A 57,671-nucleotide genomic window follows, 5' to 3' on the forward strand; every position below is an offset into this window, starting at 1 on the left:
GATCACCTTCTGTGTCAAAGGTTTTCAGGGTGATCTTGCATCCGGCATTCGCCGCGTTGTGTTGATCGACGGCCAACTGCGCGCCGTAGCGGATGTTGATGCCCAGCGCGGCGTCGGCGCCAGTGAGCGCGCCGGCCATCGCAATGGTCGTGTTGGGACATTTGGCGTTGCCATCGCCGGCCGGGCTGACGGCATCGGTCTCTGAGGTGACCGGCACTTCCTGGCCCGACGTGTTGATCTGCGCGAGCTTGTCGATCGACAGTCCGGAGCTGGGCGCCCCGGCGCTACTCCCCGTGTCGTCGGAATCTGTTGACTTACTGCCACATGCGGAGACTGCGAGTACTCCGGTCAGTGCCACCGCTATGGTGGCCGTGGTGATGCGACGGTGCATGAGCTACCTCTCACTTGCCCTCCGACGCCGGTACGCGGAGGTTCACAGGGAAGACCCTCGCAAAAAGATAAACCGAAGATCGGGCGGGCGCGCGCTTTTGGGACAACCGTGCAGGCACTCTTCTGGGAGAGTTTCACAGATTTAACAAGATGTCCGTTTTGGGCGGTTTACCCGGGCTCAGCCGAGAGTTTCGACGACGACCTGCGCGACAGCCTTCATCGTCGTGCGGCGGTCCATCGCGGCGCGCTGGATCCAACTGAATGCCTCCGGCTCACTCATTTCCTGCTTCGCCATCAGCAGCCCCTTGGCGCGATCGACGAGTTTGCGGGTTTCCAGACGGTCGCCGATGGTGGCAACCTCGTTCTCCAGCGCGGTTAACTCCTGGTAGCGACTAACCGCGACTTCGATCGCAGGTACCAGATCTGTTTTCGTGAACGGCTTGACGAGGTAGGCCATCGCACCGGCGTCGCGTGCCTTCTCGATGAAGTCGCGCTGACTGAACGCCGTCAGCATCACCACGGGCGCAAGGCGTTTGGCGGCGATCTCGGTTGCCGCGTCGATGCCGTCGCGGATAGGCATCTTGATATCCATGATCACGAGGTCGGGGTTGAGTTGGACGGTGAGGTCGACGGCGACCTGCCCATTGGGCGCCTCCCCCACGACGTCGTAGCCTTCTTCGCGCAGCATCTCGATGAGGTCCATCCGGATCAGCGAATCGTCCTCGGCGACCAAAACGCGATGCGCGGTCAAGGCTGCGTCGCCCACCTGTTTGCCGTCAGTCATCGCTTTCGCCTCTCTCCCAAACACATTCGCCGACGATCACCGCACGTCGGGCACCCTTGACCCTACCGGGTTGGCTTCTCCTGGGACCGATCTACTAGAGTGATCTTTCGCGGCTAACGGGCCGCACGCCCCCGTAGCCCAATTGGCAGAGGCAACGGATTCAAAACCCGTCCAGTGTGAGTTCGAGTCTCACCGGGGGCACCGAGAGACCCCTGTTCATCAGGGGTTTTCTTGTTTCACAAGTTGCCATGCGGAGGTTCGTGCATGGCAAGCGCATGGAAAACAGGGGGTCCACAGGCGTCATTTTGCGACCACTCCGACCAGGAATTTTCACCGACCGGAGGACGCCCGAAATGACTATCGAAACCACCAACACCATCACAACCGCGACGACTTTCAACCCGACGTTTGCCAAACTCGCTGAGCTTGCTGACCGTGCGTGTGACCAAGCGCCTGAGCATGCTCAGGTGGAGCCTTTGCGTGCTGGTGTTGCGCGGTTGGGCGAGTTGATGCAGGCCGGGACTACCGACCCTTGCCGTACCCGATCTGATCGACAGCATCTTCGGAATGATTGCGACAATGACTGGGCGCAGCACACAGGAAGTATGCGCGCGTGTGGCGTTGGAGACTGTGATCACGCAAGCTGACAGGTTTGCCGCCAACCTCGCAGCGGTCGGTGCAGTGGCCGACGGGCTGGGTATTACCCGGTTGTTTCCGAGAAAGCGGAGTCCACCGAGATTGTGTGGGCGTCATACGAGGTGGAGTTGACGCACTCATTCTCCCGGTCAGTAACGGTGCCGTTGGAGGTCAAGACGTGGGTCAGTGTCGATGACGGCCTTGAGAACGGGATGTGCTTGTGCGTACAAGATGCGTTGATGGACCCCACCGATTTGCAGGCGTTGGCAGCGGGGTTGTCGGCGGCATCGGAGGTTATGCAACGCGTGGGGTACGCGTTGAACGCAATCTGACCCGCTCGATCCACGAAAATCGCCTCACCTGCCCGATTACTGGGTTGGTGGGGGCGGTTTCATTGTCTGACAACTCTTTTAGAGCCGCTACATCGCATGTCGAAGGGCATCACCCTGCGTGATGGTTTCAAGATCCACAATTTCGCCTTGACGAGCGTGAAGCAGTAATGTAGCGTACTTTTACTTGCTAACATCAATTTGAAATACAGGGGGGCGAATGTCCAGCAGATGGGGCTACACCGGCATAACGATCGTATCAGCGATGTTGTGCCTGGCTCTCAATGGAGCAGCTAACGCGGGCGCAGCACCATCATCGTTCTCCGATCGAACCGTATCCAAGCACACCGATGACGGCTGGACGGTCTCGGCATCGAAGCTCCGCGAGAAAGTACGCTCAGTCCCACCCCTGGATCAAAGTCCGTGGACCCGCGAAGGCTACCTCTCGCTCAAAGGCGCCGCCGATATTCGCGGCACTGGCAAGGTCGCGGTCAACTCCGGGGCACTCTCAGTCGGGTTCGCGGTTGCCTGCAACACCGACGTCACCTCCGGTGTCACCCTCGGGGTGACCGGTGGCCCGACAGCGCAGATGTCAATCAGTTACCCGCCCGCAGTGATCTTGGGTGCGCAGGTAATGCCGAACATCTCCACCACCCTGCGCCCGGGCACGATTTCTGATGTGTCGTTCGGTTCAAAGAAGCTCGCCGCCGCGCACGCCGGAGTGGAACTCGACGGCGTCCATTTGAAGGTCTCGGGTTGTTTAGGACCGGTCGCGGTCAGAGCGTATGTGTCAGTCGCGATCTCAACACCGTTGAACGACAACACCATTCACGTCTACGGAAAGCCCCACTACCTATGAGCGCGGCACAGCACACCATCAATACGCGACCCATGACACCCGCAATCGGGGAGAGATAGATGTCAAACAGTTCAGCCGAAACCACGCCCATCCCTCAGATAGACGAGCCGTCCTTCGAGGCGACTCGCGCCACCTCGAAGGCTAAGGACGACAGCGAGAGTGGGATACCAGTACTCAAAGTAGTCCTGTTTCTGGCAGGCACCATCCTGCTCATTGTTGCGGCAGCCAACCTGACGAACCTGTCGGGTTGGTCGGACCGATGGGGAGCCATCCCAGTATTTCTAGTGTTCTTCTTAGTCATGTCGATCGCGGGGCGCTGGTTCTGGACCGGCGCAGATGCCATCGTTTCGGCGATCGTGGGAAACAAACGATGAACCACACGCATCGCATCTCCTGGACGCGGAAAGCCACCGCAAGTGTGTTCGCCTTCACGATGTTAGGTATCGGAGGCGGGCTAGGCATCGCAATAACCACACACTCCCCCGCCACCGCTGACGCATTATGTGATCAGATGCGTGCCCAATACGGCTCAAACTGGCCCTGCATCAGCGTCCCCACCTACACACCACCACCGACCCAGAACACCCCACCGCCGACCACCACCGGAAGCAACGGCTCTAGCGGTGGACCGAACATCGGAGCAAATCCCGGACCCGGACCGGGTGAAGGCAACGGCACACCGATCGTCCCCGTACCAGGCCAACAATCAATTGCACCAGCAACTCGTGTCCCAGACCGGGTGCCCACCACCCCTGCAACTGCTGCTCCGGCGGTCACTACGGCACCGTCGCCTGTTACTCGTCAAGCTCCCACCCCCGAAACCAGCATCCCATCGCGCCCGTCTCCAGCCAACAAGACAACAGCCGATCACGACCAACGGCAGCAGACTGCGAGCGCATCTACTGGGCCGGATAATCCGGCCATACCGGCCAGTGTGTGGCTGATGGCCGGTGCCGCAGCTTTGGCGGTCGCCCACCCCCGCACAGCTCGCGCCCTGAGGTCGACAGGAACAAAAACCGCTAGCTATGGGTCATCTGCATTGACATCGCGGGCCGGAATCGGCATAGGCGATCTGCTCAAACCATTTCGCCGCCAAACATCCACTCGCGCCGACGTCACCCGCCTGGGTAGGCGTGCCGGTGACTACCCAGGTTTCGGAGCCGCCGAGGGCATGCACGGTCCTGGTACGGTGTTAACATTTTCAAATCCTCCGACGAGACCAGCACCAGGATTCCAAGGCGGACCAGCAACCGGACCTATGGTTTCCCTAAGCCCGGACTCGCCCGGAAACACAGGTAGCTGGTCAGGGCCTACGGGAGTTTACTCGCCCACGGCTCCTCCAATCGCCAACAGCGACATTCGCTACCAAGCCCGGATTGTCGGAGCGAAGCCGGTCTACAACAGTGCAGTGAAGCTGGCGGATGGCACGACCTATATTGGAACGACGTGGCAGTTGCAATACGAGATTCGTCATTCGTATACCGTCTCAATTAAGAACGGTGGCGGTACTGCGAAGTTTCCGACGCATCCCTCAGATTGGCGACCGGCATCGCCAGACGAGGTGTCGCGCCTTTCGGCCATCGGCGTCGATTTTCCGCAGTAGCAGCGTGTTATGTCAGGGAGGCCGCGATGAGTTTACTCGATATTTTTATCGTCAGCGCAATTCTAGTGGTGCCAGTCCTCGTGATCGGCTCCACCATCTATGTACTACGAAGGCGCATGAAGAGCAGACGATTTCGCGGCTTCCAGGGGGTCGTGCAAGGCGGCGGATACATGGGCGCGCCGTTGGAGGACGAACGATCGCTCCCGCACCACTTCGGCGACCCCCGGCTTCCACCGGGGGTCGAAGCCGGTGATTACGACAAGTAGCCCTCCACAACACAGATTGGTGAGATGATCACAATGACGATAAAACCAATTCTCCAGCGCGCCCTCCTCATCGGGGGCGCGACGGCTTTAACACTGTCTGGCCCGCTGGCGTCCAACGCCCTCGCCGCCCCAAACTCCGCGTTCAATATCCCCGGATATTCAACTTACGAACACCGGTTCTCCATTTACGAGACCCGCTGGATCAATGAGAACTTTCCCGATGATTCGTTCTTCCAGCCCTACATCAAGAGTTCCGATGAACTAGGACCACTGATCCCGATAATTCGCGATCAGGCGAAATCTGCGGTCACTTCACACTCGTGTCTCGCCATCGGAATTGGATTCAACGAGCAGGGAAAGAGAATCACATACGCGACCGCCTATAACAGTCCCCGTTTTTGCCGCCAATAGGTCTAGCTGGCTCGTGATGTCGATATCCTCAACGTCGAGAGCAGCAGCATAGGTAACCCCGCTGCGGTTTCGACGCCGTTTAACAAGTTCTGACGATTCCCTCGGGGATAGCAGACGTGTAGGGGACCTTGAACGTGCCGACGTTCGTTGGTGCAGCGTCGCAAATGCACACCAATTCAGGATTTATCTGATTGGGGTCGACAATCCATTCTGCATCACAGTCGTCTGCTACAACTATTCGACGTGACCCCATCCGGGCCAACCACTCGTTAGGCGTAATATCCTGAATCTTCCACAACCGCGCTTTGATTGCCTCTGGCGGCACTAATGCAGCCCATACCGTCTGGTCCGCTCTACTGACATCGGCATACTTCCTGAGGGCCTCAAGTTGAACTCCCATCCCGTCGGTATGCTGTGGGCGGGACGCCCAGGATATTCCACTCTCCCAGTCCACCACGTTCTGGTAGAGTAATCTCAAACGAGATTCAGGCTCGTGCGGAAGAAAACCATAATTTCGTCGCCACTCGAAGTATCCTCGCGCTCCAAACCTCTCTAGAGCTTTACTACACGGCGTTAACCACGATCCACTATAGATCCAAAACTTAATAAACTTGCTCAGATCTTCGTCCTCGGAGGCTTGATTAAGACAGTCCCGCCATTCAGCTTTCTGTTCTCGATATTCATCCCAGCTAGTGATCGGCCGATATTCTTTCCAGTTGTCGTTCAATTATCGTCTCCTACTTATAGTGGTTCAACCTGCAACTACGTGGGGTTCCGATTTAGTCGTATCTGCGATCCATCACCACAGTCCGAAGCTGTTTTACAGGTTCAGATGATGCCTAGCCGCTCAGCTTCGGTACGAACAGTGTGTCGCCAGTTCGCCGAGTTACTGACCGCTTGTTCGCGCAATACCTCATCGGTCAACGCCGTGGTCATAGCTTCTGCGATCACCGCGCCCGTCGCGTTAATAATCTGATCACGATACAACTCATCGATGTCCACATAGGCGACACGGAAAGCTTCGGGCCTTAGTTCCTCTAGCAGGTCGGCTTTCGCCACGACATTATCAAACGAGCGTGGATGAACAATCCTCGACTTATTGACGGCGCTGCTCAGCCTGCACCGTCTTCCCCACACGCACAAACATCGAAAATAGACCGCCAAGCACCGTCGCAACGATGACTCCGATAACCATTGCACTCATGAGGGGACTCCTTTAGCGGGATTCTTTCAGAACATATTTATATCTGCACCAATAACAATGACTGCACAATAGTCGCTGGTCACACCGCCAACAAAGATCCCAAAGGGCGCCGGGGTACCCCATTCCCCCATTACATGGTACATATCCGCAACGACGGCCCGTTTTTCTCACGGGGGTGAAATGTTTGGGGTGTTTCTTATTTCCGCAGGTCAGGGCCGTTTAGTGTGATTTCTCTGCGTTAGGTAACGGAGGGCGGGATAGGCGTTGGTTTCTGCGCCATTGCAATGTATTAACGACTGCACACTTTCGGCAGTACTGTTGTCGGCGGTCTCGCGTGTGTGGGTGTTGACTGTAGTCATCAAGTTTTTGCGGCCGACCGCCACACAAAGTATCAAGTCGCCCTTGAGACCGGCCGCTCCACTATCGCCGCCGCCAATACCCGTGAGTATCAAAAATGGCGGCGCGAACAGGCAATTTCCATGGTTATTGAGATCCACACAATACTGTCTAGAGCCACACGCAATCTGGGGATTGTTCAGCACAGGACCCACGAATTTGTCGACGACTGGCCGATTGACGTGGTTACTGGCAGACCTGTCACCGATGTGGAGATGCAGACTGAGATTCACAGTTGGATGGAACCAGCAATTGAAGAAGCGACCCTTCTGAAAAAGCGCCTCGAATTGGTAGCCACCCCAAAACTAACTGATCTTATCGGACGATTTGCACCCAGATCAGGGAATACCCCCGCCTTACTTTCGATAGGAATAGAGCACAGCGAATCTATGACGCAGCGCATCCCGGCAAGGACATGATCGCGCGGCTGGCGCTGGAGTCGGCGCGAAAGAACGCTGAAGTGGCGCTGGAGCACCTAAAAACCGATGTTGACGGCGTGATATCCGAGGCAGCTATCGATGTCGGTACTGGAACCAACGATGTCTCACCGTCCGAATAGCTGAACAACATTGGAGTTCGGGCAGTGCCCGCGCGAACGAAGCCGGGGCGAGTTCAAGCAGTCTATTGAACACACCGCCGCTATCGCTGGGTATCTAGTCGCCGTAGTTATCAAGAGTCAGTGAGTATTGGGCGTGACCCCAGCCACTGCGACACCCTGCCACCCGCCGACAGCTGCACGGTGGCGAACGTGTGGCGGCTGTCGTAGCCATATGCAGCGCAGGCAGGCCCAGCGCCCCGAACCGGCAACCGCAAACCGCGACGACCGAATGATGAGTACGCACCGTCACAGACTGGTCACCGACGAGGTATCGCGAACGGACTCGCCGGAACCCGATCAGCGAAACCTGTCAGCTGCGAGTCTTAGAATTTGCCATGTGAAGCCCTACGTCACTGGCCAGCCCTATACAAATGCTCGACTCCGCTCGGTGATGCGACAGTTGGACCGACTCGCAAGACGCGCCGACATGCTGAGACTAATTTCGGATGGGATTAGTGAGTTCATCGACTTCCAGGTTTCCCTCCTCAAGCTTCAAGCGAGTATCCAACGAGACATCAGTCTCCTCAAACGGCAGATAAGGGTCGACCCAGCTGCTCAGGGTGCTCTGAAAGATCTTCAGAGACTTCGGTGGTACGCGAGGTGCTTAGGGAATTCTCTCGCGTGGCAGGTCATGCTCACCGACCGCAAGCATATTGGCGCACTGATGCACGGCCCAGTGCCGCCAATATCTGAGTACTCGGTCAGCGATCAGTCGGTTTTCGCACTGGCCACGGACTGGCTGGGGCAGCGGTTCGGAATCCCGATCGTCCACGATCTGACAACCTGGCTTCGGATTGGAGACGTCACGTTTCTGAGGTTCGGGGAGACCTCGCTCGATCGGCGGTTCCAGACGATCGAGGTGAAGAGCTCCGTTCGCGAGCAAACCGTCGACGAGGACGGCACGACAAACGCTGTCATAACTGTCAATGCATACAGCAACGAGTCTCTGGCTGATTTGGCACAAAAGCTTGATGGCGACAAGGAACCCACTGCCGAGGATGCGCCCCCTTCGATGAGTCTGCGAGAAGACCGACGACTGAGCGCGCAACTACGACGGCTTTATACAGCCAAGCGCCGCGGAGATGCCGCCGACGATCAGATTTCGTATCTAGACGGTATTCGGACCATCACTCTCCAACCGACGAGCAACACAACAAACCACTGGAACCAGTTGCGGTCCGCTATCAGGGAAGCGCGGAGGAATGGCTACAGCTACATGTCGATCGACAAGTTCCTAGGCTACGCGGTGTTTTACAACGCCTCGGGCCTACGCGAGACCGACTTTGCTCAGTCACAGATGATCGATGACATCACTGAGAGCACACTCAGGCATCAGTACGGAACCCAGCCCGCACTTCGTATATTCGAAGTACCCATGTCGCAAAACCGAGAGCAGGCCGGATATCCGGTCATCCCATTCTTCAACTACGAGATCCCTCAAATTGCAAAGTCTGACCTCATCTTCGGACGCCTGGCGATAGTCGGTATCGTCAACATGGCACCCCTCAAGGATGCGCTCCAAAACTCCGGCTTCGATGTTGTGGCGGAGCAGGATGCCGACGAACACCAGTACCGAATTACGCTGTCTTGGCCGTCGGGAGAGACATATCAATTGCACTTTCCCCACTGGTATATCGATCGTGAAGTCGCACGAAGTGTCTATGAATTCACCGATCTGAATGACGTCGTAACACACCTCGCGGCGATCAAGGATGTACCTTCGCGGGTCTCCATCGAGGACTGGGAGACGTCGATGCACGCTAACGCGCATGCACCCGTGCAATTACCGAATTGCTAACCGGATAGCCACTCGTCCACCGGGCTTCGCCGGTCCAGCTGGTGGCAGCCAGTCCACCACAAACGTACTCACGTGAACACGCTCACACCATTGTCAGTTGTCCATACGCGCACGGGCCGCGGTGTGAGCCTCCCGCGCAACCGCCGATCCCAGGTAGATAGAAGCCACCACGATCGCTCCTTCCACCAGAAAGCAGGCGAAGAGGAGCCGCGAGTCCTTTGTCAACATCGTCAGCCCATAAGGTCAAACCGCTGGCGGCATGCCTCACCGAAAGACGGCCCTTCAGAAGGCCAAGGCAGCCGAGGATGCGTGGAACACGCGCGATCCGGAACGAGTGACACTCGCGTACACGCTCGATTCGGCATGGCGTAATCGAGACGCGTTCATTTCGGGTCGGCTCGAAATAGTCCTGTTCCTCACCGCGAAGTGGGGACGCGAACTCAACTACGCTCTCCGAAAGAGCCTGTGGGCTTCCGAAATAGATGGATAGCGGTGCGATTTCAGTATGAATGGCACGATTCCGATGGTCAGTGGTGGCGCAGCCACGGGAACGAACTGTGGCAATTCAACACGGAAGGGCTGATGGAAAGGCGCGAAGCTAGCATTAATGACGTGGCAATAGCCGAGGCAGATCGGCGAATCTTCGGTCGACGGACCGATAAGGAACGAGGTGTAGAGATTCCACTGCAGTAGCCGCCAAGAAGCGTCCAACTCTCCTTGTGACCCACCTCACACCCGGCGTAGCCTGAGACAGCAGTCAACCTAGGGAGGCCCACGATGGTCCGACTCTCTACTCCGCGCCGTCTGGCAGCGATCACCGCCGCCACCGCAGCGATCATTACCGGAATCGGCGGACTCAGCGCCGCCAATGCCGCTCCCGCGCCTGGCACTTCATGTGGCCCGAACAAGGTGATCACCACCGTGCACACCTGCGCACCGATTAACTCACACTGCACCGGCTACGACCTCATGCTCATCGGGCGCGTCGACCGCGCCGGACGCTGCGTCATCCCCGGCATGAACGGCACCACTTGGTGACCAAGTGACACTCCTGCTCGTCGGCTTTGTCGGCGGCATCCTCGCCGGCATCTCGCCGTGCGTTCTCCCGGTACTTCCAGTCGTCCTCCTTGGCAGCGCCGCAGCCCCCTCCCCCGACGACTCCGACCCCGTGCCCACCAAACCCGGTCGCTTGCGCCCTGTCTGCATCGTCCTCGGCCTAACCCTGAGTTTCGCGCTTATCACGCTCTTCGGCACGCTGCTGCTCGCGGCGCTGCACCTCCCGACATCGCTGCTTCGGTGGCTCGGCCTCGCGGCTCTGGTCGTCGTAGGTTTGGCGATGCTGATCCCCTCACTCGAGCAATTGATCGAGCGCGCCTTCGCGCGAATTCCACAGCGCCACATCACGCCTAGAGGTTCCGGTGCGGCTAGCGGATTCGTGCTCGGGCTCGCACTCGGCGCAGTCTTTGTGCCCTGTGCCGGGCCGATTCTCGCGGCCATCGCCGTCGCGGGCGCCACGGGAACAATCGGCGCCGAGACCATTCTGCTCACGGTCGCCTTCGCGGCCGGCGTTGCCGTGCCATTACTGATCGTCGCGCTCGCGGGCAATCGACTCAGCGCCCGCGTACGCGGAATCCAGCGTCGACAGCGCCTGGTCCGCGGTATCGCGGGCGTGCTCGTCATCGCGCTCGCGGTCGCATTGACTTTCGACCTGACCGGTGCCATCCAACGTCGAATCCCCGACTACACAGCGTCTCTCGCAGACCCACTACAAACTCACGTCACCGTGCCGGCAGCAGCGGGCAACGGCTCGTTGCGGGCATGCCAGGAGGCGGCATTCAACGCCGAGGACAACGGGCTGACCAACTGCGGACGCGCACCTGAGTTCGCGGGAATCTCCAAGTGGCTCAACGGATCTCCGACGACAATCGCGCAGTTACGCGGGAAGGTCGTGTTAATCGATTTCTGGGCGTATTCCTGTATCAACTGCCAGCGAGAGCTACCCCATGTCGAAGCGTGGTGGAAGGCGTACGCGCCCTTCGGGTTTCAAGTGATCGGTGTCCACACACCCGAGTACGCCTTCGAACACGACACCGGCAATATCGCATCCGGAGCAGCGAAACTTGGCCTGACATTCCCGGTCGCGGTCGACAACGACTACCGCACCTGGACCGCATTCCAGAATGTCGCGTGGCCGGCCGGTTATCTCATCGATGCGAAGGGCGTGATCCGGCACGTAAGTCTCGGGGAAGGCAAATATGACCGCAATGAGCAATACATTCGCGCGTTACTGACCACGGCCAACCCCGACGTCGAGTTACCCGCTCCCACTGACCTCGCCGACGACACGCCAACTGATCGACAACGGACACCGGAGACATTTCTCGGCATCGCCAAACAACAGACATACGACGGCTCCGGCGATTACACGGCCGGACCGCACACCTTCACCGACGCAGTTGCTCCAGCCGCCAACAGATACCGACTCAGCGGCAACTGGACGCTTGCCGAGGACGACATCACAGCCAACGTCGACGCGCGGCTCACGCTGACCTACCGGGCTCGCGAGGTCTACCTCAATGTCGGTGGCACCGGCACGCTGACCATCACCGAGGGCCGATCGACTCGAACCGTCGTCGTATCCGGACCACCCGACATTCGGACTGTCGCTAGCCATCGATCTTCGCAAAACGGCACCGTCACGATCGCGCTTTCGCCGGGGCTGCGTGCCTATTCGTTCACCTTTGGCTAATACGCGTCAGACGTTGGCTGCGTTTATGCGGCGACACACCGATCAATTGCGACACCAGCGTCAACAAAGTTCTAGATAGTCACCGCCGCGAAAAGTTTAGGTATACCTTGCCCCTCTCTTCGGTTAGTGTTTGAACGTGCAACCAAATCGCTCAGAATCCTCACAGGTTTCGCGCCGCACATTTCTGCGTGGCGCCCTCGGCACGTCAGCGATCGTCGCCGGAGCAGCCGCAGCTGGCTCGCTCGGAACTCCCCCTGCTACAGCTGCCCCCGACGGCGCCACCGCGATAGTCATCGGCAGCGGATTCGGCGGTGCTGTGGCCGCATTGCGCCTTGGCCGGGCGGGTATCAAGACGACGGTCTTCGAACGCGGTCGCCGATGGCCGATTCGCAAGGACGGCAACACTTTTGCCACCTTCGACGCTCCCGACAAACGCGCGGCGTGGTTCAGCAACACCGCAGGCATCTCCAGCACCCTGCAGGTCCCCGTCGAACAGTATCCGGGAGTTCTCGACGCCATCAAGGGCAACGGAATCGAGTCGGTCTACGGCGCGGGCGTAGGCGGCGGATCGCTGGTCTTCGGAGCCTTTTCCGTCCAGCCGGATAAGGCTGACTTCAACGAGGTCTTCCCCGGCGGCACCGACTACGACCAACTCGCGAGCGTGTACTTTCCCCGCGCCCGCAAAATGCTCAATGCAACCCACCTGCCCGACGACATTCTCGCCCACCCCAATTACACCGGCGCACGTACCTGGCTCAATACCGTCGCCCGCTATGGAACCAAGCCGAAATTTGTTGATTACCAAATAAATTGGGACTTGGTCCGCCGCGAACTGGCCGGCAAAGCCCGGCCCGGCGTCAGCGTCGGCGACCTGTCCTACGGTGTCAACAGCGGCGCCAAGAACTCGGTCGACCACAACTACCTCCCGGCCGCCGAAGCGACCGGCAACGTAACTGTCAAGCCGATGCACGAGGTCTTCGACATCCGCCCGCGCAGTCGTCAGAAAGGCTTCGTCGTCCGGGCTCGACTCATCGACGACAAACATCGCACCATCCGCACGGTCACCGCGGAGGCCGACTATCTATTCATGGCAGCTGGCTCGTATCACACCACTTCCCTGCTGGTCCGCGCTCGCGCGCAGGGAGCATTGCCCAAACTCTCGGGCAAGATCGGCGACGGATTCGGCGGCAACGGCGATTTCCTCATCGTCCGCACCAACCTGCGCGATGCCCAAGGCCCACGCCAGGGCGGGCCGGGTTATGCGCGTATCCGCGACGACCGGCTGCCTGGCGGTCCGGCGGCAATGATCTACCAGGCCAGTCCGTTTCCCGCACCACTTGGCGGCGTCGCCACCACGCACCTCATCCAGGTACACACCGACGAACGCGGCACGATCGACTATGTCCACGGCACCCGCGGGACGGAACTGAACTATCCGTTCCGCGAAGGCACCAGCACATTGGATCGCCGCGCCACCGCATTCGCCAATCACTTCCACTATCAAACCGAAACCCGTCATGGAACGCCTAACAATGGAATCGTGATCTCTTCTCGCGCAGCGGGATTCGGATCCGGATCGACATTCCACGGACTCGGCGGCGCCGTTATCGGCAAAGCCGCCAACGCCGACGGAACCGTGAAAGGCTACGACAATCTGTACGTGGTTGACGGCTCGTTCTGCCCTGGCGCGGTCGGACTGGTGAACCCGTCACTGACGATCACCGCGCTAGCAGAGCGAACTATGGATCGATTCTTGGCCTCGCGGGGCTGAGACTGGTTCCACAACAACATAATTCACCCAGCATCGACTGTTGTCAGGCTGTTTGGTCGGATCTCCTCACTAGGAGTCGACGACGGGCAGACTCTCGATCGCGTGCTGCCGCCTGAGGCACGCCCGCCGATTTCGCACGGAAGGAACTCAGATGGCCGCTCCATCCCCCGGAGGATCCGACCTAAACGCCAATCCTCCCCTCGACGGAGTGATCCGCGTCGAAACCCACAGTCGCGCCGACAATACCTATCGTGTCGTCGATATGATCCGCTCGGTCTATCCGCATAACCAGATCTACGGCGACTTCTGCACAGTTCAGGGATACGCCGACGTTCCGCCGCGTGAACTCTACGAATGGCTCTCTCGCACACAATCTCTCGACGAATGGACCTACAGCACGCGAGGTCTGGAGGAGACCGATGAGCCCGATCTATGGGTGGGGCACGACAAGCTCAACCCGGATACGAAACTGTTCGTCCGCACCATCGCCAACGCCGATGCGATGACCGTCGACTACCACTGCGCATGGGATCAGGGCACTGACCTCTGGATGATCTATCTGATGCGCGTCGTCGACGCCCAGGTAGTGCTGGGCAAGCCGGGATCTGTTGTCCTATGGACTAATTGCCACCACCCTTACTACGACGACAACCCGTACCCCGATACCGCACCCGCCGACCGCGAGGAATGGGTCGGCGACCTCTGGGATGTGTTCTGGGCGGGTCACCAGATCGAACTCGACAATCTCATCCGCATCGCCGAATACCGTCACCGCAACGATCTGCCTCTCACCCCCGATTGGATGCGTCAATGACTTCCGCTGTGGCACCAGCTATTTCGATTGCCGATCTGGCAACCTATCGTCCCGCCAACAAGGTTCCGGCATCGTATTTCGCCGCCTTCGCACAAGACGATGACCTCGCCGACAACGTCATGTTCCGGGCTCCCGCCTTCCGCCACCATGCAGCCGAAGACGAGACGTCGGCGGACATGATCCTAAGCGCGGCATCGATTCTGACCGCGCGGCACGGCGCCGACTACCTCAACGACGTCGACGTACTACTCACCCACAGCCAGTTGCCCGAGGTACCCGTGCGTGGATGCGGCGGCGAAGTGGCCTACCGACTGGGTCTACAGCCGGCAACAGTCCTCGACGTTCACAACGGCGGCTGTGCGGCATTCGCCCATATGATCCAGATCGCCGCGGCGTTGCTCGCAGCGAGCGGAGGACGCAAGGCGCTCATCGGCTTGGCGCAGAACAGCGCCGGACAGATCTTCACCCAGGATCAGGTTCGTGGCAAACCTCAAGCCGCGATACCCGGTGACGGCGCCGCAGCGGCGACACTAACTTTGGGCGCTAACGGCAATCCAGTGCTGACCACGGTCTGCCGCTCCTATGGTGAATACGCCCCTGACATGACAGCCGTCTCGCAGCCGGCCCGCAAGTACTGGGAAGCCGGTCCCGGACAGATACACGTCGGATTCACCAATGCCAAGATCGCCAAAGTGCTCTCCCGAGGCAACCGCCTCGTACCCGAAGTCGCGGTCGAGGCCGCCGAACGCATCGGCATCGCCCCGGCCGAGCTGGACTGGTTCATCACCAATCAACCCAATCGTGTCTTCCTCCGCAATTGGCGTGAGGCACTGGAACTTTCCGAAGAACACCACCCGGATACCTTCGACGAATGCGGAAACCTGTTCGCCGTCGGAGTACCGATGACTCTCGACGCTCTCATCGACTCCGGCCGAATAGAACCCGGTCAGATCGTGATGACGGCTGCGTTCGCGCATGCGGGCGATTTCGCTGCCGCCGCGGCGATTCGTTGGAACGGCCGGACGTAACTCGCCGCTCTGCGCTACGGAAAACCGCCGGCCCGGCCCAGGAGAGCTGGCACATCCTTCTCCAACGCGACGCCAAGCCAATCGGCCGCCTTGATTACAGCGTCCATGTCAACACCCGTCGACAACCCGCTACGGTCGAGGGCGTACAAGAGATCTTCAGACGCGATATTGCCGGTGGCCGCTGGAGCGAACGGACAACCACCAAAACCGCCAATGCTCGCGTCGAGAGCACTCGCGCCGACGTCGAGGGCGGTCAACGCATTCGCGTATCCGGTGTTGCGGGTGTTGTGGAAATGCCAGCGCTGCTCGATACCCGGCGCCTCGGCAGCCGCGATATCGGCCAGCGCACGCACCTGGGCCGGCACGCCAACACCGATAGTGTCGGCGAGCGCGATCTCGTCGGGCGCAGCACCGTGAACCAACTGAGCGATGATCTCGCCGATCCAGCTCGCCGCCACCTCACCGCTGAACGGACAGCCGAATGACGTCGCGATCGTTACGGTGCTGAATACGCTGGCCGCGCGCGTCTCACGGACGATGTCGATCGCTGCCGAGATCCCTTCTGCCACACTGCAACCCTGATTTCGCTGACTGAACTCCTCGGTCGACACCACAACGACGTTCACCTCATCGACGCCGGCGGTCAGCGCACGTTCCAGACCGCGCCGGTTCAATACCAGCCCGATATAGGACACGTCGTCGGAACGAGGCACCGCGGACATGACTTCCTCGGCACCTGCCATTTGCGGAACACGTTTGGGGTTGACGAAACTCACCGCTTCGATGCGACCAACCCCCGCGTCGACGGCGCGGGAAATGAGTTCGACTTTCGCGTCAACACTCAGGACTTTGGTCTCGTTCTGCAGGCCGTCGCGTGGGCCGACTTCCACCAGTTGCACAGAGGACATCGCTCCATGCTGCCCGGTGGGTGGTGCGTACGCAATGCTGTGAACCGGGAATGGAACCGTTCGACGCCGGCTCGCGTCCAACCCTTCATGACCGATCGCAAATCAACGAGTACCGGCCAACTCGCATTCCGGCTGCGCTACCTCGACCGCATCCCTATTGAATGGCACCAGGAATTGGTCGAGGACATTGCACTGCCGCCATTCCAGAGCCGCGGCGAATACCGCACCTTCCTTCGGCGGCTGCGCCGCCAGTTGGGAGCTGGCAGTCATGGTGAGCCCTCACCAACTGAGCTCGCTGTCACCGAGATCGTGCGCAGCGGGCTACGCCGGTGTGGGCCAACTGACCGTCAGATCGAATTGACTGCGGCCGAACTCGCATCCGCATTCGTGACAAATCTTCCGGCACCGTGGACTGTCCATACTCTTGCACCCGCCCTCGTCGCTGCGGGTATGTCAATGTCGAAGAACACCAGGGGGCGCTGGAGTGTCGATGGCACTTCTCGAATTTCCGCATACTCAGCTGCGGAAGACTGCTGGCATATAACAGTTTTCGAAGGTGGCGCCAGACGCCGCGGCATTCTCGACCAGCAAGATTTCATCGTCCTGCTGATGCAACAATTCTTATCGAAGAACCAGGGGGTGTCGACGTGCCCACTTGGCTGGGCCTTCCGCCCGAAGGAGTTGCGCGCGCTAATCCCCGGCGCGGTCGCCGTCGGGCTCAGCTATGCCAACGACATCCTGAGCCCAGCACAGGTCGCGTGGATGCGAGACCACACGCTCGCCTACGCCCAGGATCGTGGATCAATCGCCCACGACAAGGCAGAACTGCTGCGACTTCGCTCCCTGGCTAGCGCGCGGGCCCGAGATGCGTTGGACAGCAACACCTTCGAACAACGGATCCCGGCGACATCGTAAGGCTAGCTCAGCGCGCCAGCCATGCCTTCGCGATATCGAGACGCTGCCAACCGCCATCGCGCCCCGTCTTATCGAGCGGATACCCGGCTGGAAGGGCAGTCCGCGCCAGTAGCTGACGCAACTGCGTGGTCGACAAATTCGGATGCGCAGCACGGATGAGATTCTCCGCGCCGGCCGGCACTGTCAGCGCGCGGGATGTGTTGCCCTGTGCGACAAATGAATACGTGGCCCGCTCGCGGTAAGTCTTCAACGCATCCCCGGTCGACTGATACGGCGACTGACAGGCGACGACACGCGCCAGTGGCGCACCCGTCCGCGCGGTGAGCACCGCACGAAGTTCCGTCTTCGCCTCGCCCAGCAGGCCGGCGAAGTTGGGATCGGAAAGCACCTGCGCCACAGTAGATTCAGCTTGCATTCGTCCACCGATGACGTCGAGTGGATAGTGCACGCCGAGCACAACGCGGTGATAGCCGTATTCGGCACCGCGGGCAAGTAGCTGCGGACCGACTTCCGGCAGCATCGACGCGATCAGGAACGCTTGGGTGAAACCCCAGGTGGTATGACCCGACGGATAGGAGCCAGTGCCCCGTACCGCTTCGTACAGATCCGCACGACCATCGCCGTAGTGCCGAATCAATTGCGGCGCAACCTCAAACGGACGCAGATTGTGGAAGTACTTCTTCTCCTTCGCCGTGCCAACCCGCTCCCCGACGAGCGCGTCCTCGCCGAGCAACAGAGCTGCGGTCTTGGGCAATTGGCCAGCGCGCAAGGCTGCGTAGAAGGCTGGCGACAGCTTCGAGCCGAGCGCGTTGAATATCGCGGGCCCTTCGATGTCATAGTTGTCATTCACCGCGTACTGCGCGACCGTCGGCGCCGACGTCACGTTGATCGCGACCGCGTTCGCGAGGTTCTGTTGACGAACGACATCGGAGATCTGGCTGAAACCGTCAAGTACGCCAATATGGTCGGCCGGGGCCTTCGTCGCAAACGGCGATGCCTTCTGCGATGCGCTGTACCCGGCGCTCGTCGGCGCCGACGTCGGCGCGAACGCACATGCCGACGGAGCCGCCAACGCCTGTCCAGGGACCAACAGCCCACCGGCGACGATCATGGCAGCCGCAACTGCTTTCAAGGAATTTCCGATGACCTTCACCGCACGGAACCTGCCAGAGAGTCGTGAACCGTTCTAGTGAGCAATATGAACAACTGGGTGGCATCAGGTGACAGATCCGCCTCGTGCCAGCATTGACCCCTATGACCGACTGTCAATGACATACGTACAACTTCCCGACAGGAGCACCATGACCTTCTCCGGTTTTCCCGAAGCGGCGTTCGACTTTTACGACGACCTCGAAAACGACAACAGCAAAGTCTTCTGGGAGGCACATAAGGACATCTACCGCAGTGCGGTCGTGGAGCCGATGACTGCACTCACCGACGAACTGGCCGACGAGTTCGGATCGGTCAAGATATTCCGCCCGCACCGCGATGTCCGATTCTCCAAAGACAAGACGCCTTATAAAACTCACCAGGGGGCATTTATCCCGGTTGGTCCGGCCACCGGCTATTACGTGCAAATCGCAGCGCCCGGCTTCACCGTCGCGGTCGGCTTCTATGACGCTGATGCCGAACGTCTCGCCGCCATCCGCGCAGCGATTGACCATAAGCGGCACGGTCCGGAATTGGAGAAAGCCATCGCCACACTGACCCGATCCGGTTGGGAGGTCGGCGGCACCACACTGAAGACCGCACCACGAGGATGGGATATCGAGCACCCGCGCATCGAATTGCTCCGACATAAGTCGCTGAGTGTTTCCCGCGATTACGGATTCGACGAAATCGTGCACACGCCGAAATTGGTGAATCGAATTCGCACCCATTGGCGAGAGGCCACACCGCTTATCGATTGGTTGCAGCAGCACGCATAACCACCGTCGACTGTGATGCGGGCCATCTCTGGTCTCTACCCCTGATGAATCGGGGCGCGACCGGACATAATGCTGAGATGCGCTCCCAGGCTCCGACCACGGTTATCGCGGTCATCATCACGTTGTGCACGTGCGCGATCGCGTTTCTCGCTTATCTCATGTGGAGTAGCAAGAACGATTCTCCGAGCGTCGCGACCCCGACGGCCACCGTGACCACCACCAGCATCGCGACCGAAACGGTTACCGAGACACCGTCGACTGTCACGGTGACCAGTGCACCGTCGTCGACCGCCCAGTCCTCGGGTTACGCCGCTGAAGGCGAGCCGTGCACGGCTGACGAGCTGAATGACCAGGTCGCCGTCGGGCGCCGCACGTTGATCTGCACCTACCAAGGCGAAGAGGCGACAAACGAATACGAGTGGGAATACCTGTCGACCAGCTATTGACGAGGCACCGGGCCGAGATAGGTATATCGCCCATTCCTCGCAAACCGCACACGAGACGCCTTCGCCCGTAGCGGTCGGGTTGAAATCAGCATCACATGTAATCCCCGTGCCGGAATAACTCCGGCGTCGAGGCTCATTGAATCAACTATGGCTTCAACACAGAATTCGATCCCGTCCATCAGCCTTAACAACGGCATCACCATTCCGCAGCTCGGCTTCGGTGTCTTCCAGATTCCCGCTGACGAGACCAAGGCCGCGACGTTGACCGCACTCGAACTCGGCTACCGCCACATCGACACCGCGCAGATGTACGGAAACGAAGCCGAAGTCGGCCAGGCGGTTCGCGAATCGGGCATCCCGCGCGACGAGATCTTCGTGACCAGCAAACTCAACAACAACGCGCACGCTCCCGAGGCTGATACCGCTGCCGCAGCCCAGCGCACCGTCGACGCACTCGACATCGGCGCCGTCGACCTCTACCTCATCCACTGGCCGCTTCCCGAGGTCGGCGACTACGTCGCCACCTGGCGCATCCTTGAGGAGGCCTATCGGGACGGCAAGTTCCGCTCGATCGGTGTCTCCAACTTCCACCAGCCTCACCTGGAGCGGCTGCTGGCCGAAACCGACGTCGTACCGGTCGTCAACCAAATCGAGGTACACCCGTATCTCTCCCAGAATCCGTTGCGCCAGTTCAACTCCGACCATCAGATCGTCACCGAGGCATGGTCACCGATCGCCCAGGGAGATGTACTCGACGACCCGGCGCTGGCTCCCATCGCCGCCGGTCTCGGCCGTTCGGTCGCGCAGGTTGTCCTCCGCTGGCATATTCAGCGCGGCGATATCGTCTTCCCCAAATCGGTCACCCGCTCACGCATCGCCGAAAACCTCGAACTGTTCGACTTCGAGCTCTCCGATGATCAAGTCTCGGCGATCGAGGCTCTCAACGCTGACCGACGTCGCGGACCAAATCCGGACGAGTTCAACTGGGTGCCGTAACCGCACACCCACGGTGCCGGAATCGCAGGTCGGCACGTCTACTCTGGATTAGTGCAATCCACGAGTACTGAGCCGGCGTCGATCGACTCACCGAGGCGATATTCCGCCCGACTGTGGATCGCGGCAATCGCGATAGGCGTAGCGGGACTGTGCTATTCATCGTGGACCCTGGAACACCTCTGGGCCGGTGGACTCGACCCGATGCGCACATTCCTCAGTGAACTCGACGCCGCTGGCCGGCCACACCGCCAGGTCTACGTCGCCGGAGATATCATCACCGCCGTCGCCGCGATGGTCGCGATGCTCGTCTTATCATTGCCAACGCCGGCCGTACGGGGCTATCGGTCGCTCATCGCAATCATCGCTTTCGGTTGCTTCGGCGCGGCGACGCTGGCCGATGCGTTGATGCCGATCGAATGCATTCCCGGTGTCGACGCCGACTGTCCGTGGGAGCCCAGCGGCATCTTTCCACAGTTGCACCATGTTCATGCGCTGACGAGTTCGGTTGCCGTCATCAGTCTGTTCACGGCGATCATTGCCGCGAGCCTCGCCTCCTTCGCCGGCGATCGATGGCGATTGTTACGAGTCGCCGGGACAACGATTTTCGGAGTGATCGTGGTGTCCACCGCGTGGATGCTCATCGCGGACAACCTCACCGGCGACTATCGGTTGGGGTTGGCCCAGCGCATTCAGGTCGGCGCGATGTCGGTGTGGATGCTGGTCTGGGCCGTGGCAGTTGTTCGGGAAAGGCGATCCCCCTGAGGCGCGCAGATGCGCTCCGGGCATGTGCAGCACTCACGGGGACCGGTTTCCGTCTGACGCCTGCTAGCCCAAATCGACAACGCCCGACGACGTCGCACCTGAGTACAGCGCATCGATCCGCTCTGCGTACTTATCGGCAATTGGCTTGCGCCGCAACTTCATCGTCGGTGTCAGCTCGTCACCGCCTGGATCCCACGCAGCCGGCACGATCGCGAATCGCTTGATCTGTTCGACGCGGGACAACTTGCCATTACCCTGTCGGATTGCCGCCGTCACCTCTTCGATCACTGCCGAGTGACTCGACACGGTCGCGATATCCTCATCACCGAGTTTGTGCAGGTGTGCGCGTGCGGTGGCGGCGTCAGGGTCGAGAACAACCAGCGCGGACACATACGGCTTCGCGTCACCGATGGCGACGACCTGACCGATCAGCGATGACGCCGCTTTCATCGCATTCTCAATATTGGTCGGCGACATATTCTTTCCCGACTCGGAAATGATGAGTTCTTTCTTGCGATCGACGATGGTCACGTTGCCGTCGGCGTCCACCTCGGCGATGTCGCCGGTGGCAAGCCAGCCGTCAGCGTCGATCGTCTCCGCCGTCTTTTCCGGCTGGCCGCGGTAGCCCTCCATCACCACCGGGCCGCGGATCAACAGTTCGCCGTCCTCGGCGATCTTCACCTCGACACCGTGGACCGGTTTGCCAACGGTACCGATCTTCAGGTTCTCCGCGGTCGTCATCGTCGAGACACCAGTCGTCTCGGACATGCCCCATACCTCCAATACCGGAATCCCGAGGCCGAGAAAGAATTCCAGAACTTCCGGAGGGATTGCCGCCGCGCCTGACGCAGCGAAGGTGACTTGATCCATCCCGATCGCGCCGCGCACTTTCGACAGCACGAGTTTGTCCGCGACGGCGTGCTGCAACGCGTCAGCGGCGCCAGGTTTACGGCCAGCCAATTGCGCCTTGGCGGCAGCCGCGCCAGTCCGCAACGCCCAAGCCCCCAGTTTTGCCTTCACCGGGCTGGACTCCTCGGCGAGCTTTGCCTCGATGCCCGCTTTGATCTTCTGCCACACGCGGGGCACGCCGAAGAAGAAGGTCGGGTGCACGTCGGGAAGCGCAGCGGCGATCTCGCGCGGGTCGGGAACCGTCGTAATCTGAATCCCGCGAACGAGATTGGCCGCGTGCGCCGACACGCGGTCGGCGATGTGGGCGGCCGGTAGATACGACACGATCCGGTCGTCGAAGCCGACATCGACATGCTCGGCAAGTGCCGTCAATTCGGCGATGATGTTGCGGTGTGAAATCTCGACGCCCTTCGGCGGACCGGTTGTGCCCGACGTATATATGAGCGTTGCCAGGTCCGTCGGCTGCACCGCATGCCACACGGCGTCGAAGTCGAAGTCAGCGGCGGGACTATCCTCGACGTCGGCCAACGAGACGGCACCATCTGGTGAACCATCCACCACCACAACAGTTTTCACGTCGGAAGTCGCTGCGGCGATGACCGGGACGAAGACCTGCTCGGTCACCACGACAGTGTTTCCCGCGTTGCCGAATAGGTACCCGACTTGATCGGGTGAGCTGGTGTTGTAGATCGAAAACGGCACTGCGCCCAAATGCAGACATGCGGTATCGACGAGATGAAACTCGGGCCGGTTGGTCAGCATGATGCCAACCCGATCACCTTGTCGCACACCGAGATTGGCTAGGCCCGAGGCGATGGTACGGACGCGCCGCGCGTATTGCGACCAGGTGATGCTCGTCGTTCCACCTACGGTGCGCAACGCCACGGCGTCGGGCCTGATCTTGACTGTTTGCTGGAAGGCTTCGGGCAGCGTCGAAACTTGCGCGCCGCTTTCATGCGAGAACGTGATCGGTGTATCAGACATTAAGTGAACCTCGAGGCGTCGATCGGGTATGTTGCACGCCACAGTAGCGAGATTGCAGCGTCCGCGATGTCTGAATTGCCGTTTATCACTGCTAACGACTTCTGCCGCGTCGCTATCCTGGGGTGTCATGTCCGACGCAAACAAGTCGTACCCATTGCTGTGGATCAACGGCGCATTCGGCGCGGGAAAGACGCAAACCGCCTTCGAACTGCACCGACGCCTATTGAACTCATTCGTCTCGGACCCCGAACTAGTCGGTTTCGGCATCCATCGCATGCTGCCCGAATCCGCCCGCGACGACTTTCAAGACCGCCCTCAGTGGCGGTCGGCAGTGATCGCCACGCTGGCCGACGCCGTCGCCACCCATGACGGACCGGTCATTGTGCCGATGACTCTGGTCGAGCCCGACTACTTCGACGAGGTAATGGAGGGCCTGTCCGACGCCGGCGTCGAAGTGAGGCATTTCGCGCTAATCGCGTCTGCACGCACGCTGCGAAAGCGACTGCGCCTTCGGCTCGGTTACGGCGTCGGAAAGCTGTTCGGCCATGACGAGACGTGGGCGATGCAACAGATCGATCGCTGCACGACTGCGTTGTCCGACAAACGATTTGATGTCCCGATCGGAACCGACGACCGCACCGTCGACGAAGTGGTCGAGGAAATCGCCAACCAAACGGGGCTGCCCCTGGTCAAGCCCCGGCTGTCCGCGTCGCGGTACCAGCTGCGGCGGATACGGGTCGGTCTGGCGCACATCCGATAGGTGCGTGCGCCACCTTCGACCGTGAACCTTTCCAGGAAATTCGTCCGAATAGTGCCTTGGGAAGGGCAATATGCCCTTCCCAAGGCACTATTCGGACGATTTTCGCAGCGGGCGGCAACAGTATGCGGACGAAGTCCCGGACGGCGGGGCCGCTACCCCTTCGTCGGCGACGGTCGCTCCAAGTCCGTCAACGTCCACTCGCCGTCACCAATCAACTGCAGCAACTTGGTGTGATGCTGGTCGGTGGTGCTGCGATGACTCACCGAAACGATCACCATATCGGGCAGTTCAGTACGAAGGAGCGAATACAGGGTGTACTCGAGGCCCTCGTCGACCGCCGACGTCGCCTCGTCCATGAACACGGCGCGCGGCTTGGTCAACAACACCCGGGCGAAGGCGATACGCTGCTGCTCTCCCGGCGACAATACCTTCGACCAGTCCTCTTCCTCGTCGAGGCGTTCGGTCAAGTGGCCCAACATAACTCGCTCAAGAGTTGCCTTGAGTTAATCGTCGGTGAATGTCTGCGGCTCAGCCGGATAGGCGACCGCCGTCCGCAGATCACCGAGCGGTATGTAGGGCACCTGAGACAAAAATAGGGTGGCATTGCCTGCCGGCCGGATGAATTCGCCATCGATGAACGGCCACAGCCCGGCGAGACCACGAAGCAGCGTTGTTTTGCCCGAACCTGATTGCCCTTTGATGACAAGGGCGTCGCCGACACCGAGGCCGAGAGTCAAGTCGTCGACGAGCTTGCGTCCATCGGGAACCGCGATCTCGACGTTGTCCAGCCCAACCGTGTCCGGCGAATCAGCTGGAACATCCTTTGTCAGCATCGCGGGAAGTGAACGTGACCGCACATTGGCGTCTTCAAGGCCGTCGAGACGGATGAGCGACGCTCGGTAGCCGGTGAACGTGACGTAAGCATTCCTGAAGAAGGAGAGCGAGTCGTGTAGTTCGCCAAATGCCGAAGCTGTTTGGGTCATATCGCCGAGCTGAATCTGACCCGCGAAGAATCGGGGCGCTTGCGCGACCAGCGGGACGACCACAGAGGCCTGGGTGATCGAAAAGTTCCACGAGGTGAATTTCAAAGTCCGGAAGACGATTCGCCAGAAGTTATTGACGATCTGACCGAATCGACTGAGCAGGCCCGAATGCTCGACACCCTCACCACGGTAAAATGCAATATTCTCGGCGCCATCACGGACGCGGATAAGCGCGTAGCGGAAGTTTGCCGCAAGTCGCTCTTGCAAGAAGGTCAGGTGGATGAGCGGACGACCAATCCAGAACGCCACGACGGTGGCAATCAGGACGAACGTCATGACCAGAAAGACCATTGCTCGCGGCACTTCCGTACCAAAGATATCCATCGGCCCGGACAGATCCCACAGGATCTTCGTAAAGGAAACGATGCTGACCGTTGCGGGAATCACGCCATTGCTCGACGAACCGTTCGCACTGAACATCATTGTCCGTGACTCCGACGCAACCACTTGGATGTCTTCCTGCACACGCTGATCTGGGTTGTCTACCCCTGCCTGCAAGAGTGCGTCGCCGCCACCGTGCGCCTGCCCGACGAAACGGTTGCGATAGAACGCGCGCTCGCCCAGCCAATCAGCGGTGACATGCTCGGTCATCCATGTCCGGAACCTGATCTCGAAGGCGCTGCCCACATAGATCTCGATAAGGGTCCGCACCACATGCATGCTGGCAAGCACGACGAACAGCCAAATGGCCTTCCAGAATGATGACTTCGCCTCGTCTAGCGCACCGCCGTCATTTTGCGATAGGGCCTGCGCGCCATACTGCAACGAGGTGTAAAGGTCGTTGCTCCAATAGGAGAGTAGGACTGTGAGTCTCACTCCGAGAACTGCGAGGAAGGTCAGGGCAAACACCAGGCCCCACGCGGAGATCCGTGTCGCCGGATCGGTGAAAAACCCACCACCTATCCGCCAGAACTGCTTGCCCCACACGGTGAACCGAGCGACAAGGTAGCCGATGACCAGCAGACCGACGAGGCAAATCGCAACAACAATCGCGAGCCACTTCAAGGACACCCAGATCTCGTCACCCCAGTTGATACTGGTTTCCACGCACTATCTCCACTCGCCGACGGTTGCAATCGCAGCAGTCTAACCGAGCGTGACCTGGCCCACCGGGTAGCCTCGATAACTATGTCCGATCTGGTGACCTATAACGTCGTCGGCGACGTCGCGCACGTGGTGCTCAATCGTCCCGACAAACTGAACGCGCTGACTCTCGACATGCTCGACGAGCTCGGTCGTTGCGCGCGCCGCGCGGCGAAGGACAGGTCCCTGCGGGGCGTCCTGCTTTACGGCGCCGGTGACAGCTTCAGTGCTGGCCTCGACTTCGGCAGTACCACCAAACAGGTTGGCCGTGTCCTGAGAACCTTTGTCCCACGACTGTTCTCGGGCACCGCGAACGGATTTCAGAATCCTGCCTGGGTGTGGCGCTCTGTTCCAGTTCCAGTCATCGCGGTGGTAACCGGCCACTGTTTCGGTGGTGGGCTGCAAATCGCGCTCGGCGCGGACTTCCGCATCGTCTCGGCCGACGCCGACTTCTCCATCATGGAGGCCAAGTGGGGACTCATCCCCGACATGTCGGCCTCCGCGAGCCTGTCGCAATTGATCGGCATCGACGTCGCGAAGAAGCTCACCATGACCGCCGAGATCTTCGATGCCTCCTATGCGAAGCAGATCGGACTCGTCACCGAGGTGGCCGACAACCCGCACACGGCGGCCGATGCCCTCATCGCCCAGATCTCCCAACGCTCACCCGACGCTGTCGCCTCAGCGAAAGCACTCTTCGAACGCACTTGGGAGCGCAGCTCACTGTGGAACTTCCCGATCGAGCAGTTTCTGCAGATGCAGCTACTTCGCGGCAAGAATTCATCGATCGCGCGGCTGGCCGGTTTGACGAGGTCGGTGCCGGAATACGTTCAGCGACAGTTCTGACGAGGTCAGAACGGGCGTAACACCACGCCATCTCTGGACTTGAGAGCCTGAGCCGTGACGAATTGGGTATACGGCCCGACACGGATGTCATAGCCGGCCTGATCCGCCCGCACGTCATCGACCTCGAAAGTCATATAGCAGACGCGTCGCCCATCATCGGAGGTCTCCGCCTTCTTGGGTCCGAGTCGCGTCTCCCCTTCACGCGTTCCGTCCTGAGCCCAGATTTCGACGACGGTGCCGGGCTTGATCATCGCTTGCAGAAGCGAATCGGACTGGCACGCGACGACCACAATCCCCTTGCCGGTGAACACCGAACCGTTGATCGAACCGGCCAAGATAGCGATCACGGCTACCACGGCCATCACCACTCCGACGATGGAGCTTCCCACGATGACGGGTATTCTCCATCGCTTTCGCCACGTACTCTGCGTCAGGTTTGCACCTGACGGCAGCCACATCTGCGCTGGCGCAGGCGGAGTTGGCGGAAGGACGCCGTAAGGCTGAGCCGCTCCATACTGCGGTGCGCCGACGTGCTGGGCTTCACCGTACTGAGGACTACCGTACTGAGGTGCACCGTATTGGGAGCTGCCGTATTGGGGGTAGCCATGTTGAGGTGCGCCGTATTGGGGGTAGCCGTACTGCTCGCCGCCGCCTTGAGGAACGGCGCCATACTGGGGATCGCTTGCCTGGGGATCGCTTGCCTGGGGATCGCTTGCCTGGGGATCGCTTGCCTGGGGATCGCCGAAATACTGCGGCGCACTTGGGTTTTGCGGCACCTGCGGGGACTGAAACCCCGTCCCATACTGGCCGTGCGGATATGCAGACGGCGTCGCCCACGGGTCGCCCGACGTCGGGGACTGCTCCGGTTGGGCGACCTGTTCCGGGTCATCAGTCTGGGCACGTTCCCAGGGGGCGGGCTGTTGTGCCGCACCAGATTCGACCTCGGACTCGGGTCGGTCAACGCTCTCGGTGCCGGTGTCGTCCGCTTGTGGCTTCTCGTCAGGTCGGTCGGAATCCATCTCAGTCCTTCTTCTTCGGCGGGAAGTATTTGATCAACGCCTCCTGCACGACTGATGTCGCCAGTGAACCGTCGCGGTTAAAGAACCGCCCCGACCCGATGCCGCGGGAACCGGCAGCCGTGGGCGACTCGGTCGCGTAGAGCATCCACTCGTCGAACCGGAATTCGCGGTGGAACCACATCGAGTGATTCACGGTGGCCGCGAATAGTCGGTCGATCCCCCACGACAAGCCGTGCGTGGTGATGATCGAGTCGAGCACGGTGGTATCCGAGGCATAACACATCGCGCCGACGTGCAGACTCGGATCATCGGGCATCGTCCCGTCTGCCTTCATCCAGACACGGTTGCTTGTCAGGGTTTCGCCGGCCTCACGCATCTTCCAGCTGGGGTCGTTGGCGAAGCGAATATCGATGGGATGCAACGCATTTACGAATGCGGCCACCCGATCCTCGAAGCCCTTAAAATGCTCCCCCAGCGGCGGCAACTCCTCCGGGTAGGGGACCTCAGGGATCTCAACGGCGTGATCCAGACCCGCCGAGTTGTCCTGGAAAGCAACCAGCATGGTGAAGATCTCCTCGCCACCCTGCACCGCCGTCACCTGGCGGTTGGCAAATGACTTGCCGTCGCGGAAACGGTCGACCCGGTAGGTCATCGGCTGCTTCACATCGCCACCGCGAATGAAATGCGCGTGCAGCGCGTGAACCGGCGGGTTGCCTCGGGTCAGGGTGCGCGATGCGGCGACGACACCCTGGCCCAGGAGTTGACCGCCAAAGGTCCGCGCGGTCACCTGTTCCGGATGCTGGCCAACGAACTCGTTCTCATCGACCTGCTCGACGTCGAGCAGTGCGAGCAATTTCCCGAGGTCCTCTGATTCGGTTCGCGTATCAGTCACGCCAACCACAGTAGTGACGCTCCGGTGGTCTCTGTGCACCCGGTTCGGATGGCGGGCAGGGCAGTCTCGATACACCCGCCTCGGCTAGCGCCTCGCCGGGAACTCGGCCAGCCAAAGTTGACCACCCGACCGCCGGGCCTCGCTACAACCTTCAGTGGTCCTGCTCGCCGATCTTGTGGATGTGAATCAGGTTGGTCGAGCCGACGGTCGCGGGCGGCGCGCCAGCCACGATCACGACCGTGTCGCCGACCTCCAGCCGTCCGATATCCAAGAGCTGATGGTCCACCTGATCAATCATCTGATCGGTATCGGTCACCTTGTCGACGATGAAAGTCTCAGTCCCCCAACTCAATGAGAGCTGACTGCGCACTTCCTGGATGGGTGTGAACGCCAACAGCGGCAGTCGCGAATGCAGCCGCGCCAATCGACGAACGGTGTCACCCGACTGTGTGAACGCGACGAGGGCTTTCACGTCGAGCCGCTCCCCGATCTCCCGGGCCGCGAACGAGATGACGCCCCGCTTGGTACGCGGAACATGGTCGAGTGGCGGCACTTCACGTGATCCGCTCTCCACAGTCTTCGCGATCCGGTCCATCGTCGCGACCGCTTCAATCGGGAATTTGCCGACTGACGTCTCACCGGACAGCATCACCGCGTCGGCACCGTCGAGGACGGCGTTGGCGACGTCGGATGCCTCGGCTCGCGTCGGCCGCGAGTTCTCGATCATCGACTCAAGCATCTGCGTCGCCACGATCACCGGTCGCGCGTTTTCACGCGCCATCTGAATGGCCCGCTTCTGCACCAACGGCACCTCTTCGAGCGGCAGTTCCACACCGAGGTCGCCGCGGGCGACCATGATCGCGTCGAAAGCCAGCACGATCGCTTCCAGATTGTCGATGGCTTCAGGCTTCTCGAGTTTCGCGATCACCGGCACTCGACGCCCGACACGATCCATCACTTCGTGAACAAGTTCGATGTCAGCTGGACTGCGCACGAACGACAAGGCGATCAGGTCGACGCCCAGACTCAGCGCGAATTCGAGGTCGGCGAGATCCTTCTCTGACATCGCCGGCACCGACACATTCATACCGGGTAGCGAGATGCCTTTGTTGTTGCTTACCGGGCCACCTTCGGTGACAACGCAGACGACGTCGTCACCGTCGACTGCCGTCACGGTCAGGCCGACTTTGCCGTCGTCGACGAGCAGTCGGTCCCCGGCCTTCGCGTCCCGCGCCAGTTCTTTGTAGGTGGTCGACACCCGATCGTGGGTACCCGCAACATCTTCGACGGTGATGCGGACTTCCTCACCGTTCTCCCACACGGTCCGATCCTGCGCGAACCGGCCGAGACGAATCTTGGGACCTTGCAGGTCGGCGAGAATGCCGACGGCTTTCCCGGTCGCATCACTCGCCCGACGCACACGCCCGTACATCTCGGCGTGATCCTCGTGTTCACCGTGACTGAAGTTCAACCGGGCGACATTCATTCCAGCGTCGACGAGCTCGCGCACTCGTTCATCAGTCGAAGTGGCAGGGCCAAGGGTGCATACAATCTTTGTTCGACGAGTCACCTAGGCGAGCTTAGTCGGGTGCACACCACTCACGTGCAGCCGGAGCACCAGTTGTCACTTCCACGTCATGTGCTGTTACGTGACGCTCGGGGAATCGCCTGATTCGGATGAAGAATCCTTCGGTTGGGCATCGACGCGTTTGACGATATTGGGTGTGACATTCGGCGTCTCGGCGGTCTGGTCATCGCCGTCAGTCGACGCCGACTCGGCCGGTTCGGGCTCGTCGGCATCGGCCGCAGACTCCGAATCCACGACCCGCTCGCCCGCAACGACCTCGGCGAGGCGATCGATCGACGCCCGCAACTTGTCCGACGTCGTCCACCGAGCACGCTCTAGCCGCTTGGGATCATCGAGCCGGGTCCAGTCATAGGTGTGTGTGACCGTCGTATTCTCGTCGTCAGTGACGGCCAGTTCCCACCGCCATAGATGTCCGGGCGGGGTAGAGCCGGGTTCGGACGGCAACCAAGCGATCAGTCTGCCCTCCTCGAACTCGACGATGTGGTTCCGCCGCACCTGGCCTCGGGTGATCGTCGTGTCGAAGGTGTCGCCGACCCGATGTACTCGCTGTCCCTGGGCGGCCTGCGCGAGATTTCCGTTGCCGTCCCAGCGCGGTTGCTGAGCGGGATCGGCGATCAACTCGAAGATCGTCGCCGCCGATGCGGCGATCTCACGGCTTGCCGAAACGATACGGTCGTCATCATCGTCATCGGCGGTGGCACCAGTCACGATGGCGGCGACTGCGAGATCGTCATCCGCTGAGCCGTCTGCGGCCGCGGATTCAGTATTCCCGGAATCAGCGTCGTCGGATTCAGTTGTATCGTCGTCAGTCGCATCCCCCTCTGACGAGTCGCTGTCCCCGGTCTCGACAGGGTCTGTGTGATCGGCATCGGAAGAGTCTGCGTCCTCAGCGTCGCCGTCTTCTGACGCCGCCTCATCCGACGGCGCCGCTGCATCCGGCGCGCCGACCGCACCCGCATCGGCATCCTCAACCTCTGTCAGCCGCGTTGTCGGTACGCCAACGAAACCATCAGCCTTTACGGGCTGCGCTGCGGCATCATTTTCGAAGTCGTCATAATCGTCATCACTGTCGAACGGATCAACGTAGCCGACAACACCGGCGTGTTCGAGCTCCTCGGCCCGCCACGGTCGATACATCGTCAACCCAAGTTCGCGCCCCTTCGGCGCCAACACGAAGTAGGCTGCCGCACAGGCGAATACTATCGCCGCGGTGAATACGTTGATCCGAATACCGAGAATTTCGGTGGCGTGGTCGGTGCGCATCAACTCAATTCCGAAGCGCCCCAGGCAGTATCCGGCCACGTAGAGCGCGAAGAGCCGTCCGTGCCCGATGCGCAGATATCGATCCAGGCAGATCAGTACTAGAACGACGAACACATTCCACAGCAATTCGTAGAGGAACGTCGGATGCACTGCCGGTAGCAGTCCGCTATTCACTTGACCGGTAGATACGCCGTCGATGACGTTGGGCCCGATCTGCCCAAAAGAGTTGCGGCGGTCGAATATTTCCAATCCCCACGGAAGTGAGGTCGTCCCACCGAAGAGCTCTTGGTTGAAATAGTTGCCGATCCGGCCGATAGCCTGTGCCAGCAGAATCGCCGGAGCGATGGCATCACCGAACGGACCCAGTTTGATTCCGTGGCGACGGCAGCCCAACCACGCACCCAGTGCTCCGAACGCGACTGCGCCCCAGATACCGAGTCCGCCCTCCCATACCTTCAGCGCGTCAATAGGTGTCTTTTCGGCAGTGGACCCGAAGTACGTCGACCAGTCGGTCATGACGTGATAGATCCGACCACCGATCAGACCGAACGGCACCGCCCACACGGCGACGTCGAGTACCTCGCCCTCCTGTCCGCCGCGTGCACGCCAACGGCGCGAACCCCACCAACAGCCGACGATGATGCCGAGGATTATGAAGAGCGCGTAGGCCCGGATCGGGAGGGGGCCAAGATGCCAAACGCCCTGCGGTGGACTCGGAATATAGGCGAGAACCGTCGTGGTGGTCACGAATGCAACCCTAACGTGGCCGCTACCGGCAACCGCGCGAGCGGGTCGCGTGTTGGGTGTTCAGTACTCTTTGCGCACACCTTCGGCGAGTTCGCTGACCAGACCGGACAGTTCGTCGAGGCCCGCCGCCGCAGCGCTGACGAGCGCCGATCCGACGATCACACCGTCGGCGTACTGCGCGATCTCCGCGGCCTGACGGCCGTCTCGGACCCCTAGGCCGACGCCGATCGGGATGTCGGAGTACTCGCGAACACGCGCACACAGTTCGGGTGCCGCATTCGACACCGCGTTACGCGCGCCGGTAACCCCCATAGTCGATGCCGCGTATACGAATCCACGGCAGGAGTCGACCGTCAGCGCGAGCCGTTCGGTCGTCGACGACGGTGCGACCAAATAGATGCGGTCCAGTCCATGCGCGTCCGACGCCTCATGCCATGCGGCGCCTTCCTCGGGAATGAGGTTGGGCGTGATCAGTCCGGCTCCGCCGGCGGCAGCCAGATCGCGGGCAAAGTTGTCGACGCCGTACGCGAGTACCGGATTCCAGTAACTCATCACAACCGCCTGTCCGCCGGCCGAGGCGACTGCCTCGACGGCGGTGAACACATCACGTACGCGCACACCATTGCGGAGCGCTTCGTCGGCGGCATCCTGGATCGTCGGGCCGTCCATCACCGGATCGGAATACGGAACGCCGACTTCGACTATGTCACAACCAGATTCGACCATCGCCCGAAACGACTCGACCGAGTCCCGCACCGTCGGATACCCGACCGGGAGATAGCCGATGAGGGCACTACGGTCCTCGCTGCGGCACTGCGCGAAAACCGATCCGAGCTTCGACGGTGCGGTTTTGACGGTCATTTGTCTTCGCTTTCCGATTGCGGACGATCGAATAGTCCGAACCAGCGTCCGGCAGCGTCGACGTCCTTATCCCCTCGACCAGACAGGCTGACCACGATGATCGCGTCTTCGCCCAACTCCTGCCCCAGTTTCAACGCGCCCGCGACCGCATGCGCCGATTCGATCGCGGGAATGATTCCCTCCCGGCGACTGAGCAGACGCAACGCGTCCATCGCTTCGGTATCGGTGATCGGGCGGTAGTCGGCGCGGCCGGTGTCTTTGAGGTAGGCGTGCTCGGGACCAACGCCGGGATAGTCCAAACCTGCTGAGATGGAATGACTTTCGATGGTTTGGCCGTCTTCGTCCTGCAACAGATACGAGTAGGCACCCTGGAACGCACCCGGCGTGCCGCCAGTGAAGGTTGCCGCGTGACGGCCGGTTTCGACACCGTCGCCGGCCGCTTCGTAGCCCACCAACTTCACCGACGCGTCGTCGATGAACGGGTGGAAGATGCCGATCGCATTGGATCCACCACCGACACAGGCCACTACGGCATCGGGTAACCGGCCGACCTGCTCTTGAATCTGAGCGCGAGCCTCCAGTCCAACTACGCGTTGCAGATCACGCACCATCGTCGGGAACGGATGTGGTCCCGCGGCAGTGCCGAAACAGTAATAAGTGTTGTGCGCGTTGGTAACCCAGTCACGCATGGCCTCGTTGATCGCGTCTTTGAGTGTGGCCGAGCCGTTGTCGACGGCGATCACCGTCGCACCGAGAAGGCGCATCCGAGCGACATTGAGTGCTTGGCGATCGGTATCGACGCGCCCCATGTAGATGACACATTCAAGACCGAGCAGCGCACAGGCGGTCGCCGTAGCCACACCATGCTGACCCGCTCCGGTTTCAGCAATAATGCGCGGCTTGCCCATTCGGACGGCGAGGAGCGCCTGGCCGAGCACATTGTTGATCTTATGCGAACCGGTATGATTCAGATCTTCACGCTTGAGGAAAATCCTTGCGCCACCGGCGAATTCGGAAAGTCGCTTCGCCTCGTAGAGTGGTGAGGGACGCCCGGTGTAGTCGCGCTGCAGGCGATCGAGTTCAGTCAGGTAGTCGGTGTCGGACCGCACCTTCTCATAGGTGGTGGCGACCTCGTCGATGACTGCCATCAACGCCTCTGGCACATGTCTGCCGCCATAGACTCCGAAGTGGCCGCCTTCGTCGGCTTCCAGGGAGGTACGGGTGGTCAGTCCAACACTGGCCGGCGGATAGTTCACGGAAGAGGAGTCAGTACTCATGTGTCCAATTATGTTGTCAGCGAACGGGTTTGGGGCACGACGGGTGCGTCCCGGCAGTCACCAACTCCGACACCGCGGCACGTGGGTCGCCACTTGTGACGAGCCCTTCGCCGACTAGGACGGCATCGGCGCCAGCACCGGCGTAAGCGAGCAGGTCAGCGGTGCCACGCACACCCGACTCGGCGATCCGGATAACCTCGGTCGGCAGCCCGGGGGCAATCCGCCCGAAGGAGTCACGATCGACGGTGAGTGTCTTGAGATTTCGCGCGTTCACGCCGACGACTTTCGCACCGGCAGCCAGTGCACGATCGGCTTCTTCTTCGGTGTGGACTTCCACCAGTGGCGTCATACCGAGTGATTCGGTGCGGTCGAGCAGTGATTCGAGGACGGTCTGTTCGAGTGCCGCGACGATGAGCAAGATGACATCGGCACCGTGGGCGCGGGCCTCGTGGATCTGGTACGGCCCGATGATGAAGTCCTTGCGCAACACCGGAATATCGACGGCGGCGCGCACCGCGTCGAGGTCGGCGAGCGAACCGCGGAAGCGTCGCTCCTCGGTCAGCACGCTGATGATTCGCGCGCCGCCGGCCTCATACGCTTTCGCCAATTGCGCCGGGTCGCCAATACTTGCCAACTCGCCCTTGGACGGACTGGCACGCTTGACTTCGGCAATGACCCCGATACCAGGCTGACGTAGAGCTGCCATCGCATCGCGTGGCGCCTGAGCCTTCGCCGCTGCCGCCTTGACTGTCTCGTAGTCGACGACAGCCTCGCGTGCAGCCACGTCAGCTTTGACTCCCTCGATGATCGAGTCGAGTACCGTCTGCGTGTTCGACACTGCGACGCCCCTTCTGCTCATCCGCCGAAAGTCGATTCTGACGGATCTATGTGGGGCCGCCCGCTGCTGCTTCCGACGCCCGGTGGTGACTACCGGTCGTATTGCCGGTTCCCCAAGGGTAGACCGGCCGTCACGGGGTCATTTCGTCGGGGCGTGGCTTACACCACTGTGCGTCACGGCAACCTATTTGCCGTCGGTTGAGTCCTGGTCTTCGGCGGTTGGATCTACCCCGGTATCCAGTGCGTCCCACAGCAAACGTTCGCTTTCCGGTGCCGATGACTCGGCATCGGATGGCTGCTCCTGCTGTCGCTCGCGGTACTCCCGAAAGGTTTTTTTCTCCAACTCCGCACGGCGTGCGGCCGGCGATTCGTACTTGGACGACATCCGCTCGCCATTCGCCACGCGCAGCAGCAGGACACCGCCGATCACCGCCAATGCCGCTCCCACCAGAACGACGACTCCGGCCCAGCCGTTGGTGCTCACCAGCAGCAGACGGAACTGCGGCGCTAGGTCAATCGCTTTTGCGGCGTAACTGTCCTGATCGCCGCCGACCAGCATGGATACCGCCGGCGATGCCGCGAGAACCCCGCAAAGCGCCACCAGAATTGCCACCAACCGAAGTGCCCAGCCGCGCAATGCGGCCCCGGCAGCAATCGCGGCGAGCAGGACCAGCGCCAGCGGCGTCAGCCACGGACTCCAGTCCGAACCGTGCACATCCATCGCGCGAACCGGCGAGAGATCGTCGGTAACCGTCAGCGTCGCCCAGACCATCCGCGACGCGGCCCACAGCGTCGCTGCACCGGCTATTAGCGCTACCGCCGCTACCGCTTGGCGGCGGCGGACGACCGTCTTGTCGTCTGTGGGCGCGGTCTCGCTCACTCGCCGACCCTATGCATCGTCGATGCCGCGGCAATCGCGTTGAGAACAGCCGTCGCCTTGTTACGAGCCTCGTTGAACTCGTATTCCGCCTCACTGTCGGCCACGACGCCACCGCCGGCCTGAACGAATGCCCTGGCTGGGCCGTCGTCCTCACTTGCACGCATCAACGCGGTGCGGATGGCGATCGCGGTATCAGCATCACCCGCGAAGTCGAGATAGCCGACGATCCCCCCGTAGAGGCCCCGTCTGGTGATTTCGTGGTCATCGATCAATTCCATCGCGCGCACCTTCGGCGCACCGGTCAGCGTTCCGGCGGGGAAACAGGCGGCAACAGCGTCGAGTGCCTGCTTGTCCTCGCGCAATTCCCCCGACACCGTCGACACCAGGTGCATCACGTGGCTATACCGCTCGATATGCCGATAGTCGCTGACGGTCACCGTTCCCGGTTTGCAAACACGCCCAAGGTCGTTGCGCCCAAGGTCGACGAGCATCAGGTGCTCGGAATTCTCCTTCTCGTCTGCCAGCAGACCTTTTCCGAGAAGCTGATCTTCCTCATCGGTCTTACCGCGCCAGCGAGTCCCCGCGATCGGATGGGTGGTCGCGACCCGATCGCTGACCGTGACCAGCGCCTCCGGACTGGAACCGACGATCGTGTACGCGGGCCGCTCGTCGGTTTGCGGTACTCGCAGCAGGTACATGTAGGGGCTCGGATTCGATGCTCGCAGAACGCGATAGACATCGAGCGGGTCAGCGTCGGTGTCCATTTCGAATCGCATCGACGGAACCACCTGGAATGCCTCGCCCGCTTCGATCTCCCCGACCAGGCTTCCGACAATTTCGCGGTAGTCATCGAGTGTGCGCTGCGAGGTGTAGTCGGGCGCGGGCCGATCGAAAGTCGAGACAGTCGACGACGCCGGCGCGAGCAAGGCCGTCGTCATCGCGTCCAGCCTGGCAACCGCATCGGCGTACGCCTGCTCTGCGCGCTCGTCGCTGCCATCCCAATTGACCGCGTTGGCGATCAGCGTGATCGTGCCCTCGTGATGGTCGACGGCGGCGAGGTCGGTGGCCAACAGCATGAACAGATCCGGCAGATGCAGATCGTCAATGGTGTTCTCGGGTAACCGTTCGAGGCGACGCACCATGTCGTAGGCCATGAAGCCGACAAATCCACCGGTCAGCGGCGGCATATCCGGCAGCCGATCGGTGGCCAGTAGTTCGAGCGACTTGGCAAGTGCGGCAATCGGATCGCCGCCAACCGGAGCACCCGCGGGCGTATGCCCCCACCAGCTAGCCTCTCCGTCGGTGACGGTCAGCGCGGCCGGCGACCCGGCACCGATGAAGGACCATCGCGACCACGAACGCCCATTCTCAGCTGACTCCAGCAGAAAGGTGCCGGGCCGATCGCCCGCCAGCTTCCGGTACGCCGACAATGGAGTCTCGGAGTCGGCGAGGACCTTACGGGTAACCGGGACGACGCGGTGATCTTTGGCGAGGTCGAGAAATGTCTCGAGGGTGGTGGTGGCTGCGTCGCTCATCCGAGAGGTTCTCCCCCGACTCCCCACTGCGAGCGCGGCACTTCGGTGATAGTCACCCACACCGAATCCGGATTCTTGCCGGTGGCCTTGGCATATGCCTCGGTCACCGCCGCGATCGTCTCACGCTTCACGCGATCGGACAGACCGGGCGTCTGCGAGATCTGGATCAGGGGCATGTGGGTTCTCCTATTCGCCCGACGGTGCGGCTACCGGGGCATTGTCTTGTGGCACAAACTGATTGAGTGGCAATGCGTCCGTGTCGAAACAGCTGTGGTTTCCGGTGTGACACGCCGGACCGATCTGATCGACGATCAGCAACACCGTATCGCCGTCGCAGTCCAGGCGCGCTTCGCGAACATACTGTTCGTGGCCGCTGGTCTCGCCTTTAACCCAGTACTCCTGACGCGATCGTGAGTAATACGTGGCCCGGCCAGTCGCCAAGGTGCGCGCCAGAGCCGTGTCATCCATCCATGCCTGCATCAGCACGATGCCCGTTTCGCGTTCCTGCGCGACAGCCGCGAATAGCCCGACATCGTTGCGCTTGAGTCGCCCGGCGATCTGCGGATCGAGGGTGTCATTCATTGCGCGTCAGCTCCTATATTTTCCGTAGCCTCGCTCGCCCTGGCCGTTCTCACCACAATGCCGTGTTGTGCCATCGCTGCCTTCACCTCGCCGATGGTCAGCTCACCGAAGTGGAACACCGACGCGGCCAGCACGGCGTCGGCACCGGCGTCGACCGCTCGCGGGAAGTCGGCGACTTTTCCCGCACCTCCGCTGGCGATCACCGGTACGTCGACCGCGGCGCGTACCGCGGTAAGCATGGCGATATCGAAACCGGCTTTGGTGCCGTCGGCGTCCATCGAATTGAGCAAGATCTCGCCGACGCCAAGTTCCTGACCGCGACGCGCCCATTCGACAGCATCGATGCCGGTGCCGTTGCGGCCGCCGTGGGTAGTGACTTCCCAGCCCGATGGCGTCGGCGCGGAACCCGCCGGCACGGTTCGAGCGTCGACCGACAAGACGATGCACTGCGAACCGAAGCGTCTGCTCATCTCGGCGAGGACTTCGGGACGGGCGATAGCAGCGGTGTTGACGCTGACTTTGTCGGCCCCGGCCCGCAGCATCACGTCGACGTCATCGACTGTGCGGATACCACCGCCGACGGTCAGCGGGATGAAGATCTGGTCGGCAGTGCGCTTGACGACGTCGAGCATGGTCGAGCGGCCCGAACTTGAGGCGGTGACGTCGAGGAAGGTGAGTTCGTCGGCGCCTTCGGCGTCGTAGCGTGCTGCCAGTTCGACGGGATCGCCAGCATCCCGGAGGTTCTCGAAATTGATGCCCTTAACGACGCGCCCGTTGTCCACGTCGAGACAAGGGATTACACGAATGGCGACAGTCATACGACAGTCCTCCCGGTCATTCTTCTTCCTTCCAGTTGCCAGCGATGAACTCTTCGATCAACGTCAGCACCTGCGCGTGTAATCCGGGGCTACCGGCGACGAGCGACGGTGAGGTTACCGACCACGGGTTGCCGTCGAGATCGGAGACGATGCCGCCGGCCGATCGCACCAGCAATGCCCCCGCAGCGTTATCCCACGGGTGTCCACCGAAGGTGATCGCGCCGCCGACAACGCCAGCCGCGGTAAATGCAAGATCGACGCCGGTGCTACCGAGCATCCTGATGCGTGAAACTCGCGAACTGAGTTCAGTGAGCAGGTCGATACGACGCGCGCCGAAGTACCGCCCCTTTGCCTTGGCATTGAAGGCCCCGTAGGCCAGCACCGACGACGACAGGTCTTCGTCAGTCGGCAACTGTGGCAATTCCCGGCCATTGCAATAGAGCGGCGACCCGTCGTATGCCGCATAACGCCGGTCGAGCAACGGCAGCCAGGTGAGCCCGATCAGGGGTTGCCCCTCGGAGACTAGCGACAACAGCATGCCGGTCAGCGGCAGACCAGCAGAGTAGTTGAAGGTGCCATCGATGGGGTCGAGAACCCATACCGTCGACGAGTCGACCGGCGGGCCCCCGAATTCTTCACCGTGAACCGGGAGTCCGGTTCGATCCGCGAGTCGATCACTGATCAGACGTTCCAGATCGAGATCAATCTGGGTGGCGAAGTCGTTGCGACCCTTGGCAACCGCGCTCGGCGCGCCTAGTCCTTCGGTGAAGACGTGCGCGACGGAGTCGAGTACCGACACCGCGGTACTCGTCAACTCGGGTAGGTCCAAATTCACGCGGTTTCGTCGCCGCTCACTTGTGCGACCGCGGCGAGTGCCTGCGGCAACGTGAAACGTCCCGCGTACAACGCCTTGCCGACGATGGCACCTTCGACTCCGACACTGGTCAGTCCGGCGATGGCAACAAGGTCGTCAACGGTAGACACGCCGCCGGATGCCACGATCGGCGCATCCGTCGCGGCGGCGACCTGCTCGAGCAATTCGAGGTTGGGTCCGGCCAGCGTGCCGTCCTTGGAGACGTCGGTGACGACGTAGCGCGCGCAGCCGTCGTTGTTGAGGCGTTCGAGAACTTCCCAGAGGTCGCCGCCATCGGTGACCCAGCCGCGTCCGCGCAGTCGGTAGGAATCGCTTCCCTCGACACGGATGACGTCGAGGCCGACGGCGATCCGGTCACCGTGTTCGGCGATCGCGTGTCGACACCAGTCGGGATTCTCCAACGCGGCGGTGCCGAGGTTCACCCGCGTACAGCCGGTAGCCAGGGCGGCCGCCAGCGAGTCATCGTCACGGATCCCGCCGGAAAGTTCGATCTTCACACTCGTGAGTTCTTCCACGACACTCGCGAGCAAGGCACGATTGTCGCCGCGACCGAAGGCCGCGTCCAGATCGACCAGGTGGATCCACTCGGCGCCGTCGTTCTGCCAGGCCAGCGCGGCATCGCGCGGCGAACCGTAGGACGTCTCCGAACCGGCAGCGCCCTGGACGAGGCGCACGGCCTGGCCATCCGCGACGTCGACGGCCGGCAGCAGTTCGAGGGTTCTCGACACTCGGGATGTTTCGGTCGTGTTCTCAGCCACCGTTGTTGTTTCTCTCTTGTTCTCGTTGTGCGATTTCATCTTTGAGTTGCTCCTCGGCCTGGCCGACGATGCGCTGCGAAACAAAGCCGATCGCGGCGATGATCGCGATGATGGCGACCACGGCGGCGATCAGTCCGGCGGTAACCGACCATTGCGCCAGCAGCAGAATGATCGGGATGGAGACAATCAGCACGATCGCGCCGGCGCCCAGAGCCAGCAGCGCCAGCCGGACAAACGAAAATGGTTGCGGCGGTTTATCTTTCGCCATTCATACCGCCTCCAGCCAATTTTGTAGCAGTTGCGCGCCCGCGTCACCGGACTTCTCCGGGTGAAACTGTGTTGCCGACAGCGGTCCATTCTCAACCGCTGCCAAGAACCGGTCGCCATGGGTGGCCCAGGTTAGCTTGGCCGGCGGAAGCCGCGAATCCTCGGCTTTCCAAGCCCAACTCTGCGCGGCGTAGGAATGTACGAAGTAGAAGCGTTCGTCGGCGTTGAATCCCTGGAACAGAACCGAATCTGCTGGCGCCTCAACGGTATTCCAGCCCATATGCGGCAACACCGGTGCGTGCAACTGGCTCACTTCGCCGGGCCACTCGCCACAGCCCTCGGTTTCCACGCCAAATTCGACACCCCGCTCGAACAAGATCTGCATGCCGACGCAGATGCCCAGCACCGGGCGTCCGCCGGCCAGCCGTTGCCCGATGGTGCGGTCACCGCGCACCTGCGTGAACCCGGCCATACACGCCTCATACGCGCCGACGCCCGGTACGACGAGTCCGTCCGCATTCAGCGCGGCATCACGGTCGGCAGTCACCGTCACGTCGGCGCCGATCCGCTCGAGCGCACGCTGCGCCGAACGCAGATTGCCCGAGCCGTAGTCGAGAATCGTGATCTTCTTCGTCACAGACTTCCCTTCGTCGAAGGGATGCCACTCACCCGCGGATCAGGCTCGACCGCCGCGCGCAGCGCGCGCGCCACCGCTTTGTACTCGGCCTCGGTGATGTGGTGCTGATCGCGACCGTAGAGCACGCGGACGTGCAACGCGATTCGCGCGTTGAGCGCGAAGGACTCGAAGACGTGGCGATTGATCACCGTGTTGTACGGCACCGATGGCTTTCCGTTGGCAGGTGTGCCGCCGCCGATTGCCGCCGTCAGCAGGTGGTCGGGTTCTCCGACGTGCACGAAATACGGTCGCCCCGACACATCGACGACAGCTTGGGCCAGCGTCTCGTCCATCGGGATCCAGGCATCGGCAAACCGGCGGATGCCGCGCTTATCACCCAACGCCTGGCCGAACGCCTGGCCGAGCACGATCGCGGTATCTTCGACGGTGTGATGTGACTCGATCTCGACATCACCCTCCGCGCGGACGGTCAGATCAAAACTGCCGTGCTGGCCGAATGCGGTGAGCATGTGGTCGTAAAATGCGACACCGGTTGAGATACTGGTCTGGCCGGTGCCGTCGAGGTTGATCTCTACGCTGATCGACGACTCGCGGGTGGTGCGCTCGATCTTCGCGATCCGCTCGCTCGTCCCGTTGCTCGGTGTGGTCATTGCACGCTCACTCGGTCCTCGTGGTGGATTGGGCTTGCTCGCCGACGCAGGCGCCCGATTCGGCTATTTTCTTGCTGACGGCCAGGAATGCGTCATTCTCGGCGGCCAGTCCGATCGTGACACGTAGATGGCCGCTGATGCCGACATCGCGGATCAACACGCCGTCATTGAGGTAGCGCTGCCAACTCACCGCAGCGTCGACGAAGTCGCCGAACAGCACGAAATTGGCGTCCGACTCGGCGACGCGAAAGCCCATCGCGGTGAGTTCGGCGACGACCCGCTTGCGTTCAGCGACGATGTCGGCAACCCCAGCGAGGGTTTCGTCGGCGTGCCGCAACGCCGCCCGCGCGGCAGCCTGCGTGATCACCGACAGGTGATAAGGCAGGCGCACCAACATCACCGCGTCGATAACCGCTGGGGCCGCCGCGAAATAGCCCAACCGCCCGCCCGCGAAGGCGAAGGCCTTACTCATCGTGCGGGATACGACAACCTTGGCCGGAAACTCGTCGATCAGCTCGACCGCACTCGGCTGCTCCGAGAACTCGCCGTATGCCTCATCGACAATGACGATCCCCGGTGCGGCGGCGACAATCGCACGCAGGTCGTCATTCGGTATCGACGCGCCGGTCGGGTTATTCGGCGACGTCGCGAAGACGACATCGGGTGTGCGCGAAGCGATCTCACTTAACGCGAAGTCGAGGTCGATGGAGAAATCACCGGCCCGCTTCGTTTCCAGCCAGGTGGTGTCAATCCCCTCCGAGATGATCGGATGCATCGAATAGGACGGCACGAAACCCAGTGCGGTACGACCGGGCCCGCCGAATGCCTGGAGCAATTGCTGCAGAATCTCGTTGGATCCATTGGCCGCCCACAGATTATCCGCGCTGAGCTCGACACCTGTTGCCACACTGAGATATTGCGCCAAGTCGGTACGCAACGCGATCGCATCGCGGTCGGGATAGCGATGCAGTTCGGTTGCCGCGGCGCGGATCGACTCGGCGACGTCGTCGATCAATGCCGGCGACGGCGGGTGCGGGTTCTCGTTGGTGTTGAGTTGATACGGAACGTCGAGTTGCGGTGCACCATAAGGACTCTTGCCACGGAGGTTGTCGCGCAATGGAAGGTCGTCGAGCCTCACCCGCGCTCCCGGAACCGACTCGCGCGGCGCCGCACGCTTCGGCGCCGTCACGACAGGCCGAACTGCGCGGCGAACCGCCGTTTGACGGCATCACCGTGGGCGGGGAGATCCTCCGCATCGGCAAGCGTGATGACCGCGGTAGCAACGTCTTTCAGCGCGGCTTCGTCGTAGTCGATGACATGTACACCCTTGAGGAAGGTCTGGACCGACAAGCCGGAAGCGTGTCGCGCCGAACCGGACGTCGGGAGGACGTGGTTCGATCCGGCGCAGTAATCGCCAAGGGAGACAGGCGAATACGCGCCGACGAAAATCGCACCGGCGTTCGTGATCCGGTCGGCGACCGCCGCCGCGTCGCGAGTCTGGATTTCCAGGTGTTCGGCGGCATAGGCGTCAACCACCGCGATACCCGAGTCGAGATCATCGACGAGGACGATGCCCGACTGCGGTCCGGTGAGAGCTTCGGTCACTCTTTCGGAGTGTTTGGTGGTGGCGATCTGCGCCGCCACCGCGGCGTCGACGGCCGCGGCTAGCGATTCACTATCGGTGACCAGCACCGATGCGGCGATCACGTCGTGTTCGGCTTGACTGATCAAGTCGGCTGCGACGTGTGCGGGATCAGCCGAATCATCGGCGAGAATGGCGATCTCGGTCGGTCCAGCCTCGGAGTCGATTCCGACGACGCTGCGAACCAGACGCTTCGCGGCGGTCACGTAGATATTGCCGGGTCCAGTGATGAGGTCGACCGGATCAAGGATCTCTGAATCGGTGTCCTCACCGCCATAGGCCAGTAGCGCGATGCCTTGGGCACCGCCCACAGCCCACACCTCGTCGACGCCGAGTAACGCGCAAGCGGCCAGGATCGTCGGGTGCGGCCAGCCGCCGAAGGCCGCTTGCGGCGGCGAGGCGACGACCAGTGAGGCAACCCCCGCTTCTTGTGCCGGAACGACATTCATGACGACGCTAGACGGATACACCGCGTTTCCGCCGGGCACATAGAGGCCGACGCGGCGGACCGGAATCCATTTCTCGCTGACGGCGCCGCCGGGCACCACCTGCGTACGCGTGGTGGCTCGACGCTGGTCAGCGTGCACTTTGCGGGCGCGGCTGATGGACTCGCGCAGGGCGTCGGCGACGTCGGGAGCGAGGTTGTCCAGTGCAGCGGTGATCACGTCGGCTGGAACCCGCACCGAGGACGGGCGGACACGGTCGAACTTTTCCCCGTAATCGAGGGCGGTCGAGGCACCATGTGCGGCGATATCCTCCACAACCGGCGTCACCGTGGGCAGCACGGAGTTGACATCGGTACCTCCGCGAGGCAGTGCACGCCGCAATTGTGCGAGCGTTGGCGTACTGCCTCGGAGGTCAGTGCGGGACAGCATCGCATCTCCTGAGGTTGGGCTGGGTGTTGACACAGACCTATTAAGGATATGCGGTCGGTCGAATCGTTTCGGAATCCGGTGGGTTGGCCCTGCAAAAGTCCCCCTGACGCGGACAGACGGCGATAGGGCGCCCGCTCACATCACGGAGACAGTTTCCACTCACTCAACATGGAAGGCGAGTGCCCGTTTCTGGGTTGTGGCCGGGAGTTTTCCGGTGTCGATAACCAGAATTTCGCCATTGTCCTGGGTGCCGTTGGGAAGCGTCTTCTCCGCGAGTTTCATCGGCGTCTTCTCATCGGCAAGGCCGTCGATGCCGAAGTCGCTATCGTTGGACACGACGATCCTGGTGCCGCCGTCAATCGGCCACAGACCCTCGATCTTGTCGTGACCGTAGAAGTCGCCTGCCGGATTCAGTTGCGCGACAAGCTTTCCCAGGTCGACTTTGAGCTTCTTGGTGACCGGTGTGATATTGGCGTCGCGCAGTATCCCGACTGCCTTGTCCGTTGTCGCGGTACCCACCAGTGTCTCCAGCGGTTTGGTCCCGACCAGCAGCCCGCCCGCCGTGGCGTCGTAGTGCGTGCCCGCAACAGCCGAGCGAGGTCCGACGTCGGTGGCACCGGCGATATCGACCGTGTAGATCTTCTTGTCACCTTTCGGCGAGGTCTTGCCATCCCGCTCATCAACGAGGAACGTCGTGGACGACAGTGCGGTGATTTCCGAAACCGCGACGCCGGTGTCCTTCGGATCGGTCAGCGGATATAGGTATTCGTGGGTCTGCTTTGTCTTCAGATCAACCGTGACGATGCGGCTCAACGGCACCTTCTTCGCTGATCCGTCCAACCCCGGGGTGTCCAACGCGCTCTGCATGATGCCGACAAGCGTATTACCGTCCGGTGTGATGGTCAGGCCCTCCATACCCTGATTCGGCGAGCGTAGGGCCAGCTCACGCGGCAGTCCACCGTCGAACGGACTCAGTCGCTCGATCTCCCGGCCAGTCGCGTCGAAGTGGACGAGGAACGGCCCGTATTCATCGGAGATCCAGAAGGTGCCGTCGGGAAGCGCGACAAGCCCTTCGGTGTCCAGGCCGTGATCGCTTGGCGGCAATGTCTTGCCGTCGAGGTCGACGATGGTTTCGCCGGTTGCCGCCAGTGGATTGACTTGGCCGTTGAGTGGCTTCCCGTCACGACCGGCGAGTTTGACGGTGGAGATCAGCGTGGCGACGCCGTCGCGCAGCCTGAACCGGCCGATCTGCGGGGTGAAGTCCGCGACAGGTTCCACCTTCTCGTTCTTGTTCCGGCCGTCGACGTTGGGCCCACGATCGGTGAGGCCGTAGTACTCATCAGCGCTACCGGGGACCGCGACCCACGCCGAGCCATAGGCACTCCCCTGGATCGGCACGCCACCTGTGGTGGTCATCGGCGGAATGTCGGTGCTGTAGAGCTGAACCGCGTCGGTGGTCGTGACAGTCACCGAGTCCGTGCCCGTGTACCCGGCGGCAGGCGAGTAGGTTAGCGAGCCGTCCGCGTTCAAGCGGACCTTGCCATGCGCGCCATCGGAGATTTCGACGATCGCGGCGTCGTCGAATCTGTTGTGGAGGTCGGCTGCGGTGAGGGTGACGGGCCGGCCGCCGTTGGTGGTGACCGCCGCGCCGTCGTCGACGGAGTTAGAACACGAGGTAGCGATGACGGCGACGGAAACGAGGGCTAGCGGAAGCCCGGAACGCAAGCGCATCACGCAAAGGTACGGATGCGAGGTGTACGTCGGGTGAGCCCGAAGTGAACCCGGAAAATCGTCCGAATACTCACCCGGCGAGGGCATATTGCCCTCGCCGGGTGAGTATTCGGACGATTTTCACGACTGGGCTGGGTGGAGTTGGGCGGGGGCGCGGCTAGATCGGGATATCGAGCCCAAGGTCGAGCACTGTCACCGAATGCGTCAGCGCGCCTACTGCGAGATAGTCGACGCCGGTCTTGGCGTAATCCCGCGCGACGTCGAGAGTCAGACCACCTGACGACTCCAGCTTGGTCGACGGCGACCGGGAATTTCGACGCTGCACCGCGATCTGCGTCTGCCACAGCGGAAAATTGTCGAGCAGTACCAACTCTGGGTCGAGCATCAGCACCTCGTCGAATTGTTCGAGCGAATCGACCTCAATTTCGACCGGGAGTCCAGGCGCCGAAGCCCGTACCGCTGTCAGCGCCGCCGACACCGATCCTGCCGCCGCGACATGATTGTCTTTGATCAGCGCTTCGTCGCCAAGTCCCATCCGATGGTTGACGCCACCACCGGCCCGAACCGCGTATTTCTGCAGGGAACGCATGCCGGGCAACGTCTTTCGCGAATCGCGGATCGCGGCGCGCGTTCCCGATACCTCGGCGACCCACGCGGCGGTCGCCGTGGCGATCCCCGACAGGTGGCACAGCAAATTGAGGGCGGTTCGCTCGGCGGTTAGCAACGACCGCGCTGTCGCACTCACTTCCAGCACGACGCTGCCCGGTTCGACGATTGAACCGTCGTCGAGCGCGGACAGGACGGTGTATCCGTCGACGCCGATGACCTCGTCGAATACGGCCAATACCACTGGCAGCCCGGCGATTACGCCATGCTGCCGCGAGGCGATGACCGCCTTGGTGACGAGCCCCTCGGACACGGTCGCGGCTGAGGTGACATCGGGTCCGTAACGCAGATCCTCGTCAAGTGCGACGCGAATCAGGGCACGAATCTCGTCGGTGATGTCGAGCTTCAGCTGGCTCTGCTCACTCACCGGAACCGGGGTTCCCGATCTCGATCATCCGCTGAACGCTCTTGCGGGCGCGCTCGGCGACGTCTGGAGCGACGTCCACTTCGTCTTTGCCCTCACGCAAGCAGCGCAACAACGCCGCCGGGGTAATCATTTTCATATACGGGCACGACGCACGATCATTGACCGCCTGGAAGTCGACGCCGGGAGCGGCCTTGCGTAGTTGATGCAACATGCCGATCTCGGTGGCCACCAGTACCTGCTTGGCGCGGGTCTCCCGCGCGGCGTCGAGCATGCCGCCGGTCGACAGGATCTTCACCTTGTCGGCGGGTACCGCTCCTTCGCCAGCGAGGTACAGAGCCGATGTGGCGCAACCACATTCGGGGTGAATGAATAGATCGGCATCGGGATGCGACGACGCTTGGTCGGCCAGTTCGTCGCCGTTGATACCGGCGTGGACGTGGCATTCACCCGCCCAGATATAGATATTGTCCCGACCGGTTTCCCGCTTGACGTGAGCGCCAAGGAACTGGTCGGGCAGGAACAATACCTCGCGGTTGGGGTCGATCGACGCCACGACGTCGACAGCATTCGACGACGTGCAGCAGATGTCGGTCAAGCCCTTCACCTCGGCCGTGGTGTTCACATAGGAAACCACCACGGCGTCGGGATACTCAGCCTTCCAGGCACGCAGTTCATCGGCGGTGATGGAGTCGGCGAGCGAACAGCCGGCACGCTCATCGGGGATCATCACGCGCTTGTCGGGGCTGAGGATCTTCGCGGTCTCAGCCATGAAGTGCACGCCGCAGAAGATAATCTCGTCCGAGTCAACCTCGGCCGCGATCCGCGACAACGCGAGTGAATCACCGACGTGGTGGGCGATGTCCTGGATCGCGGGCAACTGGTAGTTATGCGCAAGGATGGTCGCATTGCGCTGCTTGGCGAGTGCGAGAACCTCGTCGGCCCATTCCTGGGTCGGCTCCACACCGGTATAACCGCCGGGGGCGTCGATAATCGTGCCTTCGGTGTAGGCGGCGCCGGTAGGCGCATCGGTGGTGATGCTCATGGTGCATTCCTTCCAATCGGCCCGCTCGCTCCCCACGCCGGGCTTTCGATCTCGCGGGGCTGTGCGCGATCGCAATTATCGACTGTCGGTCGAAAACTACTGCCATCGTAACACCGGACACATTCCTGTCTATTCCCAGTGTTCTGAGTCACACCCACCGGCACTCGATTGCGGGGTGGCCCGCGCCCCTCCCCCTAGACTCAACGCCATGCCGGTGCCCACAGTCGTCGAAGTCCTCAGTGCGGTATTTCAGATCGGACCGGCGGACGAATACACCGACACCGCGACTCTGCGGGTATTACTCCGACGCGACGACGACCGGTGGACTCTGCCCGGCGGCGGCAGCGACGCCAACGAGAAGTTGTCCGACACCGCACGCCATCTTCTGGTGGCACAGACTGACGAGCGGTCCGTACGCCACCTCGAACAACTGTCTGTGTTCTCCGATCCCGATCGGGTTTCGGGGGCACGGACAATCGCCTCGACCTACCTCGGTCTGGTCCCGAGCGACGCGCCACCGGCCACGCCGAGCGCGGCGGCCTGGTATGACGTGAATGCGTTGCCGCCGTTAGCTTTTGACCACGCCAATATCGTCGAAGCGGCTCGGCACAGACTGGCCGCCAAGCTCTCTTACACGAATATCGCGTTCGCCCTGGCTCCCGCGCAATTCCCGATGTCGGAGTTATCGGAGATCTACGGCGCCGCGCTCGGGTACCCGGTCGACACCACAAATCTGCTGCGAATCCTGTCGAGACGCGGCGTGATCGCCGCGACCGGCACCGTTCGACGCAACGGGCGCGGCGGCGGAAGACCCCCGGCACTGTACCGATTCGTCGACACCGAATTGCGGGTCACTGACGAGTTCGCGACGTTGCGCCCGCCGCTCTGAGACTGCTTACCCCGAAGTCCGGGTTATTGCCCGTCAGTCACACTCACGTGCCGTTTACCGCAGCCGCGACACCGGCCCGGTCGGTCACATCTAGTTTGGTACACGCGCGATACAAATGCCCCTCGACGGTCCGTACCGATACCACCAACCGCTCAGCGATCTCCTTATTCGATAGTCCCGCTGCGACGAGGTTGGCAACCTCGCGCTCACGTGAGGTCAGCGGGAGCGGATTCGACGCCAGCGCCAACGCCGGCGTCCGAATACCACCGCAACTACTCGCATAACGGTCGGCGTCGGCGCCCGATTGCACGGCGGCGCGCCTATTGCCACTCGCCTCGAATGCCACCGACGCCTGCGCGGCGGCGTCGGCCGCGGAGAGAAGCGCACCGATTTCGGCGAATTCTGTTGCCACGGTTGCCAGTCCGACACCATCTCGGTCGGCCAATGCCGTGGCATGGCGGGCATAGCCGGGAACCAGCCGGCCGTCGAGTTCTCCAGCCAGTTCGCTCAGTCTGGCTGCCACCGCGTCTTCGCCGAATCGAGCAGCGGCATGCAGCGCGGCCGCCTCGATGCCGAATTGTCCACTCGCACGCGCGTGTTCAGCCGCACGAACGGCCACGTCCACCGCATCCACGATCGCACCCTCAGCCGCTGCGACCCACGCGCACGCCACCTCGAATTGCGGGACATACACTGCCACATGGGTATTGGCTATTTCACCGAATCCACGGACCGCCGACTTCGCCTTATCCGCCAGTCCGAGCGCAGCATATGCCTGGATCAGCGCTATCCGCGCGGGACAACTCCACGACCGCCCGACGCCGGTGGCCAGAGCGGCGAGCGTCTCCTCCAACCGTGTTACCGCATCGACGAACCGCCCCTGTGCCACCGCGACTGTCCCCCGCAGCGAGTTGGCCAGGCCCCAGGCCAAATACTGGCCGACCGACGAGAACTCACTCATCTCGTCGGCCCTGCGCCTTGCCTCGGCGAAATCGCCGAGCAGCGTGAGAGCCGATATCTCGGCGTGGCCGACGGGAAACCGGAGAAGTCCGTCGGTCTGCTCTTCCACCGCGTGTGCGCGCGCGGCGATTTCGCCGACCCGTGTGCCTCGGCCGCTCAGGCCCAATGCCAGGCCACCGGCATAGGAGGCCCATTCCACCGCCCACGGCAAGGCCTGCGGATCGGCCAGCACCTGTTCGGCGACCGCCAAACCGCTATCGAGCCTGTTTTCGTGGACCGCGAGGGTCGCCGTCACGCCATCGACCATCGGCCTCAGCACTGGATTACTCACTCGCTCAGCCACTTTCGCGAGCTGAGCATCGGCCGCCGCCGCGTCACCGATCGCGAAGAAGGTATTGGCGACCTTGGTCAGCCCCCACCGCAGGTACTCACCTTCATCGAGGGACGCCGGATCGAATCGGCTAAGCACTTCGTCGGTCTCGGCCGCCTGCCCCTGCCACAGCAGGACGCGCGCCAGAACTTCGGATTCTGCCAGGCCGCCGCCGTTGCGCACGGCTGCCCGCGCGAACCGCTCGGCTAGCGGCACATCGGCCAAGCCGACCGCATCATTGGCTGCCGCCCGCAACAACGACAGATCGGCGGGCTGATCGCTGTCGAGGGTCAGTTCGGCCAGCCGGATCCGCTCCGGCGCCGACCGCAGATCGCGATCGGCCATGGCACGCACCAGCTTTCCCCGCAGCCGTCGCGACGCCGCCACCCCCACACGGCGTCGCACCACCTCTCCGAAAAGTGGGTGGTTGAAATGCACACTGAGCCGGCCAGTGTCTTCTACGACGCGAATCAGCCCGCGGCGCTCAGCCTCGTCGAGCGCGTCGTCGCCGGCAAATTCGGCCAAGATGTCGAATTCGAGCGGCTCGCAGAAGGTCAGGTACCTCAGGGCGTTGAGTACGTCGTCAGATAGCTGATCGATGCGACTCTCCAGCAACGACGCCAACTCCGAGGTGATCGCCGCGCGTCCGCGCAATTGCCACACGTCTCGACTCTGGGTGAGCGTCCCCGATTCCAGTGCTCCTTCGACGAGATGCCGGAGGAATAGCGCGTTTCCGCCCGACGCCTGCCACATCATGTCAGCCGACAAGCCCTCAAGACGGCCGCCGATCACCGACTCGATGAAACTCACGCTCTGCTCTTTAGTGAACGGCGCCAAATCGAGATGGACCAGATGCCCGTCCTTCCACAACGCGGTCACCGCGTCGGGAACTGTCTCCCCGCTTCGAACCGTGGCGACGATATGTACCGCGCGATCGATGGCCAGTTGATGCAGTAGGGTCGCCGACAGGTGATCGAGCAAATGCGCATCGTCGACGCCGATGATGATATGGCCTTGTGCCAGAAGCGATTCCCGAGCTGCGGAGAGAAAGTTCACCGGGTCACGGGACGTTGCCGAGCCGACCAGATGGGCGAAGACTCCAAGCGGAATACTGCGCGCAGACTCGGTTCCGGCAACCCACCGGACATCGGAGTCGAGCGAGGTGGTGACTCGCCGTGCCAGCGTTGTCTTGCCGACCCCCGCATCACCGATGAGGACCACACCTCCAACAGCGCTGCCAGAAGCCAGCGCTGCGCGAATGGTCCCTATTTCAGATGCACGTTCGATCACCGGCCAGGTCCGGGTCATGGTTGTTGATTTTACCAATGCCCGCCACTTACTGCTCGCATTCGGAGCCATCTGAAGAATCGTCACGGACGAATCGCCTCTTGACTATTTCAATAGTTATCCGCAGGAATAAGGTCAGCCAAGTATCTACGCAATTTCTTGACCTTCGTCAGGTCAGACTCCGAATCGAGAACCGCGCGCAGGCCAGCTCTCAGCGGCTCCGAGATTTCACTGTCCCCCGGCGCTTGCGCGGACACTTTAGGAGGCGGGTTTCCGATATTCTTCGCAGCGGCGTCGTCGAGCTGCCAGAGCAGGCGCTCGACGGTATCCAATCGTCCCCACAAGTAGTCGTTTTCACGCCACGCACGACTGAAGAAGCCGCCGAAGTGAAAAGTCCCAGCTCCGAGTAATTTTCCCTTGGTCGCGTCTGGTGGCGGTACAGCTGTTGCGGTGAGCGGCGAGAATTGGTCGACAGCGATCGGCGAATATTGCGGCAGCTTCGACAGTGCGATGATCGGATAGATCATCGCATCCCATAACGGGAAGCCGAGATATCGTGTCAGAAGCGAAAGTCGGGCTTCGGTCGGCCAATTCGCGGTGATCGGCACAAATCGATTCCACAAGACCCTGCTGTATTCGCCAGGCTGACCGCTGATGTATCCGCAGAACCCATTCACGATGCGCTCGAATTGTGCGCTGTTATCCCTCGCAAAAGTCTTTGGATCGGGCACGGATTCGGGATTTGGTGCCGGTAAGAATGCGAACAGATTCTGGTTTCCCAACTCGGTTACGGCGTTGTCACTGGCAACGCAGATCTCCCCCAGCGCCTTCCAGGCTCCATCTTTCAAAAGGTCAAGGTCAGCTGCCGCGACCGGCTGCGTCGGATCGGCGTAGAGGTCGTTAATAGCCATCAAGACGAACTGCAATCGACGTACCCGGTAGGGCATATCGAAGTACACCAGCCGCTGTGCGAGTCGATCCGGGCTGATCGAGGCCCAGTCATATTCGGCCGTGACCCACTCGCGCATCGACGCCTGCAGGAAGGTAGCCGCGTTGGATCCCTCGACATAACCAATCTGCCGAGATACCGCCGCACAGAAGTAGTCACTGGCTGAGGAGGCCTTGAGACGCACGTACGTCGGATAGCCCGCCCCGACCCGCCGCGCGACCGATCGATTCATCGCGACCGCGGATTCGACGACGGGTGCCGGAATTCGCATCGTCTCGACATCAGTTGGCGCGATGGCGATGGCACCGGTCCCGTTCTGCTCGGCAACCGGCCGGCCGTCGACTTTCGTCGGGGTCGCGGAGTCGCCGACATATTCGACGGATCCGGCATCATTGCTCACCAGAATCTGATTCTGATCGATCCATACACCGGTTCGGCCGAGCGCGGCACGCACCATCTCCTCTTGCGCCCGCGTGATCGCGCCGATTTGCTCGATCTGATGGTTCATATCGCGGATCTTGATCAGTTCAGGCAGGAAGGTATGCGATCCCTTGGCACCGATCACCGCTTTGATCACTCCGTTAATCCACCTGGGCGGCATAGTCTTTCCGCGCCACCCGACGGTCGGAGCATCGAGGGGAATACCCGGATCAGGCTCGATATACGCCAATCTGCGGACCACCTGTGACTCGGCGGACTTACGCGCTATCGCGTTGACCGCGTGGTCGAAGGGCGCGTTGTCAAGCAACCCACCATCGACAAACCACGCGCCCTCGACACCGGATCCGGTTTCCCGGTAGTCATTGGTGAATCTCACCGTGTTCGGGTCGACCTCCACTTTGGCCTCGTCGGCGAAACTGGCCAGACTCACCGGAGCGAAAGCACCGGGAAACGACGATGTCGCCCGTGCCGCGAATGCAAGCGCAGGCGTTGACGCCACCGCGAAATCACCAGGCCCGCCGTTGGCACCGAAATGGATCGCTCGCGCGAAGTCTGTGGCTCGCTGGGTAGTTCGGCCCGCCCCGTCGGTCATCAAGGTCTGGGTGCCATACAGATCGGTCGTGGTCACGTATAGATCAAGGGAATCGTTGCCCGCGAGTAGCGTTCCGGTGGTTCCGGTGTCCATCGCCGACAGCGCCCGGTACAGCTGCCTCGACATGAATTCGCCGGACAGCGGCGATCTGCGACCCCGAATGAGTATCAGCTGCACCAACACCGACGTAAGCAACTTGAGCCGAAGGCCAGGTAATCCCTTTGGCTTCAACAACTTTCGCAGGTCGGCTGCCGACAGCCACAATTCCTTGAGTCCCTGTTGATCGGCGTTGCACGCGATCGCCTTGCCGAGGACGACGCCATTTATGCCACCAGCTGAGGTTCCACTGATGACATCGACGACGACGCGCAACCGGGTGCCGTTGCGCGCGTAGGAGGACAGCACGTCGTAATAGACATGGGCGGTATCGCCCGGCGGGAACGGATTCGCGACGGCCGCGTTATAACCATCGTTCTCCAGTCGTCGCGAAGCCACGACAAGTTTGTGAAACTCTTTGGTCACCCCATGCATATAGATGGCAAGGGCGACGCCGCCGTAGCACACGACGGCCAACCGCAACTCGATCGTTCGCGCTGGATTATCGGCCATCTGCCAAGCGTGCGCCGAATCGTCGGGAAAGACACGAGTAGTTGGCTACTCAGTTCGATTCGAGTTACGCCGGAGCGGGCGTCGACGTCGGCTCCCCGGCCGAAACGACGCTGGTCCCTAAATCGGGACTGCGGCTCATCAGCACCGCGCACAGGTACACGAAGGTCGCCAGCAATGGTGCGATCACCAACAACAAACCGGGCGCGCTCACCGCACCTGGCACCTCCGCATTGAGCCAGATGTTGGGTGCGACGCCGAATGTGTCGCCTGGGTGCAGGCCCGCGCGGTCGGATAACCGCAGATCGAGTACCCAGGTGCCCAGCGCGATAGCGAACCCACCCGCGACTACCGCCCCGACGATCGCAACGATTGCTCCCACCGGACCTCGCCATGACCGCGCTCCCCACCAGCAGACCAGTCCGACAATGACTCCGACGCCGAGCATCAGCATCGAGAACACTCCGATGCCGTCGAAATAGTGGTCGATCTGTGCCCCGGGCACCACGGCGGTCCCGTCGCCCAGAACCCGCGCCTGCGGCGTCGGCGTGAGAAATGCCCACGCGATGCCGACGAGCACGCCGAGTACCGCAGCACCGAGGAGAACTCGCACCAGTTCGGCGCGCCGCACCGATGGTGTCGCCGCGTCGGTCATCGCTGGTACAGCTCTATCGAGTCAATCTCACCGTGACGGGAACACCGTGCCCGCCACCCGTCAGGCCGCACTTGCACGACCATTCGACGCCCGCATTGGCCACAGAACCTCGGCGGTTCCAGCCCCAGTTTGGCGGTCGTCGGAATGGCGTCGGCACTCTCTAATTCAATCTCGATGCCGGTGTAGATGCCGAACCGGTGCGGTTGCGCCAACGGTCCGGGCACCGTCACTTCGGTGTTCGTGGGAGCCATTGGCGTCCTTTCTTCCGCTAAATCTAGATACTGGCGCTAAATCTAGATACTGGAGTTGAACGCTTTGATCGGCATCGACAGATCAACCAACAGGTCCAGATCCGCCTCGGCTGGCCGGCCGAGAGTCGTCAGGTAGTTGCCGACGATGACGGCGTTGATGCCGCCGAGAATGCCTTGCTTCGCGCCCAGATCTCCCAGCGTAATCTCCCGGCCACCGGCGAACCGCAGGATGGTGCGCGGAAGGGCAAGGCGGAAGGCAGCGACGGCTTTGAGGGCTTCGGCTGCGGGCAGCACCTCGAGATCACCGAAAGGTGTTCCCGGACGCGGATTGAGGAAGTTCAGCGGAACCTCGTCGGGCTCAAGTGCGGCGAGGTCGGCGGCGAATTCCGCACGCTGCTCCAACGTTTCACCCATGCCGAGGATGCCGCCGCAGCATACTTCCATGCCTGCTTCGCGGACCATCCGCAACGTATCGAACCGCTCCTCCCACGTATGTGTGGTGACAACGTTGGTGAAATGCGATTTCGCCGTCTCCAAGTTGTGGTTGTAGCGGTGCACACCCATACCTTTGAGTTGATCGACCTGCTCCTGGTTCAGCATGCCCAGGCTGCACGCGATCTGAATGTCGACCTCGTTGCGGATAGCTTCGATACCCGCGGCGACCTGACTCAGCAGCCGCTTGTCCGGGCCTCGTACCGCGGCAACAATGCAGAACTCCGTCGCGCCGGATTTCGCGGTCTGCTTCGCCGCCTCCACCAGGGACGGGATGTCGATCCACGCGCTACGCACTGGCGACTCGAAAAGCCCTGACTGCGAGCAGAAGTGGCAATCCTCCGGGCATCCGCCGGTCTTCAGCGAGATGATCCCCTCGACCTCGACCTCGGGACCGTTCCACTTCATCCGGACGTCGTGGGCCAGTGCCAGCAGTTCGGTGAGCCGATCATCGGACAGTTGCAGAACGGCCAGCGTCTGCTCTTGGCTGAGTCCTTCGCCGCGCTCCAAAACCTGCTCACGCGCGATAGTCAAGATGTCGCCGGGATCGGTTACAGCGGAGGCGATTTCGACATTGGGGTCGACGGGGGCCTGGGTCACGTGAGTACTCCTTGATCGGTGCTGTGAACAGTAGTGAGTTGGCTGAGATTGACAGGGCTGGGAAACGGGTCGCCGAACCAGTCGGGCGCTCGTGCGGTGAACTCCGCACGAGCCAGGTCGCCGACGCCCGCCGGGATCATCCCGACGATCGGTACGCCGGTCACGGCCGGTAGGTCATCGAGGTTGCACAACATCGCCAAATCCGGTGTGTCGGGCCAGGATCCGACGATTAGTCCGGCGGGACGCAGGCCGCGAGCGCGGATAGCCTCGACCGTCAGTTCGGCATGGTTGAGCGCGCCAAGGCCCGGATCTACGACGATCAGTACGGATGCGTCGTGATCGGCGGCGATGTCCAGCACGGTGTATTCGGGAGCAAGGCGAACCAGGACGCCGCCTGCGCCTTCGACCAAGACAATGTCGTGGTCGGCGACCAGGCGCGAGACGGCCGAGGTCACCGTGGCGCGATCCAGGTACGGAGCCCGCGCCCGTCGCGCCGCGGTATCAGGAGCAAGTGGATCTGGATACCGTGCGCATTCCGTCGTTGTGAGCGGCCCG

At 61.6% G+C, this 57,671-nt stretch carries 54 protein-coding genes, 1 tRNA gene and 2 pseudogenes (2 of these 57 cut by a window edge); 22 read left to right on the top strand and 35 right to left on the bottom strand.

What is annotated here, in order from left to right:
- Both AAFP29_RS18155 and AAFP29_RS18160 read right to left on the bottom strand, forming a co-directional pair.
- Positions 1-391 carry the 5' portion of a branched-chain amino acid ABC transporter substrate-binding protein gene (locus tag AAFP29_RS18155; protein WP_419218818.1) on the bottom strand. The gene continues 833 nt to the left of window position 1, outside the view, so the window shows 391 of its 1,224 coding nt (coding positions 1-391); the start codon lies at positions 389-391; its stop codon lies beyond the left edge, outside the window.
- A 177-nt stretch (positions 392-568) separates the two neighbouring features.
- Positions 569-1,174: an ANTAR domain-containing response regulator gene (locus AAFP29_RS18160; protein ID WP_419218819.1), complete on the bottom strand. Its 606-nt coding sequence runs from the start codon at positions 1,172-1,174 to the stop codon at positions 569-571.
- A 127-nt stretch (positions 1,175-1,301) separates the two neighbouring features.
- On the opposite strand from AAFP29_RS18160, the gene AAFP29_RS18165 reads away from it, so the two are divergent.
- The 5 genes from AAFP29_RS18165 (at position 1,302) to AAFP29_RS18185 (ending at position 5,278) form a co-directional block, all read left to right on the top strand.
- A tRNA-Leu gene (locus AAFP29_RS18165) sits at positions 1,302-1,375 on the top strand.
- 984 nt (positions 1,376-2,359) lie between these two features.
- On the top strand, positions 2,360-2,998 hold the full coding sequence (locus tag AAFP29_RS18170; protein ID WP_419218820.1) for an MspA family porin: 639 nt from the start codon (positions 2,360-2,362) through the stop codon (positions 2,996-2,998).
- Positions 2,999-3,057: 59 nt separating this feature from the next.
- Positions 3,058-3,372, top strand: a complete 315-nt coding sequence (locus AAFP29_RS18175; protein ID WP_419218821.1) for a hypothetical protein — start codon at positions 3,058-3,060, stop codon at positions 3,370-3,372.
- A gap of 1,255 nt (positions 3,373-4,627) precedes the next feature.
- Entirely contained in the window at positions 4,628-4,867 is a 240-nt protein-coding gene (locus AAFP29_RS18180) for a hypothetical protein (RefSeq protein ID WP_419218822.1), read from the top strand.
- 24 nt (positions 4,868-4,891) lie between these two features.
- Positions 4,892-5,278 (top strand): hypothetical protein, encoded by a 387-nt coding sequence (locus tag AAFP29_RS18185; protein ID WP_419218823.1) that lies wholly within the window; start codon positions 4,892-4,894, stop codon positions 5,276-5,278.
- An 828-nt stretch (positions 5,279-6,106) separates the two neighbouring features.
- Here AAFP29_RS18185 and AAFP29_RS18190 read toward each other — a convergent pair.
- Positions 6,107-6,337 (bottom strand): hypothetical protein, encoded by a 231-nt coding sequence (locus AAFP29_RS18190; RefSeq protein WP_419218824.1) that lies wholly within the window; start codon positions 6,335-6,337, stop codon positions 6,107-6,109.
- A gap of 483 nt (positions 6,338-6,820) precedes the next feature.
- Here AAFP29_RS18190 and AAFP29_RS18195 point away from each other — a divergent pair, with 483 nt between their 5' ends.
- The 9 genes and pseudogenes from AAFP29_RS18195 (at position 6,821) to AAFP29_RS18235 (ending at position 15,636) form a co-directional block, all read left to right on the top strand.
- Complete coding sequence (locus AAFP29_RS18195; RefSeq protein WP_419218825.1) at positions 6,821-7,297, top strand: hypothetical protein; 477 nt, start codon at positions 6,821-6,823, stop codon at positions 7,295-7,297.
- On the top strand, positions 7,294-7,437 hold the full coding sequence (locus tag AAFP29_RS18200) for a hypothetical protein (protein WP_419218826.1): 144 nt from the start codon (positions 7,294-7,296) through the stop codon (positions 7,435-7,437). The genes AAFP29_RS18195 and AAFP29_RS18200 overlap by 4 nt, the downstream gene beginning before the upstream one ends.
- Before the next feature lie 670 nt (positions 7,438-8,107).
- Entirely contained in the window at positions 8,108-9,274 is a 1,167-nt protein-coding gene (locus AAFP29_RS18205) for a hypothetical protein (RefSeq protein WP_419218827.1), read from the top strand.
- Positions 9,275-9,533: 259 nt separating this feature from the next.
- Positions 9,534-9,856 (top strand): annotated as a pseudogene (locus tag AAFP29_RS18210) (DUF1348 family protein); the annotation flags it as partial.
- Positions 9,857-10,051: 195 nt separating this feature from the next.
- The gene (locus tag AAFP29_RS18215) at positions 10,052-10,312 is read left to right on the top strand and encodes a hypothetical protein (protein ID WP_419218828.1); all 261 of its coding nucleotides are present in this window, start codon (positions 10,052-10,054) and stop codon (positions 10,310-10,312) included.
- A 4-nt stretch (positions 10,313-10,316) separates the two neighbouring features.
- Positions 10,317-12,023 carry a cytochrome c biogenesis protein CcdA gene (locus tag AAFP29_RS18220; RefSeq protein WP_419218829.1) on the top strand — a complete coding sequence of 569 codons (1,707 nt, stop codon included), beginning with the start codon at positions 10,317-10,319 and terminating at the stop codon, positions 12,021-12,023.
- Between the two features lie 136 nt (positions 12,024-12,159).
- Positions 12,160-13,794, top strand: a complete 1,635-nt coding sequence (locus tag AAFP29_RS18225) for a GMC oxidoreductase (RefSeq protein WP_419218830.1) — start codon at positions 12,160-12,162, stop codon at positions 13,792-13,794.
- 151 nt (positions 13,795-13,945) lie between these two features.
- The gene (locus AAFP29_RS18230; protein WP_419218831.1) at positions 13,946-14,608 is read left to right on the top strand and encodes an SRPBCC family protein; all 663 of its coding nucleotides are present in this window, start codon (positions 13,946-13,948) and stop codon (positions 14,606-14,608) included.
- Entirely contained in the window at positions 14,605-15,636 is a 1,032-nt protein-coding gene (locus AAFP29_RS18235; protein ID WP_419218832.1) for a 3-oxoacyl-[acyl-carrier-protein] synthase III C-terminal domain-containing protein, read from the top strand. The genes AAFP29_RS18230 and AAFP29_RS18235 overlap by 4 nt, the downstream gene beginning before the upstream one ends.
- Positions 15,637-15,650: 14 nt before the next feature.
- On the opposite strand, the gene AAFP29_RS18240 is transcribed toward AAFP29_RS18235, so the two are convergent.
- Positions 15,651-16,544 carry a hydroxymethylglutaryl-CoA lyase gene (locus AAFP29_RS18240; protein ID WP_419218833.1) on the bottom strand — a complete coding sequence of 298 codons (894 nt, stop codon included), beginning with the start codon at positions 16,542-16,544 and terminating at the stop codon, positions 15,651-15,653.
- Positions 16,545-16,631: 87 nt separating this feature from the next.
- Between AAFP29_RS18240 and AAFP29_RS18245 the strand changes: the two genes are divergently transcribed.
- Positions 16,632-17,459: a hypothetical protein gene (locus AAFP29_RS18245; protein WP_419218834.1), complete on the top strand. Its 828-nt coding sequence runs from the start codon at positions 16,632-16,634 to the stop codon at positions 17,457-17,459.
- 7 nt (positions 17,460-17,466) lie between these two features.
- Here the strand turns inward: AAFP29_RS18245 and AAFP29_RS18250 are convergent, their stop codons facing one another.
- Positions 17,467-18,612, bottom strand: coding sequence for an acid phosphatase (locus tag AAFP29_RS18250; protein WP_419218835.1), 1,146 nt, complete (start codon positions 18,610-18,612; stop codon positions 17,467-17,469).
- A 148-nt stretch (positions 18,613-18,760) separates the two neighbouring features.
- On the opposite strand from AAFP29_RS18250, the gene AAFP29_RS18255 reads away from it, so the two are divergent.
- From AAFP29_RS18255 to AAFP29_RS18270, 4 genes are all read left to right on the top strand, one after another.
- Positions 18,761-19,387 (top strand): DUF2461 domain-containing protein, encoded by a 627-nt coding sequence (locus tag AAFP29_RS18255; protein ID WP_419218836.1) that lies wholly within the window; start codon positions 18,761-18,763, stop codon positions 19,385-19,387.
- Positions 19,388-19,464: 77 nt separating this feature from the next.
- Positions 19,465-19,833 carry a hypothetical protein gene (locus tag AAFP29_RS18260; RefSeq protein ID WP_419218837.1) on the top strand — a complete coding sequence of 123 codons (369 nt, stop codon included), beginning with the start codon at positions 19,465-19,467 and terminating at the stop codon, positions 19,831-19,833.
- A 147-nt stretch (positions 19,834-19,980) separates the two neighbouring features.
- On the top strand, positions 19,981-20,829 hold the full coding sequence (locus AAFP29_RS18265; protein ID WP_419218838.1) for an aldo/keto reductase: 849 nt from the start codon (positions 19,981-19,983) through the stop codon (positions 20,827-20,829).
- A 51-nt stretch (positions 20,830-20,880) separates the two neighbouring features.
- On the top strand, positions 20,881-21,591 hold the full coding sequence (locus AAFP29_RS18270) for a DUF998 domain-containing protein (protein ID WP_419218839.1): 711 nt from the start codon (positions 20,881-20,883) through the stop codon (positions 21,589-21,591).
- Positions 21,592-21,654: 63 nt separating this feature from the next.
- On the opposite strand, the gene AAFP29_RS18275 is transcribed toward AAFP29_RS18270, so the two are convergent.
- Entirely contained in the window at positions 21,655-23,484 is a 1,830-nt protein-coding gene (locus AAFP29_RS18275) for an AMP-dependent synthetase/ligase (RefSeq protein WP_419218840.1), read from the bottom strand.
- Between the two features lie 127 nt (positions 23,485-23,611).
- Between AAFP29_RS18275 and AAFP29_RS18280 the strand changes: the two genes are divergently transcribed.
- Entirely contained in the window at positions 23,612-24,244 is a 633-nt protein-coding gene (locus tag AAFP29_RS18280) for an AAA family ATPase (RefSeq protein ID WP_419218841.1), read from the top strand.
- A 152-nt stretch (positions 24,245-24,396) separates the two neighbouring features.
- On the opposite strand, the pseudogene AAFP29_RS18285 reads toward AAFP29_RS18280, so the two are convergent.
- Positions 24,397-26,334: pseudogene (locus AAFP29_RS18285) on the bottom strand (ABC transporter ATP-binding protein/permease).
- Positions 26,335-26,415: 81 nt separating this feature from the next.
- On the opposite strand from AAFP29_RS18285, the gene AAFP29_RS18290 reads away from it, so the two are divergent.
- Positions 26,416-27,216, top strand: coding sequence for a crotonase/enoyl-CoA hydratase family protein (locus AAFP29_RS18290; protein ID WP_419218842.1), 801 nt, complete (start codon positions 26,416-26,418; stop codon positions 27,214-27,216).
- A 5-nt stretch (positions 27,217-27,221) separates the two neighbouring features.
- Here the strand turns inward: AAFP29_RS18290 and AAFP29_RS18295 are convergent, their stop codons facing one another.
- The 22 genes from AAFP29_RS18295 to nadA form a co-directional block, all read right to left on the bottom strand.
- Positions 27,222-28,235, bottom strand: a complete 1,014-nt coding sequence (locus tag AAFP29_RS18295) for a hypothetical protein (protein WP_419218843.1) — start codon at positions 28,233-28,235, stop codon at positions 27,222-27,224.
- 1 nt (position 28,236) lies between these two features.
- Positions 28,237-29,136, bottom strand: a complete 900-nt coding sequence (locus tag AAFP29_RS18300) for an acyl-CoA thioesterase (RefSeq protein ID WP_419218844.1) — start codon at positions 29,134-29,136, stop codon at positions 28,237-28,239.
- A 142-nt stretch (positions 29,137-29,278) separates the two neighbouring features.
- Positions 29,279-30,697: a pyruvate kinase gene (gene pyk, locus AAFP29_RS18305; RefSeq protein ID WP_419218845.1), complete on the bottom strand. Its 1,419-nt coding sequence runs from the start codon at positions 30,695-30,697 to the stop codon at positions 29,279-29,281.
- A 75-nt stretch (positions 30,698-30,772) separates the two neighbouring features.
- A complete protein-coding gene (lgt, locus tag AAFP29_RS18310) occupies positions 30,773-32,725 on the bottom strand; it encodes a prolipoprotein diacylglyceryl transferase (protein WP_419218846.1) in 1,953 nt (650 codons plus the stop codon).
- A 60-nt stretch (positions 32,726-32,785) separates the two neighbouring features.
- Positions 32,786-33,586, bottom strand: coding sequence for a tryptophan synthase subunit alpha (gene trpA, locus AAFP29_RS18315; protein WP_419218847.1), 801 nt, complete (start codon positions 33,584-33,586; stop codon positions 32,786-32,788).
- Positions 33,583-34,863, bottom strand: coding sequence for a tryptophan synthase subunit beta (gene trpB, locus AAFP29_RS18320; RefSeq protein WP_419218848.1), 1,281 nt, complete (start codon positions 34,861-34,863; stop codon positions 33,583-33,585). Before trpB ends, trpA begins: the two co-directional genes overlap by 4 nt.
- 16 nt (positions 34,864-34,879) lie before the next feature.
- The gene (gene trpC, locus AAFP29_RS18325) at positions 34,880-35,701 is read right to left on the bottom strand and encodes an indole-3-glycerol phosphate synthase TrpC (protein WP_419218849.1); all 822 of its coding nucleotides are present in this window, start codon (positions 35,699-35,701) and stop codon (positions 34,880-34,882) included.
- A gap of 183 nt (positions 35,702-35,884) precedes the next feature.
- The gene (locus AAFP29_RS18330) at positions 35,885-36,580 is read right to left on the bottom strand and encodes a TIGR02234 family membrane protein (RefSeq protein WP_419218850.1); all 696 of its coding nucleotides are present in this window, start codon (positions 36,578-36,580) and stop codon (positions 35,885-35,887) included.
- Positions 36,577-38,115: an anthranilate synthase component I gene (locus tag AAFP29_RS18335; protein ID WP_419218851.1), complete on the bottom strand. Its 1,539-nt coding sequence runs from the start codon at positions 38,113-38,115 to the stop codon at positions 36,577-36,579. Before AAFP29_RS18335 ends, AAFP29_RS18330 begins: the two co-directional genes overlap by 4 nt.
- Positions 38,112-38,291, bottom strand: coding sequence for a tautomerase family protein (locus AAFP29_RS18340; RefSeq protein WP_005179191.1), 180 nt, complete (start codon positions 38,289-38,291; stop codon positions 38,112-38,114). The genes AAFP29_RS18335 and AAFP29_RS18340 overlap by 4 nt, the downstream gene beginning before the upstream one ends.
- Before the next feature lie 10 nt (positions 38,292-38,301).
- Positions 38,302-38,697 carry a phosphoribosyl-AMP cyclohydrolase gene (gene hisI, locus AAFP29_RS18345; RefSeq protein WP_419218852.1) on the bottom strand — a complete coding sequence of 132 codons (396 nt, stop codon included), beginning with the start codon at positions 38,695-38,697 and terminating at the stop codon, positions 38,302-38,304.
- Positions 38,694-39,515 carry an imidazole glycerol phosphate synthase subunit HisF gene (gene hisF / locus AAFP29_RS18350; protein WP_419218853.1) on the bottom strand — a complete coding sequence of 274 codons (822 nt, stop codon included), beginning with the start codon at positions 39,513-39,515 and terminating at the stop codon, positions 38,694-38,696. The genes hisI and hisF overlap by 4 nt, the downstream gene beginning before the upstream one ends.
- Before the next feature lie 16 nt (positions 39,516-39,531).
- The gene (locus AAFP29_RS18355; RefSeq protein ID WP_419218854.1) at positions 39,532-40,350 is read right to left on the bottom strand and encodes an inositol monophosphatase family protein; all 819 of its coding nucleotides are present in this window, start codon (positions 40,348-40,350) and stop codon (positions 39,532-39,534) included.
- Positions 40,347-41,117: a bifunctional 1-(5-phosphoribosyl)-5-((5-phosphoribosylamino)methylideneamino)imidazole-4-carboxamide isomerase/phosphoribosylanthranilate isomerase PriA gene (gene priA / locus AAFP29_RS18360; RefSeq protein WP_419219395.1), complete on the bottom strand. Its 771-nt coding sequence runs from the start codon at positions 41,115-41,117 to the stop codon at positions 40,347-40,349. Before priA ends, AAFP29_RS18355 begins: the two co-directional genes overlap by 4 nt.
- A gap of 22 nt (positions 41,118-41,139) precedes the next feature.
- Positions 41,140-41,415 carry a hypothetical protein gene (locus tag AAFP29_RS18365; protein ID WP_419218855.1) on the bottom strand — a complete coding sequence of 92 codons (276 nt, stop codon included), beginning with the start codon at positions 41,413-41,415 and terminating at the stop codon, positions 41,140-41,142.
- Entirely contained in the window at positions 41,416-42,051 is a 636-nt protein-coding gene (gene hisH / locus AAFP29_RS18370; protein ID WP_419218856.1) for an imidazole glycerol phosphate synthase subunit HisH, read from the bottom strand.
- Complete coding sequence (gene hisB / locus AAFP29_RS18375; protein WP_419218857.1) at positions 42,048-42,701, bottom strand: imidazoleglycerol-phosphate dehydratase HisB; 654 nt, start codon at positions 42,699-42,701, stop codon at positions 42,048-42,050. Before hisB ends, hisH begins: the two co-directional genes overlap by 4 nt.
- A 7-nt stretch (positions 42,702-42,708) precedes the next feature.
- Positions 42,709-43,839, bottom strand: coding sequence for a histidinol-phosphate transaminase (locus tag AAFP29_RS18380; protein WP_419218858.1), 1,131 nt, complete (start codon positions 43,837-43,839; stop codon positions 42,709-42,711).
- A 47-nt stretch (positions 43,840-43,886) separates the two neighbouring features.
- A complete protein-coding gene (hisD, locus tag AAFP29_RS18385; protein WP_419218859.1) occupies positions 43,887-45,218 on the bottom strand; it encodes a histidinol dehydrogenase in 1,332 nt (443 codons plus the stop codon).
- Positions 45,219-45,377: 159 nt separating this feature from the next.
- Positions 45,378-46,949 carry an esterase-like activity of phytase family protein gene (locus AAFP29_RS18390; protein WP_419218860.1) on the bottom strand — a complete coding sequence of 524 codons (1,572 nt, stop codon included), beginning with the start codon at positions 46,947-46,949 and terminating at the stop codon, positions 45,378-45,380.
- 157 nt (positions 46,950-47,106) lie between these two features.
- Positions 47,107-47,982: a carboxylating nicotinate-nucleotide diphosphorylase gene (gene nadC / locus AAFP29_RS18395; RefSeq protein WP_419218861.1), complete on the bottom strand. Its 876-nt coding sequence runs from the start codon at positions 47,980-47,982 to the stop codon at positions 47,107-47,109.
- Positions 47,975-49,024 (bottom strand): quinolinate synthase NadA, encoded by a 1,050-nt coding sequence (nadA, locus tag AAFP29_RS18400; protein WP_419218862.1) that lies wholly within the window; start codon positions 49,022-49,024, stop codon positions 47,975-47,977. Before nadA ends, nadC begins: the two co-directional genes overlap by 8 nt.
- Before the next feature lie 208 nt (positions 49,025-49,232).
- Between nadA and AAFP29_RS18405 the strand changes: the two genes are divergently transcribed.
- On the top strand, positions 49,233-49,913 hold the full coding sequence (locus AAFP29_RS18405; protein WP_419218863.1) for an NUDIX hydrolase: 681 nt from the start codon (positions 49,233-49,235) through the stop codon (positions 49,911-49,913).
- Between the two features lie 43 nt (positions 49,914-49,956).
- On the opposite strand, the gene AAFP29_RS18410 is transcribed toward AAFP29_RS18405, so the two are convergent.
- The 6 genes from AAFP29_RS18410 to bioD form a co-directional block, all read right to left on the bottom strand.
- Entirely contained in the window at positions 49,957-52,551 is a 2,595-nt protein-coding gene (locus AAFP29_RS18410) for a LuxR C-terminal-related transcriptional regulator (protein WP_419218864.1), read from the bottom strand.
- An 89-nt stretch (positions 52,552-52,640) separates the two neighbouring features.
- A complete protein-coding gene (locus AAFP29_RS18415) occupies positions 52,641-55,121 on the bottom strand; it encodes a patatin-like protein (protein ID WP_419218865.1) in 2,481 nt (826 codons plus the stop codon).
- A gap of 64 nt (positions 55,122-55,185) precedes the next feature.
- Positions 55,186-55,773, bottom strand: coding sequence for a DUF2567 domain-containing protein (locus AAFP29_RS18420; RefSeq protein ID WP_419218866.1), 588 nt, complete (start codon positions 55,771-55,773; stop codon positions 55,186-55,188).
- Positions 55,770-56,024 (bottom strand): hypothetical protein, encoded by a 255-nt coding sequence (locus tag AAFP29_RS18425; RefSeq protein WP_419218867.1) that lies wholly within the window; start codon positions 56,022-56,024, stop codon positions 55,770-55,772. The genes AAFP29_RS18420 and AAFP29_RS18425 overlap by 4 nt, the downstream gene beginning before the upstream one ends.
- A gap of 42 nt (positions 56,025-56,066) precedes the next feature.
- Positions 56,067-57,116: a biotin synthase BioB gene (bioB, locus tag AAFP29_RS18430; protein WP_419218868.1), complete on the bottom strand. Its 1,050-nt coding sequence runs from the start codon at positions 57,114-57,116 to the stop codon at positions 56,067-56,069.
- On the bottom strand, positions 57,113-57,671 hold the 3' portion of the coding sequence (gene bioD / locus AAFP29_RS18435; protein WP_419218869.1) for a dethiobiotin synthase. It continues 185 nt past the right edge of the window; the window shows 559 of its 744 coding nt (coding positions 186-744); the start codon falls outside the window, past its right edge; it ends in the stop codon at positions 57,113-57,115. The genes bioB and bioD overlap by 4 nt, the downstream gene beginning before the upstream one ends.

Source organism: Gordonia sp. CPCC 205333 (assembly GCF_048537885.1).
Lineage (GTDB): Bacteria > Actinomycetota > Actinomycetes > Mycobacteriales > Mycobacteriaceae > Gordonia.

Excerpts from the sequence above, each read along its gene's own strand:
- AAFP29_RS18160 (WP_419218819.1), bottom strand. The coding sequence starts at position 1,174 with ATGACTGACGGCAAACAGGTGGGCGACGCAGCCTTGACCGCGCATCGC.
- AAFP29_RS18170 (WP_419218820.1), top strand. The coding sequence starts at position 2,360 with ATGTCCAGCAGATGGGGCTACACCGGCATAACGATCGTATCAGCGATG.
- AAFP29_RS18175 (WP_419218821.1), top strand. The coding sequence starts at position 3,058 with ATGTCAAACAGTTCAGCCGAAACCACGCCCATCCCTCAGATAGACGAG.
- AAFP29_RS18180 (WP_419218822.1), top strand. The coding sequence starts at position 4,628 with ATGAGTTTACTCGATATTTTTATCGTCAGCGCAATTCTAGTGGTGCCA.
- AAFP29_RS18185 (WP_419218823.1), top strand. The coding sequence starts at position 4,892 with ATGATCACAATGACGATAAAACCAATTCTCCAGCGCGCCCTCCTCATC.
- AAFP29_RS18200 (WP_419218826.1), top strand. The coding sequence starts at position 7,294 with ATGATCGCGCGGCTGGCGCTGGAGTCGGCGCGAAAGAACGCTGAAGTG.
- AAFP29_RS18205 (WP_419218827.1), top strand. The coding sequence starts at position 8,108 with ATGCTCACCGACCGCAAGCATATTGGCGCACTGATGCACGGCCCAGTG.
- AAFP29_RS18215 (WP_419218828.1), top strand. The coding sequence starts at position 10,052 with ATGGTCCGACTCTCTACTCCGCGCCGTCTGGCAGCGATCACCGCCGCC.
- AAFP29_RS18230 (WP_419218831.1), top strand. The coding sequence starts at position 13,946 with ATGGCCGCTCCATCCCCCGGAGGATCCGACCTAAACGCCAATCCTCCC.
- AAFP29_RS18235 (WP_419218832.1), top strand. The coding sequence starts at position 14,605 with ATGACTTCCGCTGTGGCACCAGCTATTTCGATTGCCGATCTGGCAACC.
- AAFP29_RS18240 (WP_419218833.1), bottom strand. The coding sequence starts at position 16,544 with ATGTCCTCTGTGCAACTGGTGGAAGTCGGCCCACGCGACGGCCTGCAG.
- AAFP29_RS18245 (WP_419218834.1), top strand. The coding sequence starts at position 16,632 with ATGACCGATCGCAAATCAACGAGTACCGGCCAACTCGCATTCCGGCTG.
- AAFP29_RS18255 (WP_419218836.1), top strand. The coding sequence starts at position 18,761 with ATGACCTTCTCCGGTTTTCCCGAAGCGGCGTTCGACTTTTACGACGAC.
- AAFP29_RS18260 (WP_419218837.1), top strand. The coding sequence starts at position 19,465 with ATGCGCTCCCAGGCTCCGACCACGGTTATCGCGGTCATCATCACGTTG.
- AAFP29_RS18265 (WP_419218838.1), top strand. The coding sequence starts at position 19,981 with ATGGCTTCAACACAGAATTCGATCCCGTCCATCAGCCTTAACAACGGC.
- AAFP29_RS18275 (WP_419218840.1), bottom strand. The coding sequence starts at position 23,484 with ATGTCTGATACACCGATCACGTTCTCGCATGAAAGCGGCGCGCAAGTT.
- AAFP29_RS18280 (WP_419218841.1), top strand. The coding sequence starts at position 23,612 with ATGTCCGACGCAAACAAGTCGTACCCATTGCTGTGGATCAACGGCGCA.
- AAFP29_RS18290 (WP_419218842.1), top strand. The coding sequence starts at position 26,416 with ATGTCCGATCTGGTGACCTATAACGTCGTCGGCGACGTCGCGCACGTG.
- AAFP29_RS18295 (WP_419218843.1), bottom strand. The coding sequence starts at position 28,235 with ATGGATTCCGACCGACCTGACGAGAAGCCACAAGCGGACGACACCGGC.
- trpA (WP_419218847.1), bottom strand. The coding sequence starts at position 33,586 with ATGACCGTCAAAACCGCACCGTCGAAGCTCGGATCGGTTTTCGCGCAG.
- trpB (WP_419218848.1), bottom strand. The coding sequence starts at position 34,863 with ATGAGTACTGACTCCTCTTCCGTGAACTATCCGCCGGCCAGTGTTGGA.
- AAFP29_RS18335 (WP_419218851.1), bottom strand. The coding sequence starts at position 38,115 with ATGAGCGACGCAGCCACCACCACCCTCGAGACATTTCTCGACCTCGCC.
- AAFP29_RS18340 (WP_005179191.1), bottom strand. The coding sequence starts at position 38,291 with ATGCCCCTGATCCAGATCTCGCAGACGCCCGGTCTGTCCGATCGCGTG.
- hisI (WP_419218852.1), bottom strand. The coding sequence starts at position 38,697 with ATGAATGACACCCTCGATCCGCAGATCGCCGGGCGACTCAAGCGCAAC.
- hisF (WP_419218853.1), bottom strand. The coding sequence starts at position 39,515 with ATGACTGTCGCCATTCGTGTAATCCCTTGTCTCGACGTGGACAACGGG.
- AAFP29_RS18365 (WP_419218855.1), bottom strand. The coding sequence starts at position 41,415 with ATGGCGAAAGATAAACCGCCGCAACCATTTTCGTTTGTCCGGCTGGCG.
- hisB (WP_419218857.1), bottom strand. The coding sequence starts at position 42,701 with ATGACCACACCGAGCAACGGGACGAGCGAGCGGATCGCGAAGATCGAG.
- hisD (WP_419218859.1), bottom strand. The coding sequence starts at position 45,218 with ATGCTGTCCCGCACTGACCTCCGAGGCAGTACGCCAACGCTCGCACAA.
- AAFP29_RS18390 (WP_419218860.1), bottom strand. The coding sequence starts at position 46,949 with ATGCGCTTGCGTTCCGGGCTTCCGCTAGCCCTCGTTTCCGTCGCCGTC.
- nadA (WP_419218862.1), bottom strand. The coding sequence starts at position 49,024 with ATGAGCATCACCACCGATGCGCCTACCGGCGCCGCCTACACCGAAGGC.
- AAFP29_RS18405 (WP_419218863.1), top strand. The coding sequence starts at position 49,233 with ATGCCGGTGCCCACAGTCGTCGAAGTCCTCAGTGCGGTATTTCAGATC.
- AAFP29_RS18410 (WP_419218864.1), bottom strand. The coding sequence starts at position 52,551 with ATGACCCGGACCTGGCCGGTGATCGAACGTGCATCTGAAATAGGGACC.
- AAFP29_RS18415 (WP_419218865.1), bottom strand. The coding sequence starts at position 55,121 with ATGGCCGATAATCCAGCGCGAACGATCGAGTTGCGGTTGGCCGTCGTG.
- AAFP29_RS18420 (WP_419218866.1), bottom strand. The coding sequence starts at position 55,773 with ATGACCGACGCGGCGACACCATCGGTGCGGCGCGCCGAACTGGTGCGA.
- AAFP29_RS18425 (WP_419218867.1), bottom strand. The coding sequence starts at position 56,024 with ATGGCTCCCACGAACACCGAAGTGACGGTGCCCGGACCGTTGGCGCAA.